Origin of the sequence: Psychrobacter sp. DAB_AL32B (genome assembly GCF_002224105.1) — a bacterium.
Lineage (GTDB): Bacteria > Pseudomonadota > Gammaproteobacteria > Pseudomonadales > Moraxellaceae > Psychrobacter.
The window spans coordinates 1-57,671 of the sequence record NZ_NEXU01000079.1; the positions used below are offsets into that span (position 1 = coordinate 1).

Consider the following 57,671-nt stretch of genomic DNA (forward strand, 5'->3'; position numbering starts at 1 on the left):
CCTCGAGTGCAGGATCACACGATGTATTTGTTGTTATGGTGCGTACAGGCGGTGCAGGACCCAAAGGCATTTCAGCCTTTGTCGTGGATGCCGATAGCGCTGGTATTGAATATGGCAAAAACGAGCATAAAATGGGCTGGAAAGCGCAGCCAACGCGCACCATTAGCTTTAAAGATGTCAAAGTACCGATAGAAAATCTCATCGGCGAGGAAGGTCAAGGCTTTCGTATCGCGATGAAGGGCTTAGATGGCGGCCGTATTAATATTGGGATTTGTGCAGTTGGTACCGCGCAAGCAGCGCTCGAGACCGCAACCAATTATGTGCAAGAGCGCAGCCAATTCGGTAGCCCGATTGCCACCTTACAGTCAGTACAGTTTAAGCTCGCCGATATGCTGACCCAAACGATTACTGCACGGCAAATGCTTTATCTAGCAGCCAACAAAGTCGATAATAATGATGCGCAAGCCTCTACTTACTGTGCGATGGCAAAACGATTATCGACTGATCTTTGTTTTGATGTAGCTAATGAAGCCCTGCAATTACATGGTGGTTACGGCTATTTAAACGAGTATCCACTCGAGCGCCATGTGCGAGATTTGCGCGTGCATCAGATTTTGGAAGGTACCAATGAGATTATGCGAGTGATTGTCTCACGTCAGCTGCTACAAGACGATGCGCTAAGCCAGTTACGCTAATTATTTTATACAAATAGATAATTTGCTTATTCGAATTTATAAATAAAGCGGTTTTATAAAAAATTATAACAAGGATGTTCCATGACGGATTATACCAACTTAAACCTATCGATTGATGGTCATACCGCCACACTCACACTCAATAATCCACCTGCTCATACTTGGACGATAGACAGTCTACAGGCGCTTAAGCAGTTGGTTACTGACCTTAATGCCAACGATGATATCTATGCTTTAATCATCCATGGTGACGGCGAGAAGTTCTTTTCAGCAGGCGCAGATCTCAATAATTTTGCCGATGGTGATAAAGGTCGCGCGATAAGTATGGCTATTGCTTTTGGCGAAGCATTTGAGGCGCTGTCAGCCTATCGTGGTGTGAGTATCGCTGTTATCAATGGCTATGCGATGGGCGGCGGACTTGAATGTGCGTTAGCTTGTGATATTCGTATCGCTGAAGCGCATGCGCAAATGGCATTGCCAGAAACTGGTGTGGGCTTATTGCCATGCGCAGGCGGTACGCAAAACCTAACTATGTTAGTTGGCGAAGGCTGGGCAAAGCGAATGATATTGTGCGGTGAGCGCGTCGATGCAGAGACAGCATTGCGTATTGGTTTGGTCGAAGAAGTTACTGCAAAAGGTGGAGGTTTATTAGCAGCACAAGCACTAGCGCAAAAAGTCGCTAAACAATCCCCCGTTGCCGTCAGTTATTCTAAAGCACTGATTCAAGCGGCAAGAGACACGCCGCCTGCGCAAAACCTTATCCATGAGCGTGAAGCATTTGTGAAGTTGTTCGACACCATGGATCAGCGCGAAGGCGTACAAGCCTTCTTAGAGAAGCGTAAACCCAATTGGAAAAATAAATAAACGCTATTGAATCAAACTTAATGATAGTATTTTTCTTTTAATTTTCGTAGGTCACTTTTATGACAGCAGCTATGACAGCGACGGATGATAGCAAGCATCCGGAATCCATAGAAAATAGAGAGCAAGAAGCGCCGGTATTATTCAGCACCGAGCCGACAGATTGTGGTCACCTAATTGGGATAATGACGTTAAATACCCCTAAATCTCTTAATGCCTTGAGCGTTGAGATGTGTCAATTACTATCACAACAGTTAGAACAATGGCAACGTGATGATCGGGTAGTGGCCTTGGTGTTAAGAGGCGCAGGCGATAAGGCATTTTGTGCCGGCGGAGATATCCGTAAGCTGTATGACAGTATGTCGGAAACCGCGCCGCTACCGAATCCTTATGCGACGGAGTTTTTTAGTCATGAATACCGTCTCTATCGGCAAATGCATTTTTACTCCAAGCCGTTAATACTCTGGGGTGATGGTATTATCATGGGTGGCGGTATGGGACTGATGGCTGGTTGCAGTCACCGTTTGGTTACCGAGCGCACACGCTTTGCTATGCCTGAGATTACTATTGGACTATTCCCTGATGCGTCTGGCAGTTGGTTTTTGCAGCGTATGCCCGCCAAAACTGGCTTGTTTTTAGGGCTGACTGGTGCGCAGTGTAACGGCAACGATGCCTTATTGGTCAATCTTGCCGAATATGCGGTGGCTAGCAGTGACTATGACGCCATCATCCAACGCTTAAAGCAGAGTGATTGGCAAGCGGCAGCTGACTCTGGTAGTACCGATAAGTTTCATAATAATAGCGCTTATAGTATCGTCAGCCGTGCACTAGCTGCGCAGCCAATAGCCGAGTTGCCTACTAGCAAATTAGCAAGTTATTGGCATCCTATCCAACAGCTGATGAATAGCGGTAGTTTGGGTGATATTGATGCAGTATTACAAAGTGATGAGGCGCTAGCACAACTAGATAAAGGTTTTGCTGAGGATAGCTGGACGCAGCGGGCAGTGGCAACGTATCGGCATGGTTGCCCAGTGACTGCTGCCTTGACCTATGGGCTTTATCATAAAGCCACTGATTTATCGCTAGAGCAGGTTTTATATTTAGAAACCAATGTGGCGGTACATTGTGCGGCCAATCCTGACTTTAAAGAAGGTGTGCGTGCGCTGCTGATAGATAAAGATCGCAATCCACAATGGTCGCGCTCATTAGCAGATTGTCTTAGCGCAGAAGGACAGCAGTACATTCATCAGCACTTTGTAAATCCTTATCCTAAAGGTGAGCATCCTTTGAGTGATTGGCTGAGCGATGGCGCATTAGGAAGTCAGTTTGTACGTTAATTTTGTGCGTTAATCACGTAACTTGCTCACCACTATAACGATTAGATATAAATCAAACTTAAAAAACAATGCAAGACCACATTTAACACTGTCTACATAATCAATCATCAAGGAGCGATGAGATGGGTCAAAAGGATATAAGTACGACTGCTAATAACAGTGACAGTGATAACAATACTGTTAAAGCAAATATCGCCTTTATCGGGCTTGGTAATATGGGCGCACCAATGGCGGAAAATTTGTTAAAGGCAGGTTATGCGCTATCTGTATATGACTTATCTGCAGACGCAACCCAGCGCTTACAGAAAGCAGGTGCGCGCGTTGCAGATAGCCCAAAAGACGCGGCAAGCGATGCTCAAGTCGTTATAAGCATGTTGCCTGCTGGCAAGCATGTCCATGCGGTTTATTTAGGTGATACAGAAGATGGTAAAGTAGCCAATGGTTTACTTGCAGAGTTACCGAAAGGCACCTTGGTGATTGACAGTAGTACCATCGCTGCAGCTGATGCAAGATTAGTGGCAGAGGCAGCAAACAAGCTGGGTATCGACTTCTTAGATGCGCCAGTCTCTGGCGGTACGGGCGGCGCTATTGCTGGTAGTCTTACCTTTATCGTTGGTGGTAGCGCTGATGCGTTTGCTAAAGCTGAACCAATACTGGCGGTCATGGGCAAACACATCTTTCATGCTGGCGAGCAGGGTGCCGGACAAGTCGCAAAAATCTGTAATAATATGCTGTTAGGTATTCTAATGGCGGGAACGGCAGAAGCGATTAACTTAGGCGTCAAAAATGGCTTAGATCCCAAAGTGCTGTCAGATATTATGCTACAAAGCTCCGGTCGTAACTGGACACTCGAGGTCTATAACCCTTATCCGCAGGTAATGGAAAACGTACCGTCAAGTAATCATTACCAAGGCGGCTTTATGAGTAAATTGATGCAAAAAGACCTTAATCTAGCGATGCAAACGGCGCAGGATGCCAATGTCGATACGCCAATGGGTGCCAAAGCCACAGAGCTTTATGGAGCGCATACCGTAGAAAATGGAGATAAGGATTTTTCTAGTATTATGGCTCGCTACGATAGCACCGTGCTGTCTTCGTAGTATTTATCTATCATATAGTCGATTCATTTTAAAAAGGTCTGCACTATTATAATAGTGCAGACCTTTTTTTATATTTTTAATAGGTAGTTTAGCTTTGCAGATCATAGACGAGCGTTTGAATATCTTGTGCCGCTATTTGCAGTCGTGGTACATGAGTCAATAGCTCATCCAGCGATACTCGTATGGTTGGGGCATGAATATATAATGAGGCCAGATAGCGAGATTTTTTATCCAATACGGGAACCGATACGGCGACCATCTCAGAGATAAACTCTTCATTATCAATACCGATGCCAGTTTCAGCGATACGATCAAGCTCGGCGTTTAACGCATCAATATCCGTGATTGTATTTTTGGTAAACTTGTCTAATGAAAGACCTTGCAGTATCTTATCGCGACTGGCGATGGATAGCTGACTTAAATATAGCTTGCCAGTTGCGGTACACCACATCGGTGATTTTGCGCCCACTGGTAGATAAATCTGTAACGGTAAGCTCGTTTGTGCACGGTTGGTATAGATCATATTCATATGATAAGGAACGCCAATACCGCACGTTTCCTTAAGTTCATTGACCAGATTTTGCAAAATTATTTGTCGCTCATTGAAGAACAGTCGCTGTTGCCAAAGCTCGACACTTAAATTACGTACCCGCTTGCCAGGAACAATACCACCGCCAATATCGACAGTCACAAACCCTTCGTCAACCAGATTTTGAATCAATCGATGGATGGTCGGCTTTGGAATATCAAGCTTTTGCGACAGCTCAAGTGGCGAGAGTGGCTTAGAGGCATAAGATACCGCCTCGATAATCTCTAGCACACGGGTAATCGACGATACTTTAGGCATATGAATGGCTCAGTAATAATGAAAAGAATACAGCAGAGAACATCACGACGTTTTAAGCAATGAGACTGAAGAAATAACACGAAACAAGAATAAATATAAAGACACATGGGAACGGTATTACTCATCTAATCTAGCATAATATCGCGCTTAGACAAGCCTATATAGTATTATATATAAATGCATTTAGGTTGCGCGCCATTATCTATAAAATATTGCTAAATTATTTAAAAACTATCTATAAGTTATCTAGGCGCTTAAGTAATATTAGATACGTTAACTCACAAACCACAACAAACTGTAGTAATAAACTCTATAAACGTCATTGAGTTAATTTATAAGGTGGTTCATCATACAGACATATTTTGTAATACCTTTACATGAGCGTTAAGCGTATCAATATTCATGTTTAGGCTACGCAGTGGCTTTAAGAGTGTTGTGTAACGATAATGCAAAGTTTTGCGCGTTGGTGTAGCAATTATTACAATATCTATGCAATCTTTACATAATGGTAAATAAAAAGTGCGTCTTTAGGGGTGACTTTTTGAGTTAAAATTGTTTTAATCTGCACATCAAAATGATTGTTCAAAAAGAGCTGGGATATCATTTTTTTACGGGCGAATTATTTTATACTTTAGGAGAGTAATTATGAAACTTATTAAATTAACAGCAATTTCTGCTGCCATCTTAGCATCAACTGCTGCACTAGCTGCTGATCCAATTATCGTTGTTGACGGCGATGAAGCTGTTGTATACGAAGCTGAGCCAGTAGCTGTTGCTTATGAAGTGCAACCAGCTTATGCATATGATGCTGACGCTAGTGCGTTACGCAACACAACTGGTGCTGTAGTTGGTGGTACTAAGACTTTGTTCCAAACTGTTACTCATCCAGCAGCTGTCAGTGCTGAGATTGGTACACTAGGTTATGGTGCTAACATTGCTTGGGGCGTTAACGACAAAACTGAGCTACAAGCTGGTTGGTCTGGCATGAACTTTGATGGCGATAGAGATCTAAATGCTAATGACTCTTGGATCAACTGGGATAAAGCATTGGGTGATGGTTATGGTAACTATCAAGGTACAATGGATTATGATGTAGACTTCAGTAATCCATACATCGGTGTTCAAATGCGTCCGTTTGCTAATAACTTCACAGTTGGTGCCGGTACGATGGTCCCACGTAACAAGCTTGCAGCTACACTCACTGCTGACACTGGTTCAACAGCAAATGTTTCTATCGATGGTGTTGACTACCAAGTTGATACTGCAACTATCAGAGCTGAAAACAAAAACAAATTAGCACCTTATGCTACTATCGGTTACCGTCCAAATATTACCCAAAACTGGGGTGTATTCGGTGAGTTAGGCGCAGCCTACATGGGTAAGATGGATGCTGAAGTAACTGGTGTTACTGGAACTTCAGCTAATATAGCTGACTTCGCAGCAGCAGCAGAAAAAGAAATCAAAGATAAAGACGTTTGGTACCCAATCGTTAAAGTTGGTGCAACTTACCGCTTCTAATTTAATAACAGTCATTAAACTGTTATTAAAAGAAGAATAAGCGCATAAAAAAACGATCCTGAAAAGGGTCGTTTTTTTATGCCTAAAATAAAGAATAAGGGTTATTTAGCGTCACTATATTTAGGCGTTATTTAATAGACAATGACGATCTGCTGAGAGGGAATAAGAGCAATATGATAATTTGCTTCAGAATCAGCAACTACTATCAAAGGTACATCTTCTTGACTGCTATTGCTTAAGTTTGCAATAAGAGAGGAGTAATCCATTCCTAAACCCTGCGCAAGTTTATATTGATAGATCTTGATAAAGCTTTCTTTTATCTGCCACAGTAATTTGACGATATTGTCACGCTGGATCATCGGCAATGTTCGCAAGATAGCGATCTCATTAGAATGATAAAAACGCTGTGCTATATGCCATGCAACATCATTGACTTCTATATCGATACCCACCGCACGATAGCGACTAATAATCACCGCCACTTTATCGTCAAAATATTTTTCATTATTGGGTTTAACGTTTGTACTTTTACTATTAGCACCAGTATGGCTGAAACATACATAATATTGGCTAGTATTGAGTCGATAAGGAAAGCTAGTGTCATCTAAATTATCACTAACATTTAGCTTGTTAAGTAGTGATTGTAATAATAGTCGCACTCCTGCACGTTGCTGCTGGCGCTGTTTATAAGCCATTTCGCGTACGGATAGAAGCGTTGTTTGAGAAGTTTGATAGTGCCATTTAAAGTTATGGAGCTTGATTTCGTGAGTGTTTACTCGATTTGATATAAATAACGGTGACAATTTGCCTGATTGGTTTAGATTATTTATAGGGAGAGGTACACTCACTTGTGCAGTCGCGCACCATGTCATTGGGTCGAGCTGAGTATATTGGATATGGTCTAGATTGGAGTTTTGCATCATATATTTATTGTAGAAGCTGATCGCTTATATTTATATTTATATTTATATTTATGTTTATCTTAACGCAACAGAATGCAAAAAGCCCAACAATATATTGCTGGGCTTTTTTTATACGAATGACGTCTTGTTAAACGATATTAATAAGACAATTCAGCACGGCGGTTTTGTGCATAAGCATCTTCGCTCTGACCGGCAGCAGCAGGACGCTCTTCACCATAGCTGATCACACGAATATTGTTTACTGCAACGCCTTGTGCAGCAAGATAATCACGTGCTGCTTGGGCACGGCGTTCACCTAGTGCGATGTTATATTCACGGCTACCGCGCTCATCGGTATGACCTGCGATAACAACGCCAGCTGCTGGGTTTGATTTTAATAAACCGGCGTGTTGGTTTAATACGCCAGCCGATTGTGAGGTAATCTCACTGCTATCAAATGCGAAGTATACAACGGCTTGTAGGTTTTCAGCACCGGTAATAACGGCATTTGAGTTATCTACAATAACAGCGCCATTATAACCAGCTTGACCACCTGGAATACCTAGTGGGGCAACGACAACTTCAGAAGTAGCGCGTTTGTTAGCACAACCTGATGCGAAGACAACGGCGCTTGATAATACAGCTAGTGCAGCGATTTTTGAAAAACTGGTTGACATAAAGAGCTCCTAAAATTTTAATTAAATTTGTTTTTTTAAACTGCTTAGGATAAAACTTAGGCAATTGCTATCATAATATACTAAATGTTACTTTATGTAAGTACTATTACTGTAAATAATTCTAGAATTTACAAATAGATATGACGCCCATTGCCAAAAGTGTTTGACTAAATTTATTGATTGTCATCAATTTCCTTATTCCATTATTTTAACCATAATTATCTCACGATTAAGCTGTGTTAGTGATGAGAGGCGTATTTAGTAATCAATGAATCAAAATTTTAGTTATTAGTCATATGCTAACACTGGATGATAAGCTCGATTTTATTCATAATCGCCCTTGAAATTTGGTCGTTTAGGTCAATGTAGCTAAATGCCACTATAAATCTAATCATAAAAAATAATAGGAATCCATATGTCCATCGCTGAAACCGACGCGCAAATTATCAATCCTGAAATGCCTGATGTACCGCTACACGCGCCCAGTAAAATTAGCTTAACAGATTATCAACAACCAAGCTTCGATGTCGAAACCGTCAATTTAGATGTTAAGTTGTTTGAGGACCATGCGCAGGTAAATAGCACCCTAAAGATGGTACGTCAAACGGCAGGAGATCTCGTTTTATTTGGTGAAGATTTAGAGTTGCTGGCCATTACGATGAATGGTGAGCGATTGACAGCTGAGCGTTATCAGCAAGCAGCCAGTAAGTTGACGATTCCTGATGCGCCTGATGAGGTAACGTTAGAGATTCAGGTTCGCATCTGCCCGCAGACCAATACGGCGCTGGAAGGATTTTATATGGCGGGTAGTGGCGACGATACGATGTTTGTCACACAGTGTGAGCCAGAGGGCTTTCGTAAGATTACTTTTTATCCAGATCGCCCTGATGTACTAGCGATATTTACCACCCGTCTTGAGGCTGATAAGCGTTATCCAACGCTATTGGCCAATGGTAATTTGATCGAAGCGGGCGAGGTTGAGGGTGCACCAGACCGTCATTATGCGATTTGGCATGATCCGACCAATAAGCCAAGCTATCTGTTTGCTTGTGTGGTTGCTGATTTAGATGTGTTGACAGATTCTTATACTACCAGTGAAGGTCGAAACGTCTTGCTTGAAGTATACGCAAAGTCTGCCGATATTGATAAATGTGATGTCGCTATGCAAGCACTAAAAGACTCAATGAAATGGGATGAGGACAATTATGGCCGTGCCTATGACTTAGATCGCTATATGATCGTTGCGGTCAGTCAATTCAATATGGGTGCGATGGAAAATAAAGGGCTGAATATCTTTAATACCGCTTGTGTGTTATCAAGCCCTGAGACGACAACGGATAGCCGTAGTTTTAGTGTGAAAGCCATCATCGCCCATGAGTATTTCCATAACTGGACGGGCAATCGTATCACTTGCCGCGATTGGTTCCAGCTGTGCTTAAAAGAAGGCTTCACCGTCTATCGTGATCAATCGTTTTCAGCTGATCAACAGTCGAGTGCAGTACAGCGTATTGATGATGTCGCCACCTTACGCGCCCATCAGTTTGCAGAGGATGCAGGACCACTTGCGCATCCTGTGCGTCCTGAGAGTTTCGTTGAGATTAATAACTTTTACACCACCACTGTCTATGAGAAAGGTGCTGAAATCGTCCGTATGATTGCTAATATTCTCGGACCAGATGACTTTCGTAAAGGGACGGATGAGTATTTCCGGCGTTATGATGGGCAAGCGGTCACGGTTGAGGACTTTTTATCTGCACTTAGTATTACTAATGACAAAATCGAAGACTTTATCGATTGGTATCGTCAGCCGGGTACGCCAGTTGTTTCTGGTCATCAAGACTACGACAGCGCGGCACAAACATTAACCATTACGTTGAGTCAGCAAACACGTCACGTGAGTGGTTTTGATGCCCCAAAACCATTGCCTATTCCGGTCGCGACGGCGTTATTTGATAAAAATTCTGGTGATATCATCGTTGAGCGTATGTTGTTATTAGACCAAGCAACCCAAACGTTTGAAATTGAAGGGGTGACTAGTGAGCCTGTAGTATCTTTACTACGTGATTTTAGTGCGCCAGTGCAGCTTAATTATGATTATCAAGATGAAGATTTGGCATTTTTACTTAAACATGAAACCAACGGTTTTAACCGCTGGCAAGTGACGCAAATGCTGGTCAACCGTATTTTGCTGCAGAGTAATGATACAGAGGTATATCTGCAAGCATTGGCTCAGACATTGCCTGACCTAGCTGCCGACGATGCGATGTTGGCTGCGCGCTTGCTTGATATCCCATCGGCACAAGAGCTGGCTGCTGCCATTCATAAAGATTATGATCCAGAGTTGATTAAAGCGCAGCGTGAAGGCTTGTATCAGCAGTTGGCAGATGCTCTGAAAGATCAGTGGACAGCGCTTTATAAACAGTTGCCAATGCAGTCTTATGAAGACAGCGCTGAAGCTCGCGGCACCCGCGCCTTGCGTAATGTGGTGTTAGACATGGCATTGACTGCCAACGTTGAAGGGGCGGCAGAATGGGCGCAGCAGCAGTATGACAACGCTAGCTGTATGACGGAGCGTTTTGGTGCTCTAAAAGTCATGGTCAATCATCAAGTAGCAAATGCCGATGATTATTTAGCAGATTTTTATCAGCGTTTTCAAGCAGACGATTTGGTCATTGATTTGTGGTTTAGCGTGCAAGCCTCTGCCGATAATGTCAGTACCGATACTATTGAATCATTATTAGCGCATACAGATTTTGATTGGAATACGCCCAATCGTGTGCGCTCAGTAATTAGCGCCTTTACCTCGCAGCCAACGGTGTTATGGACACCAGAAGGTTTAGATATATATACGGCTGTCATTAAAAAGCTGGATGAGTCTAATCCAATGATAGCGTCGCGCTTATTACAAGTACTGGCACGCTGGTATACTTTAGCTGAACCACGTCGTCAAATGGCACATGAGCATTTGCTTGATTTACAGCAATATGTGTCATCTAAACACGTACATGAGAGCTTAACTAGTGTATTAGGTGCAGCGAGTGAGTAGTATCAAGTAAACTATTTTATAAGTTACAGAGTATAAAAAATCCCGTCTGACATTCTAGTGTCAAACGGGATTTTTTATGAACTGCTTAATGCTTTCTAAATTGCTTAATAACCATTAATTATAGCTCATTGCTATTAACGGTTAGGCAATACATCTTTTACCATATCGCGTAAATCGTGTAGCGCTTTGACCGTGCTATCCCAATCGAGGCAACCATCGGTAATAGACATGCCGTATTCGAGTGCATCTAAATCAGCGGTCAACTCTTGACGACCACCCTTTAAGTGACTCTCAATCATCATACCAATAATAGATTTATTACCGTTTTTAATTTGCTCTGCGACGTTTTGGATAACCATCGGTTGTAAGTAAGGGTCTTTACCTGAGTTGGCATGACTTGAGTCAATCATAATCTTGCTACTGGTTTTGCCTTTAGCGAGCGCATCTTCTACTTGCGCAACGGCAGTTTCATCATAGTTAGGCTTGCCGTTACCACCGCGTAATACCACGTGCGCGTATGGGTTGCCTTTAGACTTGATGATAGACACTTTGCCATCAGATGATAAACCGAGGAAGCTATGACCGGCTTTTACGGCTTGCATAGCGTTGACTGCGACCGTCATGCCGCCATCGGTACCATTCTTAAAACCAACTGGACATGATAAGCCTGAGCTCATCTCGCGGTGCGTTTGGCTCTCAGTAGTACGTGCGCCAATCGCTGACCAACTGATCAAATCCTGCATGTACTGCGGCGTGTTCGGATCAAGGGCTTCTGTGGCACAAGGTAGACCTTTCTCATTTAAATCAAGCAGTAGCTTACGAGCAGTACGCAGACCTTTTTCGATATCAAAGCTGTCATTCATATCAGGGTCGTTAATCATGCCTTTCCAGCCGACGGTCGTTCGTGGCTTTTCAAAATAGACACGCATCACAACGAATACGCTATCTTCGATCTCTTTTGCCAATATGGCTAAACGATCGGCATATTCGTGGGCGGCTTTGATATCGTGAATAGAGCAGGGGCCAATCACAACGAATAAGCGCTTGTCTTTACCATCTAAGATATCTTGGATAGTATGGCGACCTTTTAGCACTGTGTGATAGGCTTGTTCTGATAAAGGCAGCTCAGTTTTTAGCTCATTAGGTGTGATTAAAGGAATAAATTTTTCAATATTCACGTCGTCAATATCTGCATTGTGGGTAGCTGGTGTTGTCATGGTTATATATCGTCTAGCTAATGTATGGGGATATTCATTATGCGGACAAAAACGCCAGTTGACAAGGGTAGTCGAGCAGTTAATTGACTGCTAACTGGAATGCTGAGGCTAAAACTTCGTTATACTTGAGGATTAAGTGCATTATTATAGAAGTCATTATGCAAGCGTTAAATTAAACTCTCAAGCGCTTCTCTAGGCTCGAGTTTCTAATTATTAAAATGTTTTATATGCATGTACTTATCAGCAATCAGCACTGGATTTTATAGGGTAATTTCGCTATTTTTAGTATCGTCACGTATGATGACTTTATAAACAACTTAATTCGAGCATAAAAAACGATGTCAATGTGCATTTCGATTGGCATCTTATAACTCATTTCATGGGCTATCTTTTATAATGTCCCTATTTTTGTCTATTGTATTACTTTACTATTGAGAACTTGTCATGACAGATTCTGCTACGCCTCACCAATACCCTGATTTAACTGCCCAGCTTGACACTTATCATGAGGGGGCTGACGTAACGGCCACGGCACTAGTGATAGGGATTGTCGCCGGTGAAGTATCAGGTGATAGTCTGGGCGCAGATTTTATGCAGCAGATGAATAACTTACGTGATGATATCATTTGGGTCGGCGTTGGCGGTACAAAAATGCAAGCGCAAGGGCTGCAAAGTATTTTTCCATTGTCCCGTTTGGCGGTGATGGGTTTGGTGGAAGTGATCGCCCAATTGCCTGACTTACTTAAGGCGCGCCGCGAAATTTTGGCTGCTTTTAAAACAGCGGATATCGATTGGTTTATTGGCATTGATGCGCCTGATTTTAATCTGAGAGTTGCCAAAAAGTTAAAGCCTCAAGGCGTGTTCTGCGTGCAGTATGTCAGTCCTTCTATTTGGGCATGGCGCGAATCGCGTATCCATAATATTAAGGCGGCGACCAATTTAGTGCTGTGTCTGTTTCCGTTTGAGCTGCCAGTATATGAGCGTTATAACCATCCGGCGATATGCGTCGGTCATCCACTAATGCGCACCATTGATCAAACCTTATTAGAGACGCCTATCAATCAGCGGCGTAGTGAGCTGGTCTGGCACAATGATGGTTTGCAGCAGTTCTTTATTGATCGCTTTGATGAGGTCAGCCAGCTTATTTGTGTGATGCCAGGCTCTCGACGTGGTGAAATAACGGCTATTTTGCCACTGATGCTTGATGGCATTCAAAAGTTGATTTTATTAGACCCAAAGTTGTGCTTTATCATTCCAACTGTTGATCAAAACCATCAATATATTGTCCAAGATGTCATTGATCGGCGCTCAGAACAGCTGCGAGCGGCTATTGTGGTGGTCTATGATGATAGCCAACCCGCTTTTAGTCAGCAAGCGATGGCAGCCTCGGATATTGTGATGCTTGCATCGGGTACAGCAACCCTTGAAGCGATGCTCCTTGAGCGCCCGATGGTTATTATTTATCAATTAAACCAGCTAACTTATCAAATTGCTAAACGTCTGGTCAAAGTGCCTTATGTGGGTTTGCCGAATATTTTAGCGGATACTGAGATTGTACCTGAGCTGATACAAGAGCAGGCGAGTGGCGATAATATCTGTCGTACCGTGATGCGTCTATTGCAACCACGCGCTTATGCTGAGCAATTAAAAGCGCTCGTTGATACCAAGTATTTGTTACAACAGCAGAGCAATCATGATCCTGCTGATAGCGTGATTGAGCAATGGTTTATTCAGAACAACCCTCAAAAAAGCCACTCGTCTCAATGACTAAATACGCATTATTCAGCGCAATCAATCAATAAAAAATTATAAGTGACCAATAGCATGCACCGCACAGAAAACCATATTGTTCAGATTGAAAGTACTATTGAAAAAATTGATATTAAAGGTCAATACATCCAACTGGCTGAGCCCATCCGTTTGTCTGGTCAAATTAATATCGCTGAGTTACTCACCCAATATCCGATAAATACAACGCAGGACTTACAACAATCAGCGCTACAGATTGGCGTTGATGAAGCAGGGCGTGGACCACTATTGGGCAGCGTTAATGTCGCTGCTGCGATATTACCACGCGCTTGGTCAGGACTGATTGAGATGCAACCGTTAAAAGACACACCCTTATCGATACTGACGGACTCCAAGCAACTGAGCGAAAAGAAGCGTGATAGGCTTTATCCGTTGGTTCAGCAGCATGCAGTTGGTTATGTCATCGCTGATATCCCAGCAGCAGTCATCGATCAGGTGAATATCTTACAAGCCACCATGCTTGGTATGCGCGTATGTACTGAGATGCTCTTAGAAACGCTTGCTCGTCACCTAAGTGATATGGCAAAAGGCACGCCTTATCAGCTGCAGGCTGAGGTCTTATTCGATGGTAATCGCTGTCCTGATTTAAACTATGCGAGCCTTAATGAATTAGGCATAGCAGAGTCAGCGGTTGACTGCCAAGCTTGGGTAAAAGGGGATGCCCGTCATACTAGTATTGCGGCGGCAAGTATCCTGGCAAAAGTCAGCCGTGATAAAGCCATGTATGCGCTTGATGCTGAACATCCTGAATATGGCATTGCCAAACATAAAGGCTATCCAACGCGCGCGCACATGGAAGCGATTGAAAATTACGGGGTGTTATCAGCGCATAGACGTAGTTTTGCACCAGTCAGAAAAGCACTTGAAAGCCAGCATTAAGAGGCTAAAATCGACTTGATAACGGCTATTATGGTAAATAGCCTAAGTAATAAAAATATTGTCGTTCAGAAATAATAAAACCGCCTACTCGTTATAAAAGTACAGGGTTTTGATTTAAACCTTCGATAAGTAGGAAGTTTTCAGAATTTAAAATAATGCTTAAAATGACGAGTTCGGCTGCTGCAAGAAAGCTTCTTCTTCGTCAGTTGACTCGCGGTCTAGTGCGTCATTGCGATGCGGATAACGACCAAACTGATCGATAATGTCTTTATGGCTATGTTTGATGTCTAAGGTGATGGCATCGTTCAGCTGTTCAAATAGTGGCAGATAGCGCTCATGGATCATTGCCGATTCAGAATGCATAAACGGCATGATGGTAAATGTGCGCCACTCCATAGGTAACGTATTAAAATGCGGCTGCTGAATGGCTTCTTGTGCCAATACCATTGCCATGCCGTCTTGTGCAAAAGCACATGCCTGCCCGCGGCACAGATTGCGTGAAAATTGATCTAAGACAATAATTTCCGCCACTCGTCCAGCCAGAGCCGTGATTGAGCTGTTGCAATCCGTTGAGGATTCTGCCATTCGCCAAGTCACGCATTCACCTTGTTTTGCTATCTGCCAAATCTTGCCAAATTTCTCATTTATTTGCTGATCAAATTTCTCATTTTCTGCAAACCAATATTGCTCATTGTCTTTGTCAAACCAAAACTCTAAAACATCACGGGCATCAGGATTAAGATGAGTCAAGTCAATCTTATTTGGCGTAAGAGAGCTTAAGTTGGTTTGGCTCTTTGAGGTAGAATAATCGGTTGAGAGTGACATAAGATATTCTAATTATGATGGATTTAGTCTACTATAGCGCAAATATTAATGTCTGTCATGATGCCAACAGAAGCTATTAGGTAACCCTTATGAACGCAAAAAATCCGGTGCCAACCACCAACTTATCTTTACCGCTAACGCCATATTACTTACTTGATGAAGCGGCAATCGTTGCTAATATGCAGATTATCGCTCGGTTGTGCGAGCTGTCTGGTGCAAAAGCCTTGTTAGCCTTGAAATGCTTTGCCACCTGGGGCGTGTTCGATGTCATGCAGCCATACTTACATGGCACGACTTCATCGTCACTTAATGAAGTGCGCCTAGGATATGAGACTTTTGGCAAGGGTAGGGATAGTGAGAATAAAAAAGAAACCCATGCTTATAGCGTAGCGTATAGCGCCGATGAAATCCCTGAAGTGCTAGAGTATGCCGATAAAATTATCTTTAACTCTATTTCACAATTAAATGCTTTTAAAGATCAAGCTGCTGCGCAAAACATTCCAGTAGGGCTGCGATTAAATCCTAAAACTAGCAACTCATCGTTTATTATTGCTGACCCTGCGCGTCCGTTTAGCCGCTTAGGTGAACATAATAAAGACAGCATTGCTGCGATTCTAAAAGACATTACTGGCGTCATGATTCATAACAACTGTGAAAACGACAGTTTTGACGCTTTTAGTGAAAGCTTGGCCGATATTGAAGTTAAGTTTGGTGATATTTTACAACAGCTAGAGTGGGTAAGCTTGGGCGGTGGTATTCACTTTATTGCGCCACATTATCCGCTTGAACAGCTTGCCGAGCGTCTTAAAACGTTTAGCACGAAATATGGTGTGCAAGTGTATCTAGAACCAGGTGAAGCGAGTATTCATGGTGCTGGCACCTTGGTCACAACAGTTTTAGATACCATGTATAACGAGAAAAATCTAGTGGTAGTTGATTCATCCATTGAAGCGCATATGCTTGATTTACTGATTTATCGTGAGTCAGCGCCGATAGTGGCTGTTAATAGTGATGCAATTAATATTGCGCCTCTTGATATTGACCCGACTAATATTGCACCAATAAGCGAGAACACTGAATCAGCTGATAATACGATCATCTACGGTCGTTCTTGTTTAGCAGGGGATATTTTTGGTGAGTATACATTGGCAAATACCTTGAAAGTGGGTGATGCCGTTACCTTTGGTAATGCAGCTGGCTATACCATGGTCAAAAAGAACTGGTTTAACGGCGTTAATATGCCAGCGATTGTCATTCGTCGCCTTGATGGTACGATTGATATCCAACGCGAGTTTGACTATCAAGATTATAAGGCCAGCTTGTCTTAATACTTGCTGTTAATACTTTGGTGTTTCTTTAATAAGTAAATAAAGTAATGGATGAATAAAGTAGTGGGTAACTCAAGATGCTACTTATCTGCTAATACTTCCCGAAAGTGTGGTAAAAATTGTTATAATCGCCTCGGGCGAGAATAGTTGTTTTTACCCGTCGGGTGCGTGGGTTTTCCTCGGTCTTCCTTTTTAATTCACGCATATCATTCACTTGTTTCTGTTTTGAATAGTCATTACTAATGGCACTGACAGGGACACAAAGGAGGATTGTGGCATTGACTACACAACAAAATACATCAGCTAAAAAAGACGTACTCATCATCGGTGCCGGCGGCGTTGCTCAAGTCGTTGCGCATAAATGCGCGATGCATAACGACGTACTTGGCGAAATTCATATTGCTTCACGCACAAAAGATAAATGTGATGCTATTGCTCAAAGTGTCGTGGAAAAAGGTAGCTTTAAGCAGCCTGCTACTTTGCATACGCACCAAATCGACGCGCTAGATATTCAAGCACTTATCGCGCTCATCAAAGAAACGGGCATCCAAATCGTCATTAATGTCGGTTCACCTTTTCTTAATATGAGCGTACTAGAAGCGTGTATTGAGACAGGCGTTGCTTATATCGATACCGCTATTCATGAAGATCCGCGTAAGATTTGTGAGACCCCGCCATGGTATGATAACTATGAGTGGAAGCGTAAACAGCGCTGTGCCGACAATAATATCACTGCTATCTTAGGTGCAGGCTTTGATCCCGGTATGGTTAATGCGTATGCCAGACTCGGCTATGACATGATGGATAAGGGTTCAGTAACCGATATTGATATTATTGATATTAATGCTGGCAGCCACGGTAAATACTTCGCGACTAACTTCGATCCTGAGATTAACTTCCGTGAATTTACCGGTACGGTTTATTCATGGCAAGATAGCAAATGGCAGTCGAACAAAATGTTCGAAGTAAAGCGTACCGATGACTTACCGGTCGTTGGCATGCAAAACAGCTACCTAAGTGGTCATGACGAGATTCATTCGTTGTCAGCCAATTTAGACGTGCCAAACATTCGTTTTTGGATGGGTTTTGGTGAGCATTACATCAATGTCTTTACCGTGCTGCAAAGCTTAGGCTTATTGTCAGAGCAGCCAGTGACTACCGCTGAAGGCTTAGAAGTTATTCCGCTAAAAGTCGTTAAAGCAGTTCTTCCTGATCCAAGCTCACTAGCGCCAAACTATACCGGTAAAACCTGTATTGGTGATAAAGTTAAGGGCAAAAAAGACGGCTTTGATACTGAGGTATTTATCTATAATATCTCAGACCATAAAGAAGCTTATGAAGCCATGGGTAGCCAAGGTATCTCTTATACTGCTGGCGTGCCACCAGTTGCTGCTGCCATGCTAGTCGCTACGGGCGAGTGGGATGCAGGTAAAATGGTTAACGTTGAAGAGCTTGATGCCAAACCGTTTATCAATCTATTAAACGAGATTGGTTTGCCAACGCGTATTAAAGATAGCGAAGGCGATAGGCTATTGGCATTTGATATTTAGATCATTTTGCAAATCGCTCGTTATTAGGTAAATAAAAAAGCACTCTATTGAATCAGATTCGATAGGGTGCTTTTTTACATAGCTGCTTCTATAATAAAAACGAGTATCATAAAACTAATAATTATAAATGATATAAGGAAAATCGCTGTGTCTTTAGAACAGTATAAAGTATTCAACTTGATCGAAGATGTGACAGAATTAAAGGTGTTACTCATTCTAGAGTCTCCTTATATTAATGAATACATCCATCAGCATCCAGCGGCAGGAGAGTCAGCGCTTGAATTGACTCGATTTTTGATTGCTCAAGGATATTTAAAGAATTTTGATGCACAGTTAGCAATAGGCTGTAATATCAGGGCGTTAAGTTATAAACAACTTGGTATATTAAACTGCTCTACATTACCACTGAACAAAACATTTTATCCTTGTGCTTTAAACAGTGAGGACTTGTTGCAAGTGAATCAGTTGGCAGCTATTAAACGGTGCTTAAGTCATGATAATAAGCAAGATTCAGCTATAGACTTGCTAGGAGGTAACGTTTTTAAAGGTAATATTTTTAAAGACTTTGTGAGTCGATTAACTCAAGTACTTGAGCAAGCAGCATCTGATATTATTACTGTGCCTTGTGGCGATACCGCAATTGGGTTTATGGAGGCTTTTAAAGCAGTCTCTCAGAAGCCGTTGATGGTCTTAGATGGTTTGCCACATCCAACTGAGCCTGAGTGGGCTGAGAAAATAGCTAACATTAATTTGACTGACCGAATTGCGCCCAAGCTATTGCCTTAGTTGGTGTGCTGTTTTTATCAGCCAGTGATATTTTAGTCGCAAAAAAGGTCGACTCAATGGAGTGGAAGTTTAAAAACGTGAAGTGTGAGCCGTGATAGTTTGCTCTTACGCTTTTAACTATACTTTGATATGGTCAATTTACCTATTTGACTGTCAGTAGCTTATATCAATTGAGTACCTTACTGGCATTGTCTGCAACTGCTCTAGGCTTATTAAAGGATATTATTATGATAACTCGAACTTTACTCCTGATACCTATAATGATGTTGGCCGCTTGCAGCTCTGATACTGCCGCCAATGCTGCTAATCAGTTGAGCAGTCCACAAGATGATGCCAATGCCCATCAGCGTTTAGAGACAGAGGGCAAATATAGTAAAGTCTCTAATAGCGATAGGGAAGCGACTACTAATTATAATGACACTTACTATAAAAGTAATGCGAACGTTGTTCATATCCCAGGCTCTAAGCAAGTTAAAATTAATATTGATGATTCATTAATTATTATCAAACTTATAAATGATGATAGGTCGTATTTAGACTTTAAAAAAGGCAATGATTATTTTAATAAATTTGCTGAAATTAGTTTTAATTACACCTATGGTATAGAACTTGAAAATGCTGTACAGCAAATAAAGGTGTTCAAAAGCACTGATTCAAAGCAAGGGCTATTAGTTCTTCCTGATTATACTGAAGAGTATCCGACTTATTCAATATTGCCCTTTGATGGCAAAGGTATTAAGCATTCCTATACTGCCGAAATTCAGTCGTTTGATTGTGCCAACTTCGATACGGTTACTTTAGACGCTGACGCTGCTCAATCAATTTCAGTAAGCCAAAAAGGCAAACCTTGCAAAGCAGAAATCTATGAGAGCAAATCAATAGAAAATATTACAGCAGCTACTAAGCCAGAAACTAATGTGAGTAAGTATAAACAACATCAACAACTTACCTCTAATGAGCTTGCAAAGACTTATAACAGAGCTTTATATCAATTTTATGATTTTGATGTGAATGCCGATGGTATTAAAGACAAAATTATTACTCATAAGAATGATAAAAATAATGTTCACCAAGGTGACGATTTATTTACTTAGGAACTTCAGATAGCAAGTATAAGCTAAGTTTAGAGACTAATAACTTCACTGACGAAGCAGGATGGTTTCTAAGTGACATTACTCCTCGCTCTGATTATTCAGGGTTTATATTGACGACCTATTTTGCTGATCGTGGACATTCTGAGCAGTCATTTTATTTTGGGCTAAAAGACTATAAGTGGCTAATGACAAAGTATGTATCAGCAGGCACGCTTATTACAGGAGTGCCCTATTACTGTATAGAAAATCATAGCTCTGATATATCAGATTTCAGCTATGGCGAATCAAGTGGGTATTCTGAAGCAGAATTTGAAAAAAAGTGTCCGCCACTAGCGAATAGTTATAAAGTAACTGCAAATCAAGCTGAGATACTCGACCAAGATTTCAATCCGCAAACGCCCTCTAACTATTATGTAAAAGGCGATGTCATTGAGGCAGTTGCTCAAAATGAGGATTGGATAAAAGCAACCTATAAACAAGACAGTAAATATGGCTGGGTAGATAAAGGTAGCCTTAAAGCATTACACTAGCCTGTCAAAAGTCAAACTAGCCATATACAAACGCTGTCTAAAAACTTCAATTTACTGGCCGAATTTTTTAATTTAGCGCATCGCAAACCTTTAACCTCCGAAATTTATTACTCATTTATCCATAGCTTCTGAAGCTTTCAGCCCAAGCACATCTAACGGCTGCCTAAAATTCTGCAAAGCAAATTATGTTACTATTCGGCTAACCTATTTCTCAAAATATAGAACCATCTAAAAATAGATATACTCATTCGTTACCAGTAGCACGCAAGGAATACAACCATGACCATCGACCCATCAGACGACAAACTCTCTGAAGTGTCTAAGCCAAGTAATCCAAACCAGCCAAACGAGCAGAGCCAAAAAGCGCAAACGCCATTCGAGCGCAGTCAATTTGGTGGCTCGCAGCGTCAGCCGAAGCATCATCTCGATGATGATGCGCCTATATCGCGCAGTGACCTGAAAAAAGGGGCGCAAGAGCTATCGAAAAATGCGGTCGCTCATATTAACTGGAGTGTGTTAATTATCTCATCACTGGTGATTGCGGCTTTTTCAATATGGGCAATCGTGATGCCAGTGGGTGCCAGCACGACCATGAAAATGGTCGTTGATTGGATTGCGACAAACCTTGGTTGGTATTACGTCATTACCATGGTAATGGTTATTGGCTTTGTACTATGGGTGGCACTCTCTAAAGCTGGTAGCATACGCCTTGGACCTGATGATTCACGTCCACAGTATAAGCTTGGAACGTGGGTTGCGATGTTATTTGCTGCAGGGGTCGGTATTGATTTGCTGTTCTTCTCAGTGACTGGCCCTGTGGTGCAGTATTTAACACCGCCATCAGGTGACGGTGCGACTGCCGATGCGATGCAAAATGCCGTTGTTTGGACGATGTTTCATTACGGTATTGCTGGCTGGGCGGTATATGCGTTACTGGGTATGGCGATGGGTTACTTTGCCTATCGCTGGGATATGCCGTTGTCGATTAGGGCGGCACTTTATCCGCTGTTCGGTAAACGCGTCAATGGTCCTATCGGTCATGGCATCAGTATTTTAGCCTTGGTTGGTACGGTGTTCGGTGTTGCTACCACCATGGGTATCGGTGTGGTATTACTAAACGTTGGCTTTTCCAAGATATTTGGGTTAGAAGAAGGTCTTACGCTACAAATTGCATTGGTCATCGGTGCTGTTGTCTTAACGATTGCCGCGACTACTTCAGGCGTTGACCGTGGTATTCGTTGGATATCCGAGCTCAATCTATGGAGCGCGGTCGCGATGATGGCGTTTATTCTCATCGCGGGCGAGACTGCATTTTTATTAAATGCATTAGTCGAAAATTTAGGTCAATTCTTCGTAACGCTGCCTTCTCGTATGTTTAAGACGTTTGCCTATGTGCCGGGCAGTAGCGAATGGATGGGCGGTTGGACGCTGTTTTTCTGGGCATTTTGGCTGGCGTGGGGACCGTTCGTTGGCGTGTTCCTTGCGCGTATTTCGCGTGGACGCACGCTACGTGAGTTCGTTATCGCAGCGATTACTGTACCGGTATTATGTGACTTTATTATCGTTTCATTCTTTGGTAACTCAGCTTTGTATGAAGTCTTACAGGGGAACACTGCCTTTGCCGAATTGGCAGTTCAAAGCCCAGAGCGCGGTTGGTACGCGCTTTTAGAGATGTTCCCTGGAGCGTCTTACTTAGTTATATTGGCAACGTTCTCAGGCTTGCTCTTTTATATTACCAGTGCCAACTCAGGTGCTATGGTGATGTCGAATTTCTCTGCTTCTATTCCAGATCCTTCAAAAGATGGTCCGAAATGGCTACGTATATTTTGGGCGGTATTGACGGCAGTATTGACTATATCGATGCTGATAGCTGGCGGTGTGATAACGATGGAGTACGCGACGCTTATTTTTGCGTTACCAGTGACTATTATCGTTTATCTGGTAATGTTCTCGTTTTATAAAGCCTTAAAGATAGAGCAGGCCGAGCGCGAAGGCAAGGTACTGCGTCGTCCGTCTATCGCACCAAGTGGTGGTCATATCCCAGAGCGTTCATGGACGCAACGGCTTGGGCAAATGCTGACCTATCCATCCAAACGTGAGTCTGTCAGATTCCTTGAGCGTGTAGTACGTCCAGCGCTTGATGATGTCGCCAATGAGTTTCGCCGCCAAGGCTATGACGTTGAGCGTATCAATGCCGATCATGAAAGCAATGCGGCTGATGCGACTAATTTTGTTGGCAATACCAACATTATCGCTGCATCGGGGCCGTTGCTACGAGTATCGACGGCTGCTATGGATGATTTTTACTATCAGGTATCTATGGTCGAAACGCCAGCGCCTACCTTTAGCGGTAAAATGGCGGCGGATACCGACGTCTATTATCGACTTGAGGTAGCAACACAAACAGGTTCAGGTGGTTATGATTTGATGGGGCTGACTAAGCAGCAAGTGATTGATGATGTGCTTGAGCAATATCAAGCCTATCTGACTTTTTTGACGGCTCCTGCAGAAACTGATGAAGGTTTAGAGCAAGCAATGCCAATAGTGGGTAAGAGCTAATATAAAAATCTACTCAATTGTATCTGTAATATAACAGAAGTGTGTTAAATGTTAAGGGATGTTATTATAGCGAACCACCTACTAAAGTAGCTTTTTAAAGTGGTTGGCAATAATTTCTTGCGATGTACATTAACCCCAACACCACTCAATCCTGAGTATAACGACCTCTAACACAATTGAAATATAGGACTGACTTATGAAAAAATTACTATTGGCTGGCGCTGTTATGATGGCAATTTCTGCACCTACGTTCGCTGCTGATTATAGCGGGCTGGCATCACCCAGCTCTTTAGGTAAAAGTGTTGCTAGCCTAAACAAGCAGTATAAAGTCGGTCTAAAGTATGAAAAAGATTACCAAGGTTATAAAAATAGCGATAGTGCCGCGTGCGATCTTTATGTAGAGACAGATAGTAAACAGTTGGTTAAAAGTATTCATATCTCAGATAAAAATGATTGTAAATACACAGCTAAGTCGAACGTTAACTTTAACAGCGCCAGCACGACCGTTAAAGACCTACTTAATCAAGTTAAAATCAGTGAAGTGCAATTTAACCCAGGTTGTTTCAACTGCCCATCACGTATTGAAATTGGTGATAACTTAGTAATTAATCGCGCTGCTGATAAGTATTACACCGAGTTTGAAATTTCAGGTAATAGTGAATACAACGATTTCATTATTAAAAAGACATATGGTAGCAAGTACTCAGAAGACAAGTATTTTGAGCTAAGGGATGAGCTTGATCAAAAAGATAAAAAGTTCTTTAATCGCCAAGATTTTAAACTTGCTGCAATTAAGACCACTGATATGAAAAGCGTGCCGTGGAATTATACGATCGTTGCTAAATAATTATTGATTTGCACTAAAATGTAGAACGCAGCCAAGTTAGACTAGATGCCGCCCACTAGGGCGGCTTTTTTATATCTTGTTAATTGTGGTCGCTGACACGATATGTAGGAACGAGCAGTAATGTCTTTTACTAGTCAAAATTTATTAGTTTCAAAGTGCAATTTTCGTTTTCTTTAAGATATTAGTTTACTTCGCACATTACTCAAATAAATCAAATACAACGCGCCAGCGAGTAGGGTGATAGCTGCCACGCGTTTATAATCCAGCACTATCTGCGTATTACCAAACCAGCCCAAATGGTCTACCAAAAGCCCCATAATGATTTGTCCGGCGATGATAGCCACGATGGTTGCCGCCGTCCCAATACGTGGCACCGCAATCACGATAGCCACCATCGAAAAATTCCCAAACAGCGCGCCTGCTAATTGCCAACTCGGCACACTAAACATCGTTTGCGCTTGTGTGTGCTCAAAAAATATGACCAATAGCAGTAAAATAATAGAAGCGACAACGTTTGTCAGCCATGCCGTCGTTACAACATCAGTACGCATGCTAAGCGCACCATTAATAGAAGACTGCGCGGCAATAGCCATACCGCCTAGCAGTAACAATGGAAATGCGAGAGTTAATAGCATGGCTCTATCCTTAACATAACAATATCCTTAATAAATCAGCCAAAGGGCAATCAGAATTAGCACCAATGCTCCAATTCGATAACTATCAATGGCGCGGCGCTCGCTACCCAAAATACCAAAATGATCAATGGCAAGACTGGCAGTAATTTGCCCACATAATATCCCTACCATCGTCGTCCCAACGCCCACTAACGGCGTGGTAATCGTTAATACAATGGTATAGATAAAACCCACGAGACCGCCAGTCAATAGCCAGCGTGGTTGCTTAGGTAATGTGGCCAGCGTGGATAAATAGTTGCGTCTACCTGCGACCATCAGCACGATCATCGCTAAGCTAAAGACGATAACCCCAATCAAAAATATGGATAAGGATGCTGACAAGCGACCAATACTTTTTCCCAATGGTCCTAAAAATGCCGCCTCCAATGCTAATGCCATGCCGCCCAATACCACGAATAACAACATGCCGACTTGCTTCATAGCCTACCTTTTTACATTTTTGTCTGATTTGATGAGATAAAAGCCCATATTGTATGGCTATAGGTTAGCGGATACAATGAAGGAAGCTAAAAGCATACCTTCAATGAAACTTTACGGTGATCTTATGAGTTTTCTAGAGCTAAAAATACCACCTGTCGCGCAAGTCATCATTACCGCTGCCGCGATGGTTGGCGTTTCTAAAATTATGCCAAGCTTGCGATTCTCGCTTAGCGGCTCAACTGAGTTAGCCATTGGTTTGGGTATTATAGGATTGAGCAGTGGCATTATGGGCGTCACTCAATTTAGAAAAGCTCAGACTACCCCTAATCCACAAGCACTTGAAAAAGTATCTAGTTTAGTGACCAGTGGTATTTATCAATATAGTCGTAACCCTATGTATTTAGGCTTGGTGCTTATCTTATTAGGCTGGGCGCTATATCTGTCTCATTTTTTGGCATTTATTTTAATACCAATCTTTATTATATATATGACACGCTTTCAAATTCAGCCAGAAGAAAGAATGATGACGCAGAAATTTGGTGATAAGTATCGAGCTTATGTGTCAAGAGTTAGACGTTGGATATAAAAGTTGATGTAGAGCTTCGTCTTAATAAATTGAACTATTTATGTTTAACTTAAGATTGCACACACAAAAATACCTGTTAATAAAAAATAAGAGAGTAATATGCAACTAGAAATCAATGTCGTCGATGCCTTTACTGATACTGTGTTTAAAGGCAATTCAGCGGCAGTTATCATCACAGAAAGCTGGTTGTCTGAAAAGCTAATGCAGTCTATTGCTTTTGAGAATAATTTATCTGAGACTGCCTTTATCGTTTGTGATGATAAAGGCGTTTATCATATTCGTTGGTTTTCACCGTTTACTGAGATTGATTTTTGCGGTCATGCGACCTTGGCCTCTGCCTTTGCATTGTTTAAGAAAAACCCTACTTTAAAAACCATTAAGTTTTCAGCGAAAGCAGTTGGGATTTTGACCATTGTGCAAATGGATAATGGCAAAATACAAATGGACTTCCCAAATAGAATGCCTGAAAAGGTTAATAATATTCCTGACAGCTTATTAGCTGGTCTTTCCGTCACACCAGTTGAGGTTTATCAAAATGCGCAAGCATATTTTGTGATTTATGACTCTGAGTCTGACGTATTAAATGTGCTTCGAGACAATGAAGCGTTAAAGCAGCTTGCTCCTTTGGACGTCGTTGTTACTTGTCAGTCCGAATCAGATAAGTACGATTTCATTTCAAGATACTTTTGGCCTGCTAATGGCGGTGACGAGGACCCCGTAACGGGCTCAGCTCACACTGGATTAGCGCCGTTATGGGCAGAGCGTTTAGGCAAAAGTGAATTGCTCGCGTATCAAGCGTCAAAACGTGGCGGGGTTTTGGATTGTATGGTTAAATCAGATAGAGTGCTTATTTCTGGTCATGCGGTACAGTATTTGACTGGATTTATCACGGTAGAGGAGTAAGTGCTTTTGTCTGAATTAAAAACAGTAGGGCTTTTTGCTATTACAGCATTGGCTGAAATCGCGGGTTGTTATCTGCCTTATCTGTGGTTGCGAGAAGGCAAGTCAATTTGGCTACTTATCCCTGGGGTGTTAAGCTTGGTCGCTTTTGTCTGGTTACTATCCTTACATCCAACCGCTGCCGGTCGAGTCTATGCAGCCTATGGTGGTGTCTATATCACCATGGCTATTTTATGGCTATGGACGGTAAATGGCATACGCCCAACCACTTGGGATATATTGGGTTCTGCTGTAGCATTGCTAGGAATGGCGATTATTATGTTCGCACCGCGCAGTACTTAGTATAAAGACAGCGCTTAGCATAAAAAATGCCAATCAAACCATGAGGTTCGATTGGCATAGCTTTAGTCAGACCAGTGATGGGCTTAATAATTAATGCTTACCTAAGATACTGCCATTGTCTTCTTTCTTGGCTTGTTTAGCCGCTTTCTTCTCTTTTGCCGTTAACAGCGGCTTCTTTTTTACATTCTTCTTACTATCTTGACCTTTACTCATGTCTTTTTCCTTTTTAGGTAACATATACAATATGTTAAGCCAGATTATACTGACCTAATGACTGCATTGATACATTTGACGCAAGACGCTGCGTACTGAAATGAGTATAGCTCTAAGCCTAAGTAATAGATAGCGTAAGCACAATTCGCTACGATTAGACTCAGCCATGCTTTTGTTAATATTAATTCTTAAAATTTTATTTAATAACTGGGGCTTATAAGTAGGTGTTGTATACCGTAGATTTATTTAGTCAATATTGCTATTAATAAGTGCTTACTTACGGATGCACGGCTATTTGCTATAATGGGCAATAAGCTGATAAATAACAGCAGCAAACTTTTATAATATTAATATTTAGCACAATGATGCTTACTATTTTGGTTGATTAATTATTATGCGTATCCGTAAACTTTTTAAATTTGAAAATGCTCATATTGTGCGTAACTGTAGCTCTGAGCGCTGCAAACATTCGATTCATGGTCACAGCTATCAGATTGAATTGATTCTTGAGGCTAAGCGTTTAGACCACGGGCAGATGGTTTACGATTTTGGTTTATTAAAATCCTCTATTAAGGACATTATCGACAGCTTCGATCACGCTATTTGTTTTTGGAGTAAAGACGATCCTGAATATATCGCTGCCTGTAAGAAATTCAGTGCACGTTGGATAAGTTTGCCAGTATCTCCATCGGCAGAGCAGTTCTCACGCGTCATATTCTTTTGGGCGCAAGAGATTCTACAGCAAACCCAGATGCAAAATGGTGAAGCTGATGTCAGCGTTTATTCAGTGATTGCTCACGAAACCGCAACGGGCTACGCGCAGTGCTTTGCTGATGATGTAGCCAATGAGCAAATGGGTAAGCTGGTTTTAGAGGATTTTGAATTTAGCGAACAAGTTCGAGCTGAATGGGATGACTCTGAGCTGTATGCCAAACTGATTCGCGGTGAAAGCTTTATTAATCCAGCAGTAACCACGCAAGTACAGGCAGATTGAGAGTGATGCATAATGAGAGCTCTATGACAGGTGATAAGTCTGTGCAAACGATAACACTGCGCTCTGAAAAAGATACCCAGCGTTTGGCTGAGCAATTGGCAGCTTTGCCACTGACAGGTAGCGTGTGGTTAGCAGGCGATTTGGGTGCAGGTAAAACCACCCTGACTCGCTATTGGTTACAGGCGCTAGGGCACAAGGGAACGGTAAAGAGTCCGACTTATACCTTGGTTGAACCTTATAGTATTCAGCAAGATGACGGCACCACTAAACCCATCTATCATGCTGATTTATATCGTCTACAAGATCCAGAAGAGCTGTCTTTTATAGGCTTTGATGAGTATTTAGATGAGCCTAACGCGCTAGTTATCATTGAATGGGCAAGTCGGGCGGACAGCTATCTTCCGCCACCGACATTGTTTATTGATATAAAACAAGGGTTTATTGATATCACTCAAAGCAATAATGATAATAATGCTAAAGAATGCCGTCAAGTTGAGCTGCGATTATCAAAAGCAAGACAAGCGCAAGGATTGGATTTGTCAGCAATAAAAATCTAGGTTAAGCCAAATGTAAGCCTCTCATACTCTGAAAGCATGCTATTCATCAACGTAAGATAATCATAACTATAATCATGCCCGATAATCATTCTAATACCCGCATTAAGAAATTATCGCCGCTGCTCATCAATCAATTGGCAGCGGGTGAGGTTGTGACACGTCCAGCCGCTGTGGTCAAAGAGCTACTTGAAAATGCGATTGATGCTTATGCCAGCGATATTGAGATACATATTACTCAAGGCGGTATGGGGCTGATAGAGGTTATTGATAATGGCATCGGCATTCACCCCGATGATATGGTGATGGCGATCACTCGTCATGCAACCAGTAAGGTCGCTGATGTGGCTAACTTGCATGGTATTACGACGTTGGGTTTTCGTGGTGAAGCATTGGCAGCAACGGCTGCCGTGTCGCGTTTAGCCTTAACCAGTAGTCATGATAGCAGCGGGATTGGGCGTCAGTTGCAGGTCGCCGGTGTATTGGACGATACGCCAAAGCTGATACCAGTCATACATCATCGTGGTACGACAATTACGGTAAAAGATTTATATTTTAATGTGCCAGCGCGCCGCGGTAATTTGAAATCTATCGCGACCGAGTTCAGTCATATTGAAACGATTGTCCGTGAAGTGGCATTGGCGCGAGCCGATGTGGCATTGACGCTCTTTCATGATAATAAAAAGCGGCTGTCATTATCCATAAATGCTATAAGTGGTAATGATAATGCGAGTCGTCTGCCATTGTCACGTCTTGAGCAAGCGACTGGTATTTCGCTGACAGAGCAGTCAATTGAGGTGGCGGTTGATCTATCGAGCCTGATGCAGCAGTCCAAAGGTTCTCTTTATAACAACAATGTTCATAATGGATACGCCAATAATGAAAGTGCCGATACACAGCCTAGTATTAGTGGTTGGTTATGGCCTAGCAGTCATTCGCAGCATAACTTACCAAAATTAATCTACGTGAATGGTAGATTGGTAAAGGAAGCTTTGATTAGCAATCAACTCCGCCAACTCACTCAAAGTGCACAGTTGGCAGGTATTGGTTATGCGCTTTATTTTGAGTTGCCCACCCAATGGCTTAATATCAATGTCCATCCATCCAAACAGCGCATTAAAATCAGCCCGCTTAATAACATCATGGCGCATTTAAACCATGCTATTCACTCAAAGTTAAAAGCAGCCAGTGTAAAAAAAATTGCTAGTCAGCAATGTGAAAAAGTGGCTAACAATAAAGTGCCGAACAGTAATGTTTCTATAGGCAAATCATTCGATACGTTATTTGATACATCATTACATCAGACATCGTCTACCAGTAGCTTAACGCAAAACAGGCAAGTACAAGCTCCTAAACAGTCATATCAATTGTCTGATAAGCCAGCAGAATCTTATATTGATGAGTCTGTAGGTCATCGTATTAATACTTTAAATAGCCCGCTTAAAGAGACTAAACCTTTACCAAGTTGCTTAGATATTATTACCAGCTTGCATGGTCTAGCAACTGACTCTACTGTCATCGAAGATATTGAAGATATTGAAGATATTGAAGATATTGAAGATATTGAAGATATTGAAGATATTGAAGATATTGAAGGTATTAAGGGTAAGACACTGCCTTGGCTATTATTTTATAATCAAGGTAAGTTCTTATTGATTAATGCCGAGGATTGGCAGTCAAAGATGAGCTTGTTATTTGAGTCACATTTATTTAGTGGCACTGTCTTTAGCAACCCTGTATTTAAGAAAGATAACATAGCAAATAGCGCTACCGATATTAATCAACAACTGGCGACTGTCAGTGCGCAAATATCAGCACAAGATTTGCTAGCATTTATAGCAGATATTGAAGAATTGCTGACTAAATATGCCATCAAGACCATAGACAACAATCAATTAGTGGGATTGATGCTATCATCTTCAGCCGAATAAACTGATGCTGAACACATAGCTAATGGCTGCTTTAACCACTCAAAGCGTAACTATTAACGTTATTAACACTATAATAATTAAAGGCAACTGTATGCGACTTTCGTCTGATAGCCTATCTTCTAGCTTAAGTCCCAATTTATCGGATAATAGCGTAGTGTGCTTGATGGCACCAACCGCGAGTGGTAAGACAGCCTTGGCTTATGAGCTTTATGATACCAGGCGTTATGAGCTAATTTCAGTAGATTCAGCGCTGATTTATCGTGACATGAATATCGGTACGGCGAAACCAACGGCCACTGAGCTGGCGCGTTATCCGCATTATTTAGTCGATATCATTAATCCTATGCAAAGTTATAGTGTCGCTGAATTTGTTAGCGATGTGGCACGTCTGATTGATCGTTGTCATCAAAACGGCAAGATACCACTGCTCGTAGGCGGTACCATGATGTATTACATGGCGCTACTTGATGGGTTGTCTCCTGTGCCTGATAGCGATAATAGCGTTCGCGCGCGCGTAGAGCAGTGGCGACAAGATGAAGGCATCGAGGCTTTATATGATTATCTAGGTAAAGTTGATTCTGTTAGCCACCAACGCCTAAATGCCACGGATACTCAGCGTATTACTCGCGCTGTCGAAGTCTATCTACAAACAGCCATCCCACTCAGTGATTGGCAGCGTCAGCCTAAGCAAGCCTTGGCACATAATCCAAAACAGCAATGGCATGGATTGGCAGTGATGCCTGAGCGTCCATGGCTGCATGAACGTATCGAGCAGCGTTTAGATATTATGTGGGCTGAAGGGCTGGTTAATGAGGTGATTGGTTTACTGGAGCGTTATACTTTGACACCCAACTTACCATCGATGCGCTGCGTTGGCTATCGGCAAGTATTGGAATATTTGGTACATATTAAGCACCCAATACTCGAGCAACCACATTTGGATAAAGCCCAGTTCTATGAGGCTTTTGGTGAATGTGAAGCACTAATTACTGATAAATCAAAACAACACATAACGACTCAACGGAACATGACTCAGCCACAATGCCAGTCGCATTTACTAATACCTAATAGTCAAACTGAGGCGCTTGCTTGTCAGCAAATGCAAAATAAGGCATTATATGCGACAAGACAGCTAGCAAAGCGCCAGTACACTTGGCTGCGCAAGTTGGTGCAACTGTCTGATAATTCAACAGCGTCACTAACGAACACCGCTTCATCTAGTGATATGAATGACTTTAAAAATAATAAGATAATGCTCCACTCGTTCACCACGATGGAGCAGGCGAGAGAGTATTTATTTTAGTGAGTTACTTCAAGGGCTTATATGAATAATTTAAGTCAATTGCGCTGTGAATCATCGAAATAAGCATCATACTATTAATTATCGTACAGATAATGTTGTACAAATATGTGCAAGTAGGATCATGCGCAAATTCTAAGCTAATGACAATTAGTTTCAAAGTATAATGTATATAACTGTTATAATTCTACTTAATCAGAGTAGTAGGTTTTATAAATGACAGCTGCTTTTTGAATCATTATCAATTAACATTTGATTATCAAGGCAGATCCTGCAACAACTGGTTACTTAATTTATTACAATAACAACGTATTCACGATAAAGTAGAATTACTTAACAAGAATTAGTACTTATTTAGATACGTTTTATAAATAAAACTTACTACTGTATCTGTCTTTAGCCATTATAATTAAAGCAACACTTAAAATAATTGGCATTAACAATAATTATATAATATTTAGGAGAGATTTCATGTCAAAAGGACAAACTTTACAAGATCCGTTCTTGAATTCGCTGCGCAAAGATCGTATACCAGTTTCTATTTTTTTAGTGAATGGCATCAAATTACAGGGTCAAATAGAATCATTCGACCAATACGTGGTACTGCTTAAAAATACAGTGAGCCAAATGGTATATAAACACGCCATTTCCACAGTCGTACCAGCTCGTAACCCTCGAAGTAGCACAACGCCAGCTACTGGTACTCAAAGCCAAAGTGCTGCACCTGTGGGTTATCAAGGTAGTGGTATGAGCAGTGGCAGTGGTTTTGAGCGCGGTGGCAATCCTACCCCTGCTAGTGGCGGAGGTTTTGAAGAGCGCGGCTTTGCCAATCGTAGCGGCTTTAACCGTGGTGGCTTTAGCCAAGGTCAAGATCGCGGTTTTGAGCGTGGTAGCTTTGGTCAAAGTCAGGAGCGTGGTTTTGAGCGTGGTGGTTTTGGTCAAGATCGTGGTTTCGAAGCACCCGCAGAGAATACGGATTTCGACAATAAACCAAATGATGAATCTGATGATAGCAGCCAATAAATAGTGATGCTTAACAGCTGATCCATTAATGAATATGTTATTAAGATATGAGATGTTGGATGAAGACCTACTATTATAGTGGGTTTTTTTTGTATAGATAAACGTCTCATAATTTATTGATGATACAGTTATGAACATAGTTTGAGACAATGTTATAAATATTGAGTACGGTTACTAATATTGAGTATGGTTATTAATATTGACCATAGTATAGTAAAATGCTTGTTTGATTTATTGTAAATATACAGCCACTAAATGTAGAGCCACTGTATGAATAATCCCGAACGCAATCTAACCCATGAGCAATTCATTAGTACCGCTATTGACGCTATTAAGACCGAACAGGCGGCACTAGCATTACTGATAGAGCAGATCGATGATAGATTTGCACAGGCTTGTGATATTATTTTAGCCTGTCAGGGTCGAGTGGTCGTCACAGGTATGGGTAAGTCGGGGCTGATTGGGCGTAAGATAGCCGCAACGTTTGCCTCTACTGGTACGCCATCGTTTTTTATGCATCCCGGTGAAGCGGGGCATGGCGACCTAGGCATGTTGGTAAAAGGCGACGTTCTACTTGCCATCTCCAACTCTGGGGAGTCGGATGAGATTAAAATGCTACTGCCAGTGGTCAAACACTTAAACATCCCGCTGATTAGTATCAGTCGAGATAAGCGCGGTATGCTACCTCATGCGGCAGATATCATATTGACCCTTGGTAAATCGCAGGAGGCTTGTCCACTCAACCTTGCACCGACGTCAAGTACCACGGCTACCTTAGCGCTAGGCGATGCCTTGGCAGTTGCCTTGGTACATGCGCGCAATTTTACCTCAGAAGATTTTGCTTTATCGCATCCTGCTGGTGCATTAGGGCGTCAGCTACTGACGCGAGTAGAAGATTTGATGCATACCAAGTCAGAAAACTTGCCGCTTATCAATCAGCAAGCGCCATTACAAGAAGCCCTTTTTATTATGTCTGCTGGGCGTTTAGGCATGACGGTCGTCACTGATGATGATAAAAAGGTTGTCGGTATCTTTACAGATGGTGACTTAAGGCGAGGTCTAGAAAAAGGCATTGATTTACAGACACCGATGCGCGAGCTCATGGTGAGTAATCCACGCCGCATCAGTAGAACGATGCGTGCCTCAGATGCGCTGAGTGTGATGAATGAAAATGCTATTAGCCAGCTGCTGATTATTGATGATGAGCAACATCTAGAAGCCGTTATTACGGTACATGATTTATTACAAGCCGGTGTAAAGTAAGTGTTATATTAAAAAAAGCCTTTAATAAGAGATAACTGATGCAAGACTTAATAAAAAAAGCCGGACAAGTAAAGTTATTAGTCATGGATGTTGATGGTATTTTGTCAAACGGTCAAATTATTTATGATGCCAATGGTATTGAGACCAAAGCTTTTTCAGTACATGATGGCGTGGGCGTTAAATCGTTAGCACGTTATGGTATTTTGACGGCAATTATTACGGGTCGTAGCAGTCCGATGGTAGACAAGCGCGCAGCTGAGATGGGTGTGAACTATATTGTACAAGGTCGTGATGATAAGCTAGTCGCATTCAATGAGCTGTTAGCAAGCATTGATCCTACGCTCAATATCACTGCTGCCGATTGCGCTTATATGGGTGATGACTTGCCTGATATTAAAGCGATGCAAACGGTAGGATTTGCTGCCACAGTGCCTAATGCCCATGCGGAGGTCATCAATCGTAGTGATATGGTCACGACTCGCGCCGGTGGTACGGGCGCAGTACGTGAAGTATGTGATCTCATTCTAAAGGGTCATGGACATTATCAAAACTTTATCGCCCACTATACGCTTGATGAAGCAAAAACTCAGGATAACTTGTCGTGAATACTCGTGTTTTAATAGTCATTGCGTTGATTATCGCTGGTATTGCGGGCTGGTTTTTTCAGCAGCAAGGAGAGATAACGCCACCGGTAAATCTTGAAACATCTGATGTCGATTATGAAGCGACAGATATTAAGGCGGTACAGACGAACGAGAAAGGTGAAACGGAGTACGAGCTCAGTGCTGAATCGTTGACGCATAATCCGGTAACCAACAAGGATGAGATGAAAGGCATCACTATGAATTGGGAGCCTTCAGATGAGCAGCGCTATCGTATCGAAGCAGGTAGTGCTGCTATCAGTCAGCAGACAGGGGAGCTTAGCTTATCCGGTGGTTTTTCTTTAGTCAGCGAAGATAAAGCGGGAAAATCTGATATTGAACCGATTAAAGTAACCGGAGCCACATTGAAGGGCAATACTAAGTCGGGTCAAGTCTATAGTGATGAAGCGGTCAAAGTTGAACAAGGTATGAACCGGTTTGAGGCATCAAGTATGAAAGCCAACCTTGAGACCGGGGAATATGAGTTTGGTCAAGTGGCAGTCTCTTTTACGCCCGCTGAACGTCAAGACAAAGCCTTGTTTTAACCAGCGCATTATTTGAATTATTGCACTATATTAATAACTACCATGTTAATAATTACATTGTTTTAAGCATCACTATACTGAGGTATAAACATATATTTAGCACAGCATCTAGCAGGAAGTTTGCAAACTCTACTACCCATTATAAAACGAGTAATTTTCATGAAATCTAATTTTTTGCCTACTTTACGCTTGCTATCGACTCGCTCTATTCACCTATCGGCTAGCCTGCGTACGCTGCCGATGGTGATGCTTTTAGCGCTGCCATTATATAGCCATGCATTACCATCAGATGCCAACCAGCCAATCAAACTATTAGCGGATAAAGCGACTTATAGTGAGCGTAGTGGTATTACTAGTTACTCCGGCAGCGTGGTTATTACTCAAGGTACGTTTAAGATGACGGCCGACAATATTACCGTCAACTTATCACAGGGTCGTAGTATCAACTCAGCAGTAGCGACTGGACGCCCAGCAACTATGCAGCAAGTTGTCACGCAAGAAAAAGGTGTTGCAAAAGGTCAGGCAAATAAGATTGACTATAACGCGGTTACAGGTATCGTCACGCTAACTGGTAATGCAAAATTGGTGCAAAATGGCGCAAGTTTTGCAGGTAATGTCATTCGTTATAGCCTGAAAGCCGGTGATGTGGAAGCAACTGCTGGTGGCAATCAGCGAGTAGAGCTGGTCTTTCCACCCAATAACAGCAACAGCCAAAGCGGCATACGCTAAGCCATATAACGAGTTAAGCAACTAAATAAAAAACGACTAAACATCTAGGTGGTTAGTATCAGTGCTTCACTGCTGCCATATGATAAGTAAGTTATGAATAAGTTATGAGTAAGTTATGAATGATAATAAAAATAATGACCCGATAGCGTCAACCAGTACTTCTGAACCTGTTGCCCGTTTATCGATGCAAAATCTAGGTAAGCGCTATGGCAAACGCTGGGTTGTTAAAGATGTCTCATTCTCTGTTGAGCAAGGGCAGGTCGTAGGGCTATTAGGTCCAAACGGTGCCGGTAAAACAACCAGCTTTTATATGGTAGTAGGGCTGGTCAATATGGATAAGGGCCGTGTGACCTTGGGGAAAATGGACTTATCTAAATACGCGATGCATGAGCGTGCTCGTGCGGGTATTGGCTATTTGCCGCAAGAGGCGTCTATTTTCCGTAAATTGTCTATTGAAGACAATATTTTAGCCATCTTGCAAACTCGTAAAGAGCTGAGCGCTAGCGAGCAACGGCAAGAGCTTGAAAAATTAATCGGCGATTTCCATTTAGAACATGTGCGGAAATCTTTGGGCATGAGTGTATCAGGTGGTGAGCGTCGCCGCTGTGAAATTGCCCGTGCTTTGGCTGCTGATCCCAAGTTTATTTTATTAGATGAGCCTTTTGCCGGTGTAGATCCCATCTCTGTTGGCGATATCAAAGAGGTTATTTTAGCGTTAAAAAAGCGCGGTATTGGGGTGTTAATCACTGACCATAATGTGCGTGATACTTTGGCCATTTGTGAAAAAGCATATATTGTCTCAGAGGGCGCTATCATTGCTGAGGGCACAGCACGTGAAGTCTTAGACAACGAATTGGTCAAGTCTGTTTATCTAGGCAAAGACTTTCAAGTATAAATCAGTCTGTTAAATATTTTTTCACTGATGCTGGCATAAGGTTTTTAAGTTCGCGCTCTTAGCCAGCTACTGCTATTTATCTTATATTTAGAATACTTTTACTTTTAGCATTATCCCTTCTATAAAACACCGTCTGTCATAGTGGCGGCTTGTTTATCTTAAAACTCTTCTAAAATTAACGCTCATAAAAGCGTCATTATATTCTATTTATCATTCTTGCTTGAATACCTGAACAAGGCTCATACGTTATGGCAAAAAATAAATCCAGTTATGTCTGTCAAGCTTGCGGCGCTCATTTTGGTAAGTGGGCAGGGCAATGTAGTGATTGCAGCGAATGGAACACTTTAATTGAAGCGCCAAATGTCAGCATGCCGCACCATAATAAAAATACAGCAAAGCCTAATGTCGGTCGTGCAATGCCTCGCAATACAGGTGGCGCTGGTGCACCTGCTGGAAACTATTCAGGGACGCATAGTGGGGTTATGCCGCTCAATGCAGTGAGTGTGGGTTTAGATACGCGTTTGCCAACAGGCATCAGTGAGTTTGATCGCGTATTGGGTGGTGGACTGGTTGCCGGTTCAGTCGTATTAATAGGGGGTGATCCTGGTATTGGTAAGTCTACCATTCTGTTGCAAACAGCTACTAATATGGCAAAAGTTGATTCACTGGCAGGAAGTGCGCTGTATGTGACTGGTGAAGAATCATTGGCACAGGTAGCCATGCGTGCGAAGCGCTTAGATTTGCCTGCTGATAGATTGCGTGTGCTCGCTGAAACCAATGTTGAGACTATCTGTGCAGCATTAACGCAAGAGCAGCCGGCGATTGCTATTATTGACTCTATTCAGACCATTTATACTGATGCCATCAATTCTGCACCAGGCGGGGTCAGTCAGATTAGAGAGTCTGCTGCGATTTTGACTCGCTATGCTAAACAAACAGGTACCGCGCTATTTTTAGTAGGGCATGTGACCAAAGAAGGCACGCTAGCAGGCCCGCGCGTGCTTGAGCATATGGTAGATACGGTTTTATATTTTGAGGGTCAGTCTGATTCACGCTTTCGAATGATACGGGCGGTAAAAAATCGATTTGGCGCAGTTAATGAGTTAGGGATTTTTGGCATGACGGATATGGGGCTGAAAGAAGTTGCCAATCCATCAGCGATATTTTTGAGCCGTTATGACAAACCTGTTGCTGGTTCTGTGGTTATGGTTAGCCGTGAAGGCACTAGACCGTTACTAGTGGAAGTGCAAGCATTAGTGGATGACTCTCAAGGCTCACCAAGACGTATGGCATTGGGCTTGGACTTTCAACGTTTATCCATGCTGCTGGCAGTGATGCACCGCCATGGTGGCATCCATACCAGTGGGCAAGATGTCTATGTTAACGTGGTGGGCGGTGTCAAAGTGATAGAGACAGGTTCTGATTTGGCGGTGCTACTCGCTTGTGCATCAAGTATTAGAGAAAAAGCATTACCATCGTCACTGGCAGTGTTTGGTGAAGTAGGTCTGTCTGGTGAAATTCGTCCTGTGCCCAATGGGCAAGAACGTTTAAAAGAAGCCATGAAGCATGGCTTTAAGCACGCCATTATCCCTAAAGGCAATGCACCTGCCAAAGACTCTGCTCAGTTTAAAGGTATCAATATCATTGCGGTCGAACGTCTCGATGATGCTATTGAAAGCGCATTTGAACTGTAGTTTGTTGAGCTATAGTCTATAGTCAGTTCAAAATAAAAGCGATACGATTGTAATAACGTGCTATTGCTATCATTTCTTGCTTGCTTGCTTGCTTGCTTGCTTGCTTGCTTGCTTGCTGTGCGCAGGCGTGACAGAGGCTGCAAAAAATTTATAGTCAATAGCACTGTATCGTTTCTAAAATCAATCTACTATATAAAAACAAGCCCTGTAAAATTCAGCAATAAAAAAGCGCCTAACTCATTATTCGTTAGGCGCTTTTTTTAAATCTAAAAACCTTTATACAAAACCGTTAAAGGTTTAAACCGCAAGTGGTCTAAAACGTTAATGGTTTAAGAAGATGGTCCTGCAACACGCTCAATAGCGACGTTACCCACACCTTTAGCAGTAATACCAAGCTTTTTGGCAGCACCGTAGGATAAATCCATCACACGGTTGCCATGAAATGGACCACGATCGTTCACTTTTACGACGACGCTTTTACCGTTTGTCTTATTGGTGACTTTCACATAACAGTTTAATGGCAGTGAGCGATGAGCAGCAGTTAAACCGTTCATATCAAAGGTCTCGCCACTGGCTGTTTTGCGACCATGAAACTGGCGACCGTACCAAGAAGCTAAGCCCGTTTGCTTAAACTTGCTCACAGAATTGGATGCTACTGCCGTTAGACGCTCTAAAACGTCTTCGTCATTACTGACTTGTGCAGTATCACTGGCTAACAGTGAGCTGCTGAGCGCTAATGAAGTAGGCTGGCGTGCCGATTTAACTAAGCTTGATGCACCGTCATGTTGACGACTAAGTTCACCGAGTACACGGTCGATATGGGAGGCGTTATCTTGCGAAACCATGGCAAGGGAGGTTTTTGATTCTACAGCATTTGCATTAGAAGCGATTGCAGAGCCAGCAAATAGTACGGCTGACATGGTAAGTAAACCAGATAAACGCTTATTCATAAATACCTCTATAACTTATACCTTAGAACCTAACTCTAAAAAATCTTAGAGGGAGCGAGATAGTGTTAGACCAACCTAACAGTACCGCAAACTCTAAAACCGATATCAATCATCTTTCTCATAATAATTGATGTTATAGCTCGGTTTTTATAAGTTCTAACGTATGGTAATTTTTAATTCATCATCATAAATGAGTATAAGGTTTTGATAACCCACTTATGACACGCTCAAATGATGGTTAACAATCTTAATTAAAACATGCATCAACAACTAAAATCAGATACTAATATTCAATAAACAGCCTTTTTAACATTGCTAAGTTAATAAAGGGTTTCGAGAGTCTTACGTATAAGTTTGTTATTAAACCGTTAATTAAGTAGTGACTTTGAAAGTCTGAAATCTACAAGTTGCTAACTATACGGATGAGCTACAACGACAATATAATTAAATGCTAACTTTCTTAGTAGCTCTGTACGGGTTATGTATAAATGACACTAAGACGAGATTAACGCAATTAATTGTAAAAAACAAGGAATAAAACCTATTGGTATTGAGTACTAAACGCTAAATATTCAACATGGTTTATAAGAGTGGTTTTTGCGTATATTTTTAATAAAATCATGTATTTATATATAAATACAGAGGGAGTAAACAGTGCTTTTTATCATAGTTTATGTAGAACTGATTACAAATAAGATTGGTGCGAGCGGGCTTATTTACTAGGATTTTTGCTCATTCTATCTTTACGTATAGTTACTTAATAAATAGATTTTAAGCCGAGTACGTACGTTTATTTGTTAATCTACTCATTTTTGAAACTTGTTAGGTTGTGTTTTACTTAGGTATTTAGCGATGGCCTTACTATAGCTATTTTCACTATTTTAGATGCTAAAGTAAGTTGTCAAATACTGAATTTCTTAAAAGCTAAAACTATCTTGGTATGGCTTTTAAAGGGTATAAAAAAGAGACCATGCAATGTAAACATAGGGTCTCTTAACTTATAAAAAAATTGGAAAATGTTAACCAGATTTGTGAGTATGAATGGACATGAGTAAGCCGAAACCCGCCATTAAAGTGACGACGGCGGTACCACCATAGCTAATGAAAGGTAAAGGGACACCAACAACAGGTAAAATACCGCCAACCATACCGACATTGACAAATACGTAAACAAAGAAGGACATGGCGATAGCACCTGCCAATAATCGGCTGTAAGTATCAGGATGGGCGAAAGCGATATATAAAGCTCGTGTCAGTATGCAAGCATAAATGAACATTAACAATATGACGCCTAGCAAACCAAACTCTTCAGAAAAAGCGGCGATAACAAAGTCGGTATGACCTTCTGGTAAGAAGTGTAAATGAGATTGCGTACCTTCCAAATAGCCTTTACCGGTCAGACCACCGGCACCGATGGCCGTTTTGGACTGAATGATATTCCAGCCTGCGCCTTGTACATCAGCCTCAGGATTGAATAAAGTGAGTACGCGCGTACGTTGATAGTCGTGTAATAAAAAATTCCAAGCGACGGCAATAACTGGAATTGATAAAGCCATAGCGCTTGCAATGAGTCGCCACGATAGTCCTGCCAAAAACAACACAAAGATACCGCTGGCGGCGACCAGTAATGAAGTACCAAGGTCAGGCTCTTTCGCAATTAATAATACCGGTACCACGATTAACGCTAAAGTAATGGCGATACTTGATAATGAGGGCGGTAAATCGCGCTTGGATAGGAACCACGCACACATCATGGGCATACCAAGCTTCATAAATTCTGACGGCTGTACACTGCCAAACCCTGGTAAATTAATCCAGCGCTGTGCGCCCATGCGCACCTCGCCAATGATGTCAACCAACACCAGTAGTATCAGGCCCAATACATAAAAGATAGGCGTAAAGGTACGATAAATACTAGGCGGTATTTGTGCCATGACAGCCATGACCGTAAATCCAACACCGTAGCTGACCATTTGTCGTATAACCATATCAGTATCTTGACCTGCCGCACTGTATAAAATCGTCAAACCAATGCAGCAAACGGTCAGTAACAGTAGGGTCAACCACGGATCGATATGAATACGCTGCCAGATTGTCGGTGTATGACCTTGACCTAAATGGTGGCTTTGACGAGAAAAACGGTATTGCGGGTTAGAAGACATAGGCAAAGTGTGACTGGCAATTGGCGTGGAAGAGAAGTGATTTTCGATAAATAAACGAGTAATCAGCGATTATAAAGCGTTTATTCGACCAGATAATAACGAATAAAGTAACTTACGGGTAATAAAGTAACGTTAATATAAAAATGTTGAGGATAAGTGTTAATAACGAATAGGTCACTGCTGATTAGTGACGATAGTTTAGCTTGCTTGCTTAAAATTTGATAGTATCGATAAAACGTTTTTAGCGGTAGTTTCTTGTAATGATCAATATCAAAAAACAAGCTTATGGAAAAATTCATCAGCCTATTATTGCACTATTTATTTGTGCCAGCAGTATCAGTGCTCATGCCGCCATTATCAGTGACAATAGCGAGCGCCGTATTCAAATACGTCATGGCAATAGCGCTACTAACAGCAGCACGAATGCCTACATCACGCCGTCTTCTCGAGAGGCAGGCCATAGTGGTGGCGTTACTATACTAAGCGGCGGGGAAAGTGGATCAAATAGGCTAAGTGGCGATAGTATGCAAGGGCTGATCCAACAAAAACAGCGTGAGTTTGAATTTGATGCCAGCTTATCGATAGAAGAGAACAAACGTGTCAATACCAATAAACGTACGCCGAGCTATAACACCACCTATAGCACCGGTAGTAATAACTATAATGATTTTACCAGTATGGATTTTAATACTTGGTTAAATAGTAACAGCTATCGCGCTGGGCAAGTGGCAAATTATCAACGCTACCTGAACTCACGAGTAGGCGCTCGAAATGTACCACCTTTATCGCAATTGCTTACGACTGCTCGTAGTTGGGATAAATGTGGTTATGAGCCTTATCAGCTACCACCGCAAGAGCTATGGTCAAACATTGTACCGACATTACAGTTATATGGTCAGCTAAAAAACCAAGGTATTTTGCCTGCCAGCACTGAGATACGCTCGGTATATCGAAGCCCTGGATTAAATGACTGTGCTGGCGGAGCTAGTAGTAGTAAGCATATGACTGCGGGCGCGATCGATATCTGGGTACCTCAATACGAGGGTAACTCATGGCAGCTGAGCAGTATGCAAGATAGCTTATGCGAGTTTTGGCAATATCAGGGTCAGTCTCATAACTTTGGGCTAGGATTGTATTCCACCGGTGCTATTCATTTGGATACCGATGGCTATCGTAAATGGGGCTTTAATCATGCCAGTAGCGGCTCTCCTTGCCGTTATTAATTGTTATAAGCTAGATGTAAAATAAAAAATAAGCTCAGCCAGTAATATTTACTGACTGAGCTTATTTTTTGTACCGTATTAAAGGTAAAAGATACTATTTAGTAGCTTTCTTACTAGCCGCCTTCTTATCCCAAGGGTTAACCTCGCCAACGGTGACGATTAAGAAATCATCAGGCTTTAAGGTATCACGCATGGTTTTATTGACTTCTGATAATGTTACTTGTTCAATACGATTGACATAATTACTGAGGTAGCTTGTGGGTAGCTGATAAAAATTCATCATGCCGAGTAAACCATTAATCCCTGCATTACTGGCAAAACCCATCGGGAAACTGTTTTTTAGATTATCCGTTGTTAATTTCATCTCATCACTGGTGATGCCGTTTTTTAATGTATCGTCAATGACTGCTAAACTGGCATCAATGGCTGCACGCGCCTTGTCATTGCGAGTCGAAAAACCAATTTGATAAGGTCCACGTGCCAGCATTGGGTTCATAGAGCCTGAAATACCATAAGTATAGCCAAGGTTTTGTCTGATTTCCGTCATCAGTCTTGCATTAAAATCGCCCCCTGCCAACACTTCGTTCCCTACGGCAAAGTTGGTTTGCTTTTGCTGTGCTTGGGTATCAGTCGCACGCTTCTCGCCCAATTGTCCCATTAGCACAGTGGTTTGAGTGCTGGGAAACGGAATATGAATATGCTGAGCTTTTGTCAGTGGTTTTGGCTCGGGGAGGGTGGGTGCCGCTTGTCCCACGGGTAAATTGACGGTGATATCTTCAGCCAGCTTTTTGGCTTGCGCTAAAGTTAGGTTGCCTGTCATAGCAAGGGAGGCATTAGCAGCGACTAAATAACGATTTTTAAAATCTATAAGATGCTTTTTTTCTATATTAGGAACCGTGTCAAGTGTCCCAACCGATGGGTGAGCGTAAGGATGGCTGCCATATAATGCTTTGCTAAAAGCAATGCTAGCAAGACTGTTAGGGTCTTGTTTTTGCTGCTGCAAACCAACCAATAGCCGTGCTTTGTTACGCGCTAAAATTTGCTCATCAAAGCTCGGTTCGGTGAGCATTTGGGTCATTAAATCGATGGCAGGTAGTAAGTGCTTATCGTCAGATAAACTGCGTAAAGAGACAGTAAACATATCTTTGTAGGCGCTGCTGCCTAGATTAATGCCCAAGGTTTCAACCGCGCGGGTGAACTCGTTTTCATCTAAACGCTTAGAGCCTTGCTCAAGCATCGTTGCCGTCATATTGGCGATACCAAAGCCTGTGCTGTTTATGCTGCCATCACGAGCGCTACCCGCATTAAAACGCAAATCGATATCGACAATGGGTAATGCGGTCGTAGGTACAAAAAGTACTGGCACACCGGCTTTGGTCTTAAACTGCTGAATCTTTGGTACCGTGACTTTCAAAGGTTTGGCATCATCAAGACTGGTCAACTTAGACAAAGCAGCAATTGGCGCACTGGTATCGACGGTAGATGGCTGAGTGCGGTAGTCTTCGCCAGCAGTCGTCTCTGCCTGAGCTGTCATGGTTAATGTCGTCAGCCCTAAAAATAAACCCATACTAAAACAGGGCAGTTGCTTAAATGTTGGTTTTATTAACGACAGCAAAGCGGTCTTCTTTTTGGTATTCTTGTTAGTGCTGAGAATAGTATTCTGAGTCATGTCTTTCTTCTTATTAATAGCGTTTTTAACAGTAATTTTCGTTGAGGTAATCTAATAATACCTCGCCTTTATTTGCCTTTGGCTTCTTTTTTAGCTGGCGCTTTAACTTGCTTTTTAGTTTGGTCTTTAGGCGGAACGATATGCATCACCGTTAAATTATCTTTTACTAAATACTTTTTGCTAGCCGCTTGAATATCTGCAATCGTCACGCTATCGAGCTTGGTTGGCAGTTTGGCAAGCAACCTATCATCAAGACCGATAGATTGTAATGAGCCAATCATGCGCGCCTGACCTTCCATACTGTCTTGCGCGTACACAAGACCCGTGACCGTATTGGTTTTGGCACGATCGATTTCATCTGCGGCAATTGGATCAGTTTTAAGCTTTTCTATTTCAGAGATTATAGCTTGCTGTGCTTGCTCTAAGCTTACGCCTTCACGCGGAGTCGCTTGTATCAAAAACAGTCCATCGCCGCGATCCAGTAGATCATAAGATGTACCCACTGTGGTGAGCAGACCTTGCTCGCGTATTAGTCTGCTCTCAAGGCGTGCAGATAGGCCACCATCTAAGACGTCTTGCGCAAGCGAGAGCGCATAAGCCTGCTTTTCATTGCTTGTGCCTGCTGTTACAAGGCTCGGTACGTTATAACCCATTAATAAGACAGGCACTTGTACGGCTTGCTCGGATGCTACTTGCTGATAACCACGAAAGCCTTTTTGGCTGACAGCAGGACGCTTAGGTAGCTTACTTGGTGTCAGCTCGCCAAAGTAACGCTTCACTTGAGTTAAAACTTCGCTCGGCTCAACATCGCCGACGATGACTAAGGTTGCATTATTTGGCGCATACCATATTTTATACCAGTCTTTTAAGTCGGAAAGCGTAATCGATTCAAGCTCATTCATGGGTCCGATGACCGACTCCCCTTTAGGGCTATTCGGCAAGGCAAGCAAGCGAAATGATTCATAAGCCTTGGCAAGTGGATTGTCATCGGTACGCTGACGGCGCTCTTCCATGACGACTTGATGCTCTTTGACAAATTCTTTCTCATCAAATACCAAGTTTTTCATACGATCCGCTTCAAGCTCTAACGCTAAAGGAAAGCGGTTGGCAGGGAACAGCTCGTAATAACCGGTATAATCGTAGCTCGTAAAGGCATTATTGACGCCACCGAATTTGGCAATCAAACGCTCATAATCAGCACTTGAAACGTCGGCAGTTCCTTTAAACATCATATGCTCGAGCACATGAGAGATACCCCCTTTATCAAGCGGTTCATCGGCTGACCCTACGCGATACCAAATCTGAGTCATGACCACGGGCGCACGGTGGTCTTCTTTAACTACTATTTTTAGACCGTTTTCTAACTGATACTCATGGCGACCGGACATATCCATTGTCAGCGCTGATGATTGCTCAGTCTCTTTGGTGGCTTTATCCTGATCTGCTTTATTTTGACTCAAAGTATTTTGAGACACTGAACTTTGAGACACTGGACTTTTAACAGCAGACACTGGATTAGAATCAATGACATTGGTTTGGCAAGCCGCAAGCGTGGTTGCCATGGCTAAGGTAACGGCGAGGCGTAGAGAGAGAGCAGTTAGCGATAAAGGTGAGGACATGGTATGTTCTACTTATATAAAAGGGAAACTTTTAAACGGGCAGCTTGTAAGTTGATGCGTGAGTATATCAATTTTCTTCATAGTGCTTAAGCCATTATAAAGACTTATGCGCCCCAACCATTACACTCGCGGTTGGTTTGAACTCTTGTGTCGTACTGCAACCTGTCGCTGATAGCGCCATCGTCGTTAGTAATACAGCAGCGCTAATATGGGTGATTTTTTTATAATAAATGGATAGAGATAGCATTAGATATTCCTAATATAAAGTGGTCGGATAAGGCTGATAGAATGTTAAAAACTAAGTCCCGCTAAGGGTAGGCGAAGTTTGGCATCTCAAAGGTCAGATTTTTGTGTCTAAACCTTAAGCGAAACTTACTCAAAAATCGTGTTATATATGGGGTTTTCTATCGAATGGTTTTTATATTGTCTGTTATATCGCCTTCTACATTACTTAAAGGTTTTTGCCATTTGCCTGCGATCTACGATGCTAAAGGCTGAGCTCAACTTGAATTATGCTAAACTAGGCTAAAAACAATTTTCCAGTTAAGTCATAGAAAACTGACAATAGACAGATCAAATTTTAGAATAAACAAATTACTGATAATGATAACTTTTAGGGCAAGCTTATGAATAACCCCAATAATAGCAATCGTGTGGTCATCAATCTTGACGGTGGTCTTGATGACTTAGATGACGATGATATTACCTTACCCAGTCTGCCGGTGCAATCTGTGCCCATCATCGATGAGCCTGAAGATATTGCTCCAACTAAGGCTGATATTGGTGAAAATGCTATAGATAGCCAAATAACGCCTGCCATAAATCAAAAAGTCTCAAGCACCGATACGGCAGAAAGCATTGCTTTAGGCGCACCCATTATCATGACAGAAAAGCACAGCGCCGCTGAGAGTACCTCAGAAAGCTTTTCAAATACCAATAAAACAGAATCGACGCCGCAGGCGGTTTCTGCACCAAAAATCCCCACCATGCCCTTACAAGACCAGTTAGGGGATCGTCCAAGCGTTACTGCTGCTAATACCAACACCAGTACCAACACAAACATAGGCAACGAGCCATCTGCCATTCAGCAAACAACGGCAGTAGAATCGCAAGAAACTAAAGAGTCGCAAGAGGATCAGGAAAACACGAAAAAAGGCAGCTGGTTTAACCGGATGAAAACGGGTCTGAGTAAGTCACGTAAAAACTTAGCCGAAGGTATGGTGAGCATCCTTATTGGTGGCAAAGAAATTGATGACGAGCTGCTAGAAGAAGTTGAAGACCAGCTGCTAGTAGCGGATATCGGTGTTAATGCTACCAATCGCATTATCAAGAGCTTAACTGAACAAACAGCCCGTGGTGATTTAATCTATGCGCATTCACTGTATAAGGCATTGCAAACCGAACTGGTTGATATCTTAACGCCAAAGGTTGCGCCGCTCGTCATTGATACCAGCAAAAAGCCATTCGTTATCCTAGTAGTAGGTGTTAATGGCGTGGGTAAGACCACGACTATCGGTAAACTTGCTAAACGTCTACAAGGTGAGGGTAAATCAGTGATGCTGGCTGCCGGTGATACTTTCCGCGCCGCTGCCACTGAACAGCTGCAAATATGGGGTGATCGCAATAACATTCCAGTCGTGGCGCAAGGTCATGGCTCTGATAGTGCCTCCGTCATCTTTGATGCTATGCAATCTGCTAAAGCAAAAAATATCGATGTATTGATTGCCGATACGGCTGGGCGTTTGCAAAATAAAACTCATCTAATGGCAGAGCTTGAAAAGGTAGTGCGGGTGATGCGTAAAGCCGATCCAAGTGCACCGCATGAAGGGATGATTGTACTTGATGCTGGCACAGGTCAAAATGCGATTAACCAAGTTGAGTTATTCAATAAAGTAGTGCCATTAACCGGTATTACGATTACCAAACTAGATGGTACTGCTAAAGGCGGTGTGGTCTTTAATATTGCTGAAACCACGGATGTGCCTATCCGTTATATTGGCGTTGGCGAGTCGATTGATGATTTACGTGCCTTTAGTCCAAAACAATTTGTCGCCGCACTTTTCGAGACTGATGATAAAGAATAGCGCTCAACAGTTCGTTTTAGCCAATAAACGAGTTTTGAGAATATAACGATTTGAGAGGAAAAGTCATGATAGTCACCACAGCAGCTTTTGGATCGCACCAGTTAACATTAATTGCTAGTGTCAATGAGCATAGCAGTCCTAAGCTGGTTGAAGTCAATTGGCTGCTGGCAGGTAACTCTTGGCACAGCTCAAAATCTATTCCCAAACTTAAAAAACACTATGGCCTTGTCGATCAGAGCTTCACATTCATAGATAAAGACAGCCTAAGCAAAAGCGAACCAGCTCAAGCTTTACTAATAGATGCTATAGCACAATTAGAGGGGTATTTTAAGGGTGAACGTCAGGGGTTCGATTTACCAATAGATGCAAGCTTGGGAACCAAGTTCCAGCAACGAGTTTGGCAGGCACTACAAGATATTGGTTATGGCGAGACCATCAGCTATGCAACGCTAGCAAAAAATGTAGATAATCCCAAAGGGTTTCGTGCGGTGGCCAATGCCAATGGTAAAAACCCCTTTAGCATTATCGTCCCTTGTCATCGAGTAATAGCTAGCGATGGTAAGCTTGGTGGTTATACAGGCGGCTTAGATAAGAAAGAGTATTTATTGGCCTTGGAAGGGGTGAGATGTAAATCATAATAAAGCCATATAAAACTGTGTTCTCATCAATTGAAAAAAGCCAAACGTTTTTAGCGTTTGGCTTTTTTGTGATTAGTAATCAATGAAAATTATTGCTCAAGCTGCGCCATAACGTCGTCTGAGAAGTTCACATTGCTATAAACCTCTTGTACGTCATCGATATCTTCTAACATATCAATCATTTTCATTACTTTTAAGGCGTCATCAATATTGTCAATCTCGGCACTGGTGGCTGGTGCCATGGTGACTTCAGCATTGTCAGATTCTAAGCCTGCCGCATTTAAGGCATCTTTAACTTGACCAAAATTTTCCCATTCAGTGATGACAAGAAGGCTTTCACCATCATTTTCAATATCAAGCGCGCCAGCATCTAACGCCGCCAGCATGACTTCTTCCTCTAAGCTGATATCGTTAAAAGTGATTTCACCGCGCTTGGTAAATAGATATGCCACTGAGCCTGAGGTACCAAGATTGCCCTCATTTTTGGTAAAAGCATGGCGCACTTCGCTGACCGTTCGGTTGAGGTTGTCAGTCAAGGTTTCGACTAATACTGCAACGCCACCGATACCATAGCCTTCATAGCTCACTTCATCCATATTGTCATTGTCATCGCCGCCTGTGCCGCGAGCCACTGCCCGATTGATGGTATCTCGAGTCATATTGACTGATAGGGCTTTTTCAATAACGGCACGCAAGCGTGGATTTTTATCAGGGTCAGGGTCACCTTGCTTGGCAGCAGAAACAATTTCACGAATAATTTTGGTAAATACTTTGCCTTTTACCGCATCCTGACGGGCTTTACGGTGTTTAATATTTGCCCATTTTGAATGGCCTGCCATATGACATCCTTAAGTGTTACGAGTTATGTATTATACGGATAAAAAAGTTATTGGTAAAATTTTTTGTACTTGTTGAGATGTTTTTATTTATGATTGCGCTGTTAATCTAAGGTAATCAATCTGTCAGTAAGTTGACGATTTGTATGTCGTTAATAGCGCTTTTTTGCTACACTGCTACTTTCTATCTACTGACCAACTATCGATTATCACTGTAGCGGTCAATAGCAATAATACTTCCAATATTATAAACCACTTTAGCGCATTTTGACCAACCTTGGCTTATTCATGCCATCCTAAATCGTTCGGTTTTATGCCCATTAATCTTGTGACTTTATTGACCCTATGAAGCAACCAAATACCGAAGCCATTACTCATTTACGTAACCGCATTCATATCATTATCGAAGGCACAGATACTCGTTTGGGTAAGCTGTTTGATATCATATTGCTGATTGCTATTTTAGCCAGTGTAGCCGTAGTGATGCTCGATAGTGTACTCTACATGCGCTTGCAATACGGCACATTGTTTTTTTATGCGGAATGGTTTTTTACTATTTTGTTTACAATCGAGTATAGCCTTAGGTTGTTTTCAGCGCCCAATCGATTCCGTTATGCGTTTAGCTTTTTTGGGGTAGTGGATTTATTGTCGGTACTACCAAGCTACTTAAGCCTACTATTTGGCGGTGTGCAGTATCTATTGGTTATTCGTATACTACGCATCTTACGTGTATTTCGCGTGCTCAAACTCGAAGTATACATGCAACAAGCAGGTTTTTTGGCTTCTGCGCTTAGAACCAGCCAGCAAAAAATTACGGTTTTTTTCTTATCATTGGTCTTATTGGTGACCATTTTTGGCTCGATTATCTACGTCGTAGAAGGGCCGGAGAACGGATTTACCAGTATTCCAGTGTCTATTTATTGGGCAGTTGTAACGGTAACCACAACCGGCTACGGCGATATGTCACCTAAGACGCCAATCGGGCAAGCGATTGCATCTATGGTGATGATAGCGGGTTACTCTATTATTGCCGTACCGACGGGTATTTTCACTGCTGAGCTGGCTCGTAATATGCGTCCGCAGCTGAACCCTATAGCCTGTCCAAACTGTGGTAAATTCGGTCATGCAGTCGCCGCAGATTTTTGTGATCGTTGTGGGCATGCGTTACACGTATAGCAAGCATTAAAATTTATTCTTCAGAGTCTATAATCACCTAGAATTCTATATATTCTTTAACCAGCGGTGATAAATCTATCACAACGCCTAGGTTGACTAGATTCCAGTATTGACCAGAAATCGTACGATCTAGCATCATCGTGGTTGCTGAGGGCTGGAACTGACCAAAATATTTCAGCGATGTGCGCATTTGTGCGATGGCTTCATGATGGGTTTGACTACTAGCAAAATCAAAAGCACCATCTTGATACGGTTCGATAGACATGGGTTTAAGCCCAATCTCTAGCCACTTCTCATAAAACTCACCAGGTACGATTTTATCATCATCACGGCGAATATCTAAGGCAATTAAGTCCTGCTCAAGTGCGGTCACATCACTTTTTAAGGCATGCTTGGCAAACCGGCGGAATAACTTCACTTCACTGTCACTATAGCTGCGAATACCACCGAAATCGTATGCCACAACACTACCATCAACTCGAAAAGCAAAGTTACCTGGGTGTGGATCACAGTGCATTCGGTATAAGCCAAACAGCTGTCCGGCGCTAAAATGGAACAGTCGCGCTGCAATTTTCTGTTTAATATCATTATCCCATGTCGATGCGACGGTCAGAGTCTCGCCCATCTCTTCAGTCAAGGTCAAAATCCGCTTGGAAGAATGACTGCTAATGACTTTAGGGATAATTAAGCCTTTATCTTCTGCATGAAAGGCGCCAAATACTCGTAGGTTATGCGCCTCTTTAATATAGTCGAGCTCATCATGTAAGCTTTGGCGAATCTCGTTAAATAGCTGTTCTTGCAATTGCTTACTCATATTCAGCACACCAGCGATTTTTAGCGCCATGCGGACTTGTTTAAGATCGCTATCACAGTTTTCATCGACATCAGGGTACTGTACTTTTACCACAACTCTTTGCCCAGATGGCAAAACCGCTCGATGCACTTGTCCGATAGAGGCGGCGGCAAATGGTGTTTCTTCAAACTCAGTAAACAACTCGTTAACAGGCGCTTTAAGCTCACGTTCAATTTGTGCACGTATCTGCGCATAAGGCATCGGCGGGGCGTCTTTTTGTAGCTTTTCTAAAGCGTTTGCGACTTCAGGCGGAAACACGTCTTTATACTGTGAGGCAATTTGCCCTACCTTCATAACCGCGCCTTTCATTTCACCAAGCGTTTCGGCGATTTGAATACCGACGTCTTGCATCAATTCTGAGCGCGCTTGTAGACGTTTTTCTTCGTCACTTGAGAGATGCCTTAATGAGTTTTTAGCTGCTTTGCCGGCGATACTTGCTGTCATACCAGCAAGTTTCATAAAGCGTTTTCCGGACGATTTTGCCATTCATATCACCATATAGTGGATTGTTTGCTCAGCCATAATTCTATTATTTTAATCAGCCAATTGCTGTTTAACTACTGTGCTAAAGGCCACGTTTTTTTGCTTGAGTTATTATATTTTTTATCGTTAATATCGATACAAGTAACCATAAGATATTAATCATTGAGTGTTATGGAATAAGTATTGGTTAGCCAATAATCTAATGCCATCTGATAACCTAAATGCCCTAGGCCACAAATAACGCCGACGGCCACATCACTGAAATAAGAATGTTGACGAAACGATTCACGGGCATGTACGTTAGATAAGTGAACTTCTATAAATGGTTTTTGTGTCGCCAAGAGTGCATCGCGTATCGCGACAGAGGTATGAGTAAAGGCGGCAGGGTTAATAATGATCGCGTCGACTTGAGCGCTGGCATCTGCTAGTAGTCCATGATGCTGAATCTCATCGACAAGTTTGCCTTCATGATTGGACTGACTGCAAACCAGTTCCACACCATGTGCTGCGGCGCGCTTGATTAAGGAGTTTTCAATATCCGGAAGGGTGGTATGACCGTAAATCTCAGGCTCACGTTTACCCAATAAATTCAGATTAACGCCATTAATTAACAGTAACTTATGCGTTAACTGATGCGTCAAGGCTATATCGTTTTTTTTATGAAAAGGTTTTGCCGTTTTTATTGATTGAGAAGGGGTGGTCATAATAATCTCTATGGCTATCAAGGGGCGAATAAATAATACAGGGCTTTTATAAGTGCTGGATAAATAGAATGGTCGTAGAATAGAAAATTCGACTGTCGCATAACAAGGGTCTAAAAATAATAACCTAAGCTGAGTATTCTAGTCTTTATCCCTTTATGATAACAGCTTGCCAGTTATGTTATAAAAAAACTACATCAAAAGCTAACCTAAGTGGCAAAAATCATGTTAAAAGTCTTTGTGTTGCTAAAAACCCGTGTTATGATATTTTTTACGCAATAAATATTACATGTTTGTTGCTCATTCTAGTTTGGTTGATTATTAACGCTTTTTTACTAACGTGGTTTTAGTTTTTTGCCAGAGGCTAGAAGTAGGAAATTTACTATACGCTAAATAATAAAAGGCATTATAAAACTTTTGTTTTTCGCTAATAGTAGGTGAAGTAGGACTCTTAAATTTTGATTTCATAATCTTAGTACCCGTTTATATGCAATGTTGCAAAGGAATTTGGGACTAAGTAAACTTTTTAGGAAGTAATATTATGTCAGCTCGTGAGCAAGGTATCGTTAAGTGGTTTAATGACTCAAAAGGCTTTGGTTTCATTCAACGTGATAGCGGAGAAGATATTTTTGTGCATTTCCGCGCGATCCAAGGTGATGGTTATCGCTCTCTAAAAGATGGCGAAAAGGTTGAGTTCAGCGTTGTAGAAGGTGATAAAGGCCTGCAAGCTGAAGAAGTCAGAAAAGTAGAAGAGTAATCGCTACAGTCATTATCGCAGTTTAGCTATAATGACTGTACAAACTACTGATATACTACTGAGTCAAGCCAGTCTTGTCTTACTTATGTTGAGTGTAATGCAGCATATTTTGTAAGACTATAAATGGGCTTGGCTTTTTTATGCTTATAAGTTTTACAGAGTTTTGCCTGACGGTCGCTATTGATTAGTGGTTATCGTTTAGTAGAGGCAGTTAAGCCTTATAATAAGCCATTTATTTATTGATGATATACAAGCGAATTATACAAAAGGATATTTTTTTGAGTAACTTTACGACGTTTACGGATTTGCCACTTTCAGCAGCTACTTTACGCGCGGTAGGCGATTTGGGTTTTACTAAACTGACACCCATTCAAGCACAGATACTACCGCATACCCTAGCAAATCAAGATGCTATTGGGCAAGCACAAACGGGTACTGGCAAGACGGCAACGTTTTTACTGACCATAATGGAGGCATTACTTAAGCGTCCTTTTGCAACGGATGAAGAGCGTTATTTAGGTGAGCCACGTGCAGTCGTTATGGCACCAACCCGTGAGCTTGCTCAGCAAATATTTGATGATTGTATCGCCTTGACCAAATACACCTCCTTACATAGCGTCTGTATTATGGGTGGGACCAATTATGAAACCCAGCAGCATGAGCTTGAGCGTCAATATGTCGATATTTTGGTTGCAACGCCTGGGCGTCTGATTGATTTAATGAATAAAGGCATGGTATATCTTGATCGTGTCGAAGTGTTGGTATTAGATGAAGCAGATCGCATGCTGGATATGGGTTTTATCCCAGACATCAAGCGTTTAGTCGGTCGTATGCCGCCCAATACCGATCGTCAAAGCTTGTTATTTTCTGCCACCTTTAACCAAGATGTGATGAATTTGGCTTATCGCTGGTTACATGAGCCACAGTTTGTCGAAATTGAGCCTGAGCATAAAACCAGTGAGCTGGTAGACCAGCATTTTTACTTGTTAACAGAAGATCAAAAGTTAGAAGCCTTAGAGCGTATCATCACTGATACCGCAGTAGAGAAGGTGATTGTTTTTGCCAATCGTAAGGATCAAGTAAAACGTCTGTACCATAAGCTACGCCAAGGGCATAAAATCGTCATGCTATCGGGCGATGTGATTCAACAGAAACGCGAAAAGTATTTACAGCGCTTCAAAGACGGTCATGCATCTATTTTGGTAGCGACCGATGTAGCAGGACGCGGTATTCATGTCGATGATGTTAGCCATGTGATTAACTATACGTTGCCAGATCAGCCAGATGATTATGTACACCGCATTGGTCGTACAGGGCGTGCTGGGCAAACAGGTATTAGCATTAGCTTTGTGAGTGAAGATGATGCTTTTAATATACCTGCACTAGAGAAGCATTTAGATACTAAGTTTAGTCTTAAGCAGTGGCAGCAGTAGCAACTCTTTAACTGCTGAGCATTAAAAAAGCCCTCAACAAATTGTTGAGGGCTTTTCTGTGTTGATATGTTTTTTTGCTATGATGATAATAACACTTAACTACTGAGTTTCTTCCATAGTCGTTGAGTCATCATTCATATTATGCATACTGTGGTCCATTTGGCTCATATCATGGCGAGTGGAGTCATCTGGGTCAGATATCATCGTAGCAGGACTGCTGTGCTGCATTGCCGCATGACTACCAGCACCATTAGTACCACTACTCATATCATGACCACCATGCATATTCATCATTATCATAGGGACAAAAGCGATGGCTAAGCCAGATAATACCATTATAGCGCCATTAAGCTGTCTTAAGCGAAAACGTCCAATCTTGTCACGCAACCAGCCGACCGTTTCGTGAGTGGCAACCAGCATCGGTACTGTTCCTAAACCAAAGACAAACATCAGCGCCGCGCCACTTAATGGGTTGTGAGCGACCACTGCGATAAGTAGGGCGCCATATACCAATCCACAAGGCAAAAATCCCCATAGAAGACCTGCAGATAATGCCCGCGGAAAGGTGTTTAGCGGAAACACTTTTTGGCGTACAGGGCTAAGATACTGCCAAAAGCGCATACCAAAACGCTCAAGCTTACTTAAAAATGGTGCGCCAAGCATAGTCACGCCGACAAATACCAGTACCAAGCCCAATAAAATACGCGGTAGACTGTTACCCTTCATTAAAGGCTCTAATAAGGTTGTGCCAATAAGTCCTGCGACTAAGCCCAAAAATGCATAGCTGGTTAGACGACCTAAATGATACGTCGCAACCAATGCACGGCGCTTAGCTGGGCTGACGTCTTTCATAGACAGACCAAATGCGGTCACTAGCCCGCCACACATACCTAAGCAATGCGGTGAACCAAAGAACCCCATTAACAATGCAGCAACCAGTAAAGCTGTAGTCATGGGAAGATTCTCCTAAAAATGGTAAAGGACGCACCGACTTATCTCTATCGTATCTAGCGAAAAAACAAGCAGGTAACGCATTTGTAAAATAGCCCGAGGCTATTTTTTTGGATTGCTATCTATATCAGAAGGATGGACTGATTCTATGTCAGCATTATTTATTTTATCATCAACTTTGTCAGTTGCAGCTGTATGCGTGTCTTGCTGAAGAGGCTCTGTGCGCTCATGAGCTTGTATGGTTTGCCGACGCTCTTGACGATCATCCAAGATAATACGCTGTGATGCGTTGTCTAAATCTTCGAATTGATTCGATTTTACGGCATAGCGCACTGCCCAAATCGCCACCACAAACAGCATGAGACTTAATGGAATTAATAAAAATATACTGAGCATGGCAAATCTCTTTAGTAGCAGTTTCTTTTATTATTATACACTTAATGCAAGTGTGGTGGAGAACCTGTAACGATAAAAGTAGGCGGGCAGATACTTATGAGATGATATTTTTCTCAACTAATAGCAAGCTCTATTCATCAGGTGCTTTTGCTACCTTACCTCTTGGTGTCATGAGCTGCTGTGAAGTCACATCTTTGGCTTGGCGACAGTTGGCTTGTGGACGTATCACATCACGTAGGTAAGCGGCAACTTCATAAACCGCGCGCCGTGAATGGCTTAAGTTTTGCGCCGGTTCCATCCAGTCACGTCTAACTGGCAAAGGGGCATTAATCGGAGTGCTGTTGATGCCGTTTAACGCAAACTGTCTGCGAGCACGAGCCATATGGTAGCGATCGGTAATAAGATAAACATGATAGAGGGGAATGCGCTTGGCGGTAAAGCGTGCATTTTCGCAGGTATTCATACTGGCATTTTCGCTGATTAAGCCATCAATACCATGTTCGATCAGCCACTGACCAAGCCAAGGCGCTTCAGCACCGCTTAGTACGATGGGCAGGGGTAGATCGTGATAGGCAGTCGCAGCGGTACGCGCACGATTGAGACTATAG

General features: G+C 42.2%; 54 protein-coding genes (1 of these 54 running past the window's edge). 35 read left to right on the plus strand and 19 right to left on the minus strand.

What is annotated here, in order from left to right:
- From CAN34_RS09295 to mmsB, 4 genes are all read left to right on the plus strand, one after another.
- Positions 1-695, plus strand: a 695-nt coding sequence (locus CAN34_RS09295; RefSeq protein WP_302476517.1) for an acyl-CoA dehydrogenase family protein, incomplete at its 5' end; no start/stop codon positions are given.
- A gap of 81 nt (positions 696-776) precedes the next feature.
- The gene (locus tag CAN34_RS09300) at positions 777-1,559 is read left to right on the plus strand and encodes an enoyl-CoA hydratase (RefSeq protein WP_089555411.1); all 783 of its coding nucleotides are present in this window, start codon (positions 777-779) and stop codon (positions 1,557-1,559) included.
- A 71-nt stretch (positions 1,560-1,630) separates the two neighbouring features.
- Positions 1,631-2,893 (plus strand): enoyl-CoA hydratase/isomerase family protein, encoded by a 1,263-nt coding sequence (locus tag CAN34_RS09305; RefSeq protein ID WP_089555466.1) that lies wholly within the window; start codon positions 1,631-1,633, stop codon positions 2,891-2,893.
- Between the two features lie 122 nt (positions 2,894-3,015).
- Positions 3,016-3,993, plus strand: a complete 978-nt coding sequence (gene mmsB / locus CAN34_RS09310; protein ID WP_089555412.1) for a 3-hydroxyisobutyrate dehydrogenase — start codon at positions 3,016-3,018, stop codon at positions 3,991-3,993.
- A gap of 88 nt (positions 3,994-4,081) precedes the next feature.
- Here mmsB and CAN34_RS09315 read toward each other — a convergent pair whose 3' ends face one another.
- Positions 4,082-4,840, minus strand: a complete 759-nt coding sequence (locus CAN34_RS09315) for an IclR family transcriptional regulator (RefSeq protein ID WP_089555413.1) — start codon at positions 4,838-4,840, stop codon at positions 4,082-4,084.
- 645 nt (positions 4,841-5,485) lie between these two features.
- On the opposite strand from CAN34_RS09315, the gene CAN34_RS09320 reads away from it, so the two are divergent.
- Positions 5,486-6,358 (plus strand): hypothetical protein, encoded by an 873-nt coding sequence (locus CAN34_RS09320; RefSeq protein WP_089555414.1) that lies wholly within the window; start codon positions 5,486-5,488, stop codon positions 6,356-6,358.
- Positions 6,359-6,489: 131 nt separating this feature from the next.
- Here the strand turns inward: CAN34_RS09320 and CAN34_RS09325 are convergent, their stop codons facing one another.
- Both CAN34_RS09325 and pal read right to left on the minus strand, forming a co-directional pair.
- On the minus strand, positions 6,490-7,281 hold the full coding sequence (locus tag CAN34_RS09325; RefSeq protein WP_254423148.1) for a 4'-phosphopantetheinyl transferase superfamily protein: 792 nt from the start codon (positions 7,279-7,281) through the stop codon (positions 6,490-6,492).
- A gap of 137 nt (positions 7,282-7,418) precedes the next feature.
- The gene (pal, locus tag CAN34_RS09330; protein WP_089555415.1) at positions 7,419-7,937 is read right to left on the minus strand and encodes a peptidoglycan-associated lipoprotein Pal; all 519 of its coding nucleotides are present in this window, start codon (positions 7,935-7,937) and stop codon (positions 7,419-7,421) included.
- A gap of 457 nt (positions 7,938-8,394) precedes the next feature.
- Here pal and pepN point away from each other — a divergent pair, with 457 nt between their 5' ends.
- Positions 8,395-10,983, plus strand: a complete 2,589-nt coding sequence (gene pepN / locus CAN34_RS09335) for an aminopeptidase N (protein ID WP_089555468.1) — start codon at positions 8,395-8,397, stop codon at positions 10,981-10,983.
- 134 nt (positions 10,984-11,117) lie between these two features.
- On the opposite strand, the gene CAN34_RS09340 is transcribed toward pepN, so the two are convergent.
- Complete coding sequence (locus tag CAN34_RS09340) at positions 11,118-12,200, minus strand: 3-deoxy-7-phosphoheptulonate synthase (protein WP_089555416.1); 1,083 nt, start codon at positions 12,198-12,200, stop codon at positions 11,118-11,120.
- Positions 12,201-12,644: 444 nt separating this feature from the next.
- On the opposite strand from CAN34_RS09340, the gene lpxB reads away from it, so the two are divergent.
- Positions 12,645-13,967: a lipid-A-disaccharide synthase gene (gene lpxB, locus CAN34_RS09345; protein WP_089555417.1), complete on the plus strand. Its 1,323-nt coding sequence runs from the start codon at positions 12,645-12,647 to the stop codon at positions 13,965-13,967.
- Positions 13,968-14,024: 57 nt separating this feature from the next.
- Positions 14,025-14,888: a ribonuclease HII gene (locus CAN34_RS09350; RefSeq protein WP_089555418.1), complete on the plus strand. Its 864-nt coding sequence runs from the start codon at positions 14,025-14,027 to the stop codon at positions 14,886-14,888.
- 159 nt (positions 14,889-15,047) lie between these two features.
- Here the strand turns inward: CAN34_RS09350 and CAN34_RS09355 are convergent, their stop codons facing one another.
- Positions 15,048-15,713 (minus strand): DUF924 family protein, encoded by a 666-nt coding sequence (locus CAN34_RS09355; RefSeq protein WP_089555419.1) that lies wholly within the window; start codon positions 15,711-15,713, stop codon positions 15,048-15,050.
- Positions 15,714-15,802: 89 nt separating this feature from the next.
- On the opposite strand from CAN34_RS09355, the gene CAN34_RS09360 reads away from it, so the two are divergent.
- The 7 genes from CAN34_RS09360 (at position 15,803) to CAN34_RS09390 (ending at position 24,407) form a co-directional block, all read left to right on the plus strand.
- Positions 15,803-17,041: a carboxynorspermidine decarboxylase gene (locus CAN34_RS09360; protein ID WP_089555420.1), complete on the plus strand. Its 1,239-nt coding sequence runs from the start codon at positions 15,803-15,805 to the stop codon at positions 17,039-17,041.
- 278 nt (positions 17,042-17,319) lie between these two features.
- On the plus strand, positions 17,320-18,591 hold the full coding sequence (locus CAN34_RS09365; RefSeq protein WP_089555469.1) for a saccharopine dehydrogenase family protein: 1,272 nt from the start codon (positions 17,320-17,322) through the stop codon (positions 18,589-18,591).
- A gap of 147 nt (positions 18,592-18,738) precedes the next feature.
- Positions 18,739-19,377: a hypothetical protein gene (locus CAN34_RS09370; RefSeq protein WP_254423149.1), complete on the plus strand. Its 639-nt coding sequence runs from the start codon at positions 18,739-18,741 to the stop codon at positions 19,375-19,377.
- A 227-nt stretch (positions 19,378-19,604) separates the two neighbouring features.
- The gene (locus tag CAN34_RS09375) at positions 19,605-20,471 is read left to right on the plus strand and encodes a hypothetical protein (protein ID WP_089555421.1); all 867 of its coding nucleotides are present in this window, start codon (positions 19,605-19,607) and stop codon (positions 20,469-20,471) included.
- Between the two features lie 110 nt (positions 20,472-20,581).
- Positions 20,582-21,001 (plus strand): hypothetical protein, encoded by a 420-nt coding sequence (locus CAN34_RS09380; protein WP_089555422.1) that lies wholly within the window; start codon positions 20,582-20,584, stop codon positions 20,999-21,001.
- A 279-nt stretch (positions 21,002-21,280) separates the two neighbouring features.
- Entirely contained in the window at positions 21,281-23,560 is a 2,280-nt protein-coding gene (gene betT, locus CAN34_RS09385) for a choline BCCT transporter BetT (protein ID WP_089555423.1), read from the plus strand.
- A 196-nt stretch (positions 23,561-23,756) separates the two neighbouring features.
- On the plus strand, positions 23,757-24,407 hold the full coding sequence (locus CAN34_RS09390; RefSeq protein ID WP_089555424.1) for a hypothetical protein: 651 nt from the start codon (positions 23,757-23,759) through the stop codon (positions 24,405-24,407).
- A 173-nt stretch (positions 24,408-24,580) separates the two neighbouring features.
- On the opposite strand, the gene CAN34_RS09395 is transcribed toward CAN34_RS09390, so the two are convergent.
- The gene (locus CAN34_RS09395; RefSeq protein WP_089555425.1) at positions 24,581-25,042 is read right to left on the minus strand and encodes a DMT family transporter; all 462 of its coding nucleotides are present in this window, start codon (positions 25,040-25,042) and stop codon (positions 24,581-24,583) included.
- A 27-nt stretch (positions 25,043-25,069) separates the two neighbouring features.
- The gene (locus CAN34_RS09400) at positions 25,070-25,522 is read right to left on the minus strand and encodes a DMT family transporter (protein ID WP_089555426.1); all 453 of its coding nucleotides are present in this window, start codon (positions 25,520-25,522) and stop codon (positions 25,070-25,072) included.
- Between the two features lie 124 nt (positions 25,523-25,646).
- Between CAN34_RS09400 and CAN34_RS09405 the strand changes: the two genes are divergently transcribed.
- The 3 genes from CAN34_RS09405 to CAN34_RS09415 all read left to right on the plus strand — a co-directional run bounded on the left by CAN34_RS09405 (position 25,647) and on the right by CAN34_RS09415 (position 27,350).
- The gene (locus CAN34_RS09405; protein WP_089555471.1) at positions 25,647-26,108 is read left to right on the plus strand and encodes an isoprenylcysteine carboxylmethyltransferase family protein; all 462 of its coding nucleotides are present in this window, start codon (positions 25,647-25,649) and stop codon (positions 26,106-26,108) included.
- A gap of 99 nt (positions 26,109-26,207) precedes the next feature.
- On the plus strand, positions 26,208-27,011 hold the full coding sequence (locus tag CAN34_RS09410) for a PhzF family phenazine biosynthesis protein (protein WP_089555427.1): 804 nt from the start codon (positions 26,208-26,210) through the stop codon (positions 27,009-27,011).
- A gap of 6 nt (positions 27,012-27,017) precedes the next feature.
- Positions 27,018-27,350, plus strand: a complete 333-nt coding sequence (locus CAN34_RS09415; RefSeq protein WP_079693050.1) for a YnfA family protein — start codon at positions 27,018-27,020, stop codon at positions 27,348-27,350.
- A gap of 90 nt (positions 27,351-27,440) precedes the next feature.
- Here CAN34_RS09415 and CAN34_RS14620 read toward each other — a convergent pair whose 3' ends face one another.
- On the minus strand, positions 27,441-27,563 hold the full coding sequence (locus tag CAN34_RS14620) for a hypothetical protein (RefSeq protein ID WP_264753840.1): 123 nt from the start codon (positions 27,561-27,563) through the stop codon (positions 27,441-27,443).
- A 394-nt stretch (positions 27,564-27,957) separates the two neighbouring features.
- On the opposite strand from CAN34_RS14620, the gene CAN34_RS09420 reads away from it, so the two are divergent.
- From CAN34_RS09420 to radA, 11 genes are all read left to right on the plus strand, one after another.
- The gene (locus tag CAN34_RS09420) at positions 27,958-28,557 is read left to right on the plus strand and encodes a 6-carboxytetrahydropterin synthase (RefSeq protein WP_089555428.1); all 600 of its coding nucleotides are present in this window, start codon (positions 27,958-27,960) and stop codon (positions 28,555-28,557) included.
- A 23-nt stretch (positions 28,558-28,580) separates the two neighbouring features.
- The gene (gene tsaE, locus CAN34_RS09425; RefSeq protein ID WP_089555429.1) at positions 28,581-29,114 is read left to right on the plus strand and encodes a tRNA (adenosine(37)-N6)-threonylcarbamoyltransferase complex ATPase subunit type 1 TsaE; all 534 of its coding nucleotides are present in this window, start codon (positions 28,581-28,583) and stop codon (positions 29,112-29,114) included.
- A 74-nt stretch (positions 29,115-29,188) separates the two neighbouring features.
- Complete coding sequence (gene mutL / locus CAN34_RS09430; protein ID WP_089555430.1) at positions 29,189-31,042, plus strand: DNA mismatch repair endonuclease MutL; 1,854 nt, start codon at positions 29,189-29,191, stop codon at positions 31,040-31,042.
- 91 nt (positions 31,043-31,133) lie between these two features.
- Entirely contained in the window at positions 31,134-32,345 is a 1,212-nt protein-coding gene (gene miaA / locus CAN34_RS09435; RefSeq protein ID WP_089555431.1) for a tRNA (adenosine(37)-N6)-dimethylallyltransferase MiaA, read from the plus strand.
- Positions 32,346-32,813: 468 nt separating this feature from the next.
- Positions 32,814-33,365: an RNA chaperone Hfq gene (hfq, locus tag CAN34_RS09440; RefSeq protein WP_079691575.1), complete on the plus strand. Its 552-nt coding sequence runs from the start codon at positions 32,814-32,816 to the stop codon at positions 33,363-33,365.
- A 270-nt stretch (positions 33,366-33,635) separates the two neighbouring features.
- A complete protein-coding gene (locus CAN34_RS09445) occupies positions 33,636-34,628 on the plus strand; it encodes an SIS domain-containing protein (protein ID WP_089555432.1) in 993 nt (330 codons plus the stop codon).
- 38 nt (positions 34,629-34,666) lie between these two features.
- Positions 34,667-35,233, plus strand: coding sequence for an HAD family hydrolase (locus CAN34_RS09450; RefSeq protein ID WP_089555433.1), 567 nt, complete (start codon positions 34,667-34,669; stop codon positions 35,231-35,233).
- The gene (gene lptC, locus CAN34_RS09455; protein ID WP_079691637.1) at positions 35,230-35,814 is read left to right on the plus strand and encodes an LPS export ABC transporter periplasmic protein LptC; all 585 of its coding nucleotides are present in this window, start codon (positions 35,230-35,232) and stop codon (positions 35,812-35,814) included. Before CAN34_RS09450 ends, lptC begins: the two co-directional genes overlap by 4 nt.
- Before the next feature lie 240 nt (positions 35,815-36,054).
- Positions 36,055-36,543 (plus strand): lipopolysaccharide transport periplasmic protein LptA, encoded by a 489-nt coding sequence (lptA, locus tag CAN34_RS09460; RefSeq protein ID WP_171996375.1) that lies wholly within the window; start codon positions 36,055-36,057, stop codon positions 36,541-36,543.
- A 184-nt stretch (positions 36,544-36,727) separates the two neighbouring features.
- Positions 36,728-37,438, plus strand: coding sequence for an LPS export ABC transporter ATP-binding protein (gene lptB / locus CAN34_RS09465; RefSeq protein WP_089555472.1), 711 nt, complete (start codon positions 36,728-36,730; stop codon positions 37,436-37,438).
- Positions 37,439-37,686: 248 nt separating this feature from the next.
- A complete protein-coding gene (gene radA, locus CAN34_RS09470; RefSeq protein ID WP_089555435.1) occupies positions 37,687-39,132 on the plus strand; it encodes a DNA repair protein RadA in 1,446 nt (481 codons plus the stop codon).
- Between the two features lie 329 nt (positions 39,133-39,461).
- Here the strand turns inward: radA and CAN34_RS09475 are convergent, their stop codons facing one another.
- Complete coding sequence (locus tag CAN34_RS09475) at positions 39,462-40,082, minus strand: septal ring lytic transglycosylase RlpA family protein (protein WP_079691641.1); 621 nt, start codon at positions 40,080-40,082, stop codon at positions 39,462-39,464.
- A gap of 1,019 nt (positions 40,083-41,101) precedes the next feature.
- Positions 41,102-42,244 (minus strand): rod shape-determining protein RodA, encoded by a 1,143-nt coding sequence (gene rodA, locus CAN34_RS09480; RefSeq protein ID WP_089555436.1) that lies wholly within the window; start codon positions 42,242-42,244, stop codon positions 41,102-41,104.
- A gap of 260 nt (positions 42,245-42,504) precedes the next feature.
- On the opposite strand from rodA, the gene CAN34_RS09485 reads away from it, so the two are divergent.
- Entirely contained in the window at positions 42,505-43,467 is a 963-nt protein-coding gene (locus CAN34_RS09485; RefSeq protein WP_079691643.1) for a D-Ala-D-Ala carboxypeptidase family metallohydrolase, read from the plus strand.
- A 94-nt stretch (positions 43,468-43,561) separates the two neighbouring features.
- Here CAN34_RS09485 and CAN34_RS09490 read toward each other — a convergent pair whose 3' ends face one another.
- From CAN34_RS09490 to CAN34_RS14245, 3 genes are all read right to left on the minus strand, one after another.
- Entirely contained in the window at positions 43,562-45,136 is a 1,575-nt protein-coding gene (locus CAN34_RS09490; protein ID WP_089555437.1) for a pitrilysin family protein, read from the minus strand.
- Between the two features lie 68 nt (positions 45,137-45,204).
- A complete protein-coding gene (locus CAN34_RS09495) occupies positions 45,205-46,755 on the minus strand; it encodes a pitrilysin family protein (protein WP_089555438.1) in 1,551 nt (516 codons plus the stop codon).
- Positions 46,756-46,849: 94 nt separating this feature from the next.
- Positions 46,850-47,002 (minus strand): hypothetical protein, encoded by a 153-nt coding sequence (locus CAN34_RS14245; protein WP_165767635.1) that lies wholly within the window; start codon positions 47,000-47,002, stop codon positions 46,850-46,852.
- A gap of 925 nt (positions 47,003-47,927) precedes the next feature.
- On the opposite strand from CAN34_RS14245, the gene ftsY reads away from it, so the two are divergent.
- Entirely contained in the window at positions 47,928-48,839 is a 912-nt protein-coding gene (ftsY, locus tag CAN34_RS09500; protein WP_254423151.1) for a signal recognition particle-docking protein FtsY, read from the plus strand.
- A gap of 65 nt (positions 48,840-48,904) precedes the next feature.
- Positions 48,905-49,477: a methylated-DNA--[protein]-cysteine S-methyltransferase gene (locus CAN34_RS09505; protein WP_079691646.1), complete on the plus strand. Its 573-nt coding sequence runs from the start codon at positions 48,905-48,907 to the stop codon at positions 49,475-49,477.
- A gap of 89 nt (positions 49,478-49,566) precedes the next feature.
- On the opposite strand, the gene CAN34_RS09510 is transcribed toward CAN34_RS09505, so the two are convergent.
- Positions 49,567-50,316, minus strand: a complete 750-nt coding sequence (locus CAN34_RS09510; protein ID WP_089555439.1) for a YebC/PmpR family DNA-binding transcriptional regulator — start codon at positions 50,314-50,316, stop codon at positions 49,567-49,569.
- Between the two features lie 342 nt (positions 50,317-50,658).
- On the opposite strand from CAN34_RS09510, the gene CAN34_RS09515 reads away from it, so the two are divergent.
- Positions 50,659-51,489 carry an ion transporter gene (locus CAN34_RS09515; protein WP_089555440.1) on the plus strand — a complete coding sequence of 277 codons (831 nt, stop codon included), beginning with the start codon at positions 50,659-50,661 and terminating at the stop codon, positions 51,487-51,489.
- A gap of 37 nt (positions 51,490-51,526) precedes the next feature.
- On the opposite strand, the gene CAN34_RS09520 is transcribed toward CAN34_RS09515, so the two are convergent.
- Positions 51,527-52,828: an AarF/ABC1/UbiB kinase family protein gene (locus tag CAN34_RS09520; RefSeq protein ID WP_089555441.1), complete on the minus strand. Its 1,302-nt coding sequence runs from the start codon at positions 52,826-52,828 to the stop codon at positions 51,527-51,529.
- Positions 52,829-52,980: 152 nt separating this feature from the next.
- Positions 52,981-53,466, minus strand: coding sequence for a type II 3-dehydroquinate dehydratase (gene aroQ / locus CAN34_RS09525; RefSeq protein ID WP_254423152.1), 486 nt, complete (start codon positions 53,464-53,466; stop codon positions 52,981-52,983).
- Positions 53,467-54,067: 601 nt separating this feature from the next.
- Between aroQ and CAN34_RS09530 the strand changes: the two genes are divergently transcribed.
- On the plus strand, positions 54,068-54,283 hold the full coding sequence (locus CAN34_RS09530) for a cold-shock protein (RefSeq protein WP_011513806.1): 216 nt from the start codon (positions 54,068-54,070) through the stop codon (positions 54,281-54,283).
- A gap of 242 nt (positions 54,284-54,525) precedes the next feature.
- Positions 54,526-55,716 (plus strand): DEAD/DEAH box helicase, encoded by a 1,191-nt coding sequence (locus CAN34_RS09535; RefSeq protein ID WP_174668359.1) that lies wholly within the window; start codon positions 54,526-54,528, stop codon positions 55,714-55,716.
- Positions 55,717-55,815: 99 nt separating this feature from the next.
- Here the strand turns inward: CAN34_RS09535 and CAN34_RS09540 are convergent, their stop codons facing one another.
- The 3 genes from CAN34_RS09540 to CAN34_RS09550 form a co-directional block, all read right to left on the minus strand.
- Positions 55,816-56,670 (minus strand): sulfite exporter TauE/SafE family protein, encoded by an 855-nt coding sequence (locus CAN34_RS09540; protein ID WP_089555444.1) that lies wholly within the window; start codon positions 56,668-56,670, stop codon positions 55,816-55,818.
- A gap of 99 nt (positions 56,671-56,769) precedes the next feature.
- The gene (gene ccoS / locus CAN34_RS09545) at positions 56,770-57,063 is read right to left on the minus strand and encodes a cbb3-type cytochrome oxidase assembly protein CcoS (RefSeq protein WP_089555445.1); all 294 of its coding nucleotides are present in this window, start codon (positions 57,061-57,063) and stop codon (positions 56,770-56,772) included.
- Between the two features lie 130 nt (positions 57,064-57,193).
- Positions 57,194-57,671: the 3' portion of a YdcF family protein gene (locus CAN34_RS09550; RefSeq protein ID WP_089555446.1), read on the minus strand. Its footprint extends 296 nt past the window's final position; only the last 478 of its 774 coding nucleotides appear in the window; its start codon lies beyond the right edge, outside the window — the gene reads right to left on this strand; it ends in the stop codon at positions 57,194-57,196.

Bases quoted from the DNA above. Each gene is read 5' to 3' on its own strand.
- CAN34_RS09300 (WP_089555411.1), top strand. From the start codon at position 777: ATGACGGATTATACCAACTTAAACCTATCGATTGATGGTCATACCGCC.
- CAN34_RS09305 (WP_089555466.1), top strand. From the start codon at position 1,631: ATGACAGCGACGGATGATAGCAAGCATCCGGAATCCATAGAAAATAGA.
- mmsB (WP_089555412.1), top strand. From the start codon at position 3,016: ATGGGTCAAAAGGATATAAGTACGACTGCTAATAACAGTGACAGTGAT.
- CAN34_RS09315 (WP_089555413.1), bottom strand. From the start codon at position 4,840: ATGCCTAAAGTATCGTCGATTACCCGTGTGCTAGAGATTATCGAGGCG.
- CAN34_RS09320 (WP_089555414.1), top strand. From the start codon at position 5,486: ATGAAACTTATTAAATTAACAGCAATTTCTGCTGCCATCTTAGCATCA.
- CAN34_RS09325 (WP_254423148.1), bottom strand. From the start codon at position 7,281: ATGATGCAAAACTCCAATCTAGACCATATCCAATATACTCAGCTCGAC.
- pal (WP_089555415.1), bottom strand. From the start codon at position 7,937: ATGTCAACCAGTTTTTCAAAAATCGCTGCACTAGCTGTATTATCAAGC.
- pepN (WP_089555468.1), top strand. From the start codon at position 8,395: ATGCCTGATGTACCGCTACACGCGCCCAGTAAAATTAGCTTAACAGAT.
- CAN34_RS09340 (WP_089555416.1), bottom strand. From the start codon at position 12,200: ATGACAACACCAGCTACCCACAATGCAGATATTGACGACGTGAATATT.
- lpxB (WP_089555417.1), top strand. From the start codon at position 12,645: ATGACAGATTCTGCTACGCCTCACCAATACCCTGATTTAACTGCCCAG.
- CAN34_RS09350 (WP_089555418.1), top strand. From the start codon at position 14,025: ATGCACCGCACAGAAAACCATATTGTTCAGATTGAAAGTACTATTGAA.
- CAN34_RS09355 (WP_089555419.1), bottom strand. From the start codon at position 15,713: ATGTCACTCTCAACCGATTATTCTACCTCAAAGAGCCAAACCAACTTA.
- CAN34_RS09360 (WP_089555420.1), top strand. From the start codon at position 15,803: ATGAACGCAAAAAATCCGGTGCCAACCACCAACTTATCTTTACCGCTA.
- CAN34_RS09375 (WP_089555421.1), top strand. From the start codon at position 19,605: ATGATAACTCGAACTTTACTCCTGATACCTATAATGATGTTGGCCGCT.
- betT (WP_089555423.1), top strand. From the start codon at position 21,281: ATGACCATCGACCCATCAGACGACAAACTCTCTGAAGTGTCTAAGCCA.
- CAN34_RS09390 (WP_089555424.1), top strand. From the start codon at position 23,757: ATGAAAAAATTACTATTGGCTGGCGCTGTTATGATGGCAATTTCTGCA.
- CAN34_RS09395 (WP_089555425.1), bottom strand. From the start codon at position 25,042: ATGCTATTAACTCTCGCATTTCCATTGTTACTGCTAGGCGGTATGGCT.
- CAN34_RS09400 (WP_089555426.1), bottom strand. From the start codon at position 25,522: ATGAAGCAAGTCGGCATGTTGTTATTCGTGGTATTGGGCGGCATGGCA.
- CAN34_RS09405 (WP_089555471.1), top strand. From the start codon at position 25,647: ATGAGTTTTCTAGAGCTAAAAATACCACCTGTCGCGCAAGTCATCATT.
- CAN34_RS09410 (WP_089555427.1), top strand. From the start codon at position 26,208: ATGCAACTAGAAATCAATGTCGTCGATGCCTTTACTGATACTGTGTTT.
- CAN34_RS14620 (WP_264753840.1), bottom strand. From the start codon at position 27,563: ATGAGTAAAGGTCAAGATAGTAAGAAGAATGTAAAAAAGAAGCCGCTG.
- CAN34_RS09420 (WP_089555428.1), top strand. From the start codon at position 27,958: ATGCGTATCCGTAAACTTTTTAAATTTGAAAATGCTCATATTGTGCGT.
- tsaE (WP_089555429.1), top strand. From the start codon at position 28,581: ATGACAGGTGATAAGTCTGTGCAAACGATAACACTGCGCTCTGAAAAA.
- mutL (WP_089555430.1), top strand. From the start codon at position 29,189: ATGCCCGATAATCATTCTAATACCCGCATTAAGAAATTATCGCCGCTG.
- miaA (WP_089555431.1), top strand. From the start codon at position 31,134: ATGCGACTTTCGTCTGATAGCCTATCTTCTAGCTTAAGTCCCAATTTA.
- hfq (WP_079691575.1), top strand. From the start codon at position 32,814: ATGTCAAAAGGACAAACTTTACAAGATCCGTTCTTGAATTCGCTGCGC.
- CAN34_RS09445 (WP_089555432.1), top strand. From the start codon at position 33,636: ATGAATAATCCCGAACGCAATCTAACCCATGAGCAATTCATTAGTACC.
- CAN34_RS09450 (WP_089555433.1), top strand. From the start codon at position 34,667: ATGCAAGACTTAATAAAAAAAGCCGGACAAGTAAAGTTATTAGTCATG.
- lptA (WP_171996375.1), top strand. From the start codon at position 36,055: ATGGTGATGCTTTTAGCGCTGCCATTATATAGCCATGCATTACCATCA.
- lptB (WP_089555472.1), top strand. From the start codon at position 36,728: ATGCAAAATCTAGGTAAGCGCTATGGCAAACGCTGGGTTGTTAAAGAT.
- radA (WP_089555435.1), top strand. From the start codon at position 37,687: ATGGCAAAAAATAAATCCAGTTATGTCTGTCAAGCTTGCGGCGCTCAT.
- CAN34_RS09475 (WP_079691641.1), bottom strand. From the start codon at position 40,082: ATGAATAAGCGTTTATCTGGTTTACTTACCATGTCAGCCGTACTATTT.
- rodA (WP_089555436.1), bottom strand. From the start codon at position 42,244: ATGTCTTCTAACCCGCAATACCGTTTTTCTCGTCAAAGCCACCATTTA.
- CAN34_RS09485 (WP_079691643.1), top strand. From the start codon at position 42,505: ATGATCAATATCAAAAAACAAGCTTATGGAAAAATTCATCAGCCTATT.
- CAN34_RS09490 (WP_089555437.1), bottom strand. From the start codon at position 45,136: ATGACTCAGAATACTATTCTCAGCACTAACAAGAATACCAAAAAGAAG.
- CAN34_RS09495 (WP_089555438.1), bottom strand. From the start codon at position 46,755: ATGTCCTCACCTTTATCGCTAACTGCTCTCTCTCTACGCCTCGCCGTT.
- CAN34_RS14245 (WP_165767635.1), bottom strand. From the start codon at position 47,002: ATGCTATCTCTATCCATTTATTATAAAAAAATCACCCATATTAGCGCT.
- ftsY (WP_254423151.1), top strand. From the start codon at position 47,928: ATGAAAACGGGTCTGAGTAAGTCACGTAAAAACTTAGCCGAAGGTATG.
- CAN34_RS09505 (WP_079691646.1), top strand. From the start codon at position 48,905: ATGATAGTCACCACAGCAGCTTTTGGATCGCACCAGTTAACATTAATT.
- CAN34_RS09510 (WP_089555439.1), bottom strand. From the start codon at position 50,316: ATGGCAGGCCATTCAAAATGGGCAAATATTAAACACCGTAAAGCCCGT.
- CAN34_RS09515 (WP_089555440.1), top strand. From the start codon at position 50,659: ATGAAGCAACCAAATACCGAAGCCATTACTCATTTACGTAACCGCATT.
- CAN34_RS09520 (WP_089555441.1), bottom strand. From the start codon at position 52,828: ATGGCAAAATCGTCCGGAAAACGCTTTATGAAACTTGCTGGTATGACA.
- CAN34_RS09530 (WP_011513806.1), top strand. From the start codon at position 54,068: ATGTCAGCTCGTGAGCAAGGTATCGTTAAGTGGTTTAATGACTCAAAA.
- CAN34_RS09535 (WP_174668359.1), top strand. From the start codon at position 54,526: ATGATATACAAGCGAATTATACAAAAGGATATTTTTTTGAGTAACTTT.
- CAN34_RS09540 (WP_089555444.1), bottom strand. From the start codon at position 56,670: ATGACTACAGCTTTACTGGTTGCTGCATTGTTAATGGGGTTCTTTGGT.
- ccoS (WP_089555445.1), bottom strand. From the start codon at position 57,063: ATGCTCAGTATATTTTTATTAATTCCATTAAGTCTCATGCTGTTTGTG.